General features: G+C 71.5%; 49 protein-coding genes, 1 tRNA gene and 1 pseudogene (1 of these 51 cut by a window edge). 25 read left to right on the plus strand and 26 right to left on the minus strand.

Features of this window, described 5'->3' with window-relative positions:
* Positions 1-323 (minus strand): transaldolase family protein (locus tag NCCP_RS02645; protein ID WP_308655493.1); only part of this gene is annotated, 323 nt, incomplete at its 3' end.
* A 77-nt stretch (positions 324-400) separates the two neighbouring features.
* Complete coding sequence (tkt, locus tag NCCP_RS02650) at positions 401-2,515, minus strand: transketolase (protein ID WP_149955555.1); 2,115 nt, start codon at positions 2,513-2,515, stop codon at positions 401-403.
* 290 nt (positions 2,516-2,805) lie between these two features.
* On the opposite strand from tkt, the gene NCCP_RS02655 reads away from it, so the two are divergent.
* Positions 2,806-3,789 carry a heme o synthase gene (locus NCCP_RS02655; protein ID WP_149955556.1) on the plus strand — a complete coding sequence of 328 codons (984 nt, stop codon included), beginning with the start codon at positions 2,806-2,808 and terminating at the stop codon, positions 3,787-3,789.
* A 402-nt stretch (positions 3,790-4,191) separates the two neighbouring features.
* On the opposite strand, the gene NCCP_RS02660 is transcribed toward NCCP_RS02655, so the two are convergent.
* Genes NCCP_RS02660 through NCCP_RS02670 form a run of 3 tightly spaced genes read right to left on the minus strand, consistent with a single transcriptional unit; the run spans position 4,192 to position 6,842 of the window.
* Positions 4,192-5,127 carry a COX15/CtaA family protein gene (locus NCCP_RS02660; protein WP_149955557.1) on the minus strand — a complete coding sequence of 312 codons (936 nt, stop codon included), beginning with the start codon at positions 5,125-5,127 and terminating at the stop codon, positions 4,192-4,194.
* A gap of 19 nt (positions 5,128-5,146) precedes the next feature.
* Positions 5,147-5,896 (minus strand): ABC transporter permease, encoded by a 750-nt coding sequence (locus NCCP_RS02665; protein WP_225873637.1) that lies wholly within the window; start codon positions 5,894-5,896, stop codon positions 5,147-5,149.
* Complete coding sequence (locus tag NCCP_RS02670) at positions 5,889-6,842, minus strand: ABC transporter ATP-binding protein (RefSeq protein WP_225873638.1); 954 nt, start codon at positions 6,840-6,842, stop codon at positions 5,889-5,891. The genes NCCP_RS02665 and NCCP_RS02670 overlap by 8 nt, the downstream gene beginning before the upstream one ends.
* Before the next feature lie 102 nt (positions 6,843-6,944).
* Here NCCP_RS02670 and NCCP_RS02675 point away from each other — a divergent pair, with 102 nt between their 5' ends.
* From NCCP_RS02675 to NCCP_RS02695, 5 genes are all read left to right on the plus strand, one after another.
* A complete protein-coding gene (locus NCCP_RS02675) occupies positions 6,945-7,736 on the plus strand; it encodes a helix-turn-helix transcriptional regulator (protein WP_414727692.1) in 792 nt (263 codons plus the stop codon).
* A complete protein-coding gene (sufB, locus tag NCCP_RS02680; RefSeq protein WP_149955558.1) occupies positions 7,733-9,193 on the plus strand; it encodes a Fe-S cluster assembly protein SufB in 1,461 nt (486 codons plus the stop codon). The genes NCCP_RS02675 and sufB overlap by 4 nt, the downstream gene beginning before the upstream one ends.
* A 2-nt stretch (positions 9,194-9,195) precedes the next feature.
* On the plus strand, positions 9,196-10,446 hold the full coding sequence (gene sufD, locus NCCP_RS02685; RefSeq protein ID WP_149955559.1) for a Fe-S cluster assembly protein SufD: 1,251 nt from the start codon (positions 9,196-9,198) through the stop codon (positions 10,444-10,446).
* Between the two features lie 69 nt (positions 10,447-10,515).
* The gene (gene sufC / locus NCCP_RS02690; protein WP_149955560.1) at positions 10,516-11,274 is read left to right on the plus strand and encodes a Fe-S cluster assembly ATPase SufC; all 759 of its coding nucleotides are present in this window, start codon (positions 10,516-10,518) and stop codon (positions 11,272-11,274) included.
* Between the two features lie 2 nt (positions 11,275-11,276).
* The gene (locus NCCP_RS02695) at positions 11,277-11,618 is read left to right on the plus strand and encodes a metal-sulfur cluster assembly factor (protein ID WP_149955561.1); all 342 of its coding nucleotides are present in this window, start codon (positions 11,277-11,279) and stop codon (positions 11,616-11,618) included.
* Between the two features lie 154 nt (positions 11,619-11,772).
* Here NCCP_RS02695 and ypfJ read toward each other — a convergent pair whose 3' ends face one another.
* The 4 genes from ypfJ to NCCP_RS02715 are packed head-to-tail and all read right to left on the minus strand — an operon-like array spanning position 11,773 to position 14,754.
* Positions 11,773-12,678: a KPN_02809 family neutral zinc metallopeptidase gene (ypfJ, locus tag NCCP_RS02700; protein WP_149955562.1), complete on the minus strand. Its 906-nt coding sequence runs from the start codon at positions 12,676-12,678 to the stop codon at positions 11,773-11,775.
* Positions 12,679-12,738: 60 nt separating this feature from the next.
* Positions 12,739-13,374, minus strand: coding sequence for a CbiQ family ECF transporter T component (locus NCCP_RS02705; RefSeq protein WP_149955563.1), 636 nt, complete (start codon positions 13,372-13,374; stop codon positions 12,739-12,741).
* Positions 13,374-14,111: an energy-coupling factor ABC transporter ATP-binding protein gene (locus NCCP_RS02710; RefSeq protein ID WP_149955564.1), complete on the minus strand. Its 738-nt coding sequence runs from the start codon at positions 14,109-14,111 to the stop codon at positions 13,374-13,376. The genes NCCP_RS02705 and NCCP_RS02710 overlap by 1 nt, the downstream gene beginning before the upstream one ends.
* 10 nt (positions 14,112-14,121) lie before the next feature.
* Positions 14,122-14,754, minus strand: a complete 633-nt coding sequence (locus tag NCCP_RS02715; RefSeq protein ID WP_149955566.1) for a biotin transporter BioY — start codon at positions 14,752-14,754, stop codon at positions 14,122-14,124.
* Between the two features lie 354 nt (positions 14,755-15,108).
* Here NCCP_RS02715 and NCCP_RS02720 point away from each other — a divergent pair, with 354 nt between their 5' ends.
* Positions 15,109-16,710: an ABC-F family ATP-binding cassette domain-containing protein gene (locus tag NCCP_RS02720; RefSeq protein WP_149955568.1), complete on the plus strand. Its 1,602-nt coding sequence runs from the start codon at positions 15,109-15,111 to the stop codon at positions 16,708-16,710.
* Here the strand turns inward: NCCP_RS02720 and NCCP_RS02725 are convergent.
* The 4 genes from NCCP_RS02725 to NCCP_RS02740 form a co-directional block, all read right to left on the minus strand.
* Positions 16,707-17,171, minus strand: coding sequence for a hypothetical protein (locus tag NCCP_RS02725; RefSeq protein ID WP_149955569.1), 465 nt, complete (start codon positions 17,169-17,171; stop codon positions 16,707-16,709). The two genes, NCCP_RS02720 and NCCP_RS02725, sit on opposite strands and share 4 nt — an antisense overlap.
* Before the next feature lie 104 nt (positions 17,172-17,275).
* A complete protein-coding gene (locus tag NCCP_RS02730; RefSeq protein WP_149955571.1) occupies positions 17,276-18,187 on the minus strand; it encodes an SURF1 family cytochrome oxidase biogenesis protein in 912 nt (303 codons plus the stop codon).
* 2 nt (positions 18,188-18,189) lie between these two features.
* Positions 18,190-18,450: a hypothetical protein gene (locus tag NCCP_RS02735; protein ID WP_149955573.1), complete on the minus strand. Its 261-nt coding sequence runs from the start codon at positions 18,448-18,450 to the stop codon at positions 18,190-18,192.
* The gene (locus tag NCCP_RS02740; RefSeq protein ID WP_225873639.1) at positions 18,447-18,968 is read right to left on the minus strand and encodes a DUF3099 domain-containing protein; all 522 of its coding nucleotides are present in this window, start codon (positions 18,966-18,968) and stop codon (positions 18,447-18,449) included. The genes NCCP_RS02735 and NCCP_RS02740 overlap by 4 nt, the downstream gene beginning before the upstream one ends.
* Positions 18,969-19,099: 131 nt before the next feature.
* On the opposite strand from NCCP_RS02740, the gene fabG reads away from it, so the two are divergent.
* The gene (gene fabG / locus NCCP_RS02745; RefSeq protein ID WP_149955575.1) at positions 19,100-19,822 is read left to right on the plus strand and encodes a 3-oxoacyl-ACP reductase FabG; all 723 of its coding nucleotides are present in this window, start codon (positions 19,100-19,102) and stop codon (positions 19,820-19,822) included.
* A gap of 131 nt (positions 19,823-19,953) precedes the next feature.
* Positions 19,954-20,700: an SDR family oxidoreductase gene (locus NCCP_RS02750; protein WP_149955577.1), complete on the plus strand. Its 747-nt coding sequence runs from the start codon at positions 19,954-19,956 to the stop codon at positions 20,698-20,700.
* Between the two features lie 234 nt (positions 20,701-20,934).
* Here the strand turns inward: NCCP_RS02750 and NCCP_RS02755 are convergent, their stop codons facing one another.
* Positions 20,935-22,650 carry a VanW family protein gene (locus NCCP_RS02755; RefSeq protein ID WP_225873640.1) on the minus strand — a complete coding sequence of 572 codons (1,716 nt, stop codon included), beginning with the start codon at positions 22,648-22,650 and terminating at the stop codon, positions 20,935-20,937.
* 245 nt (positions 22,651-22,895) lie between these two features.
* Positions 22,896-23,789, minus strand: coding sequence for a phosphoserine phosphatase SerB (gene serB, locus NCCP_RS02760; protein ID WP_149955579.1), 894 nt, complete (start codon positions 23,787-23,789; stop codon positions 22,896-22,898).
* Between the two features lie 124 nt (positions 23,790-23,913).
* Here serB and NCCP_RS02765 point away from each other — a divergent pair, with 124 nt between their 5' ends.
* The 5 genes from NCCP_RS02765 to NCCP_RS02785 all read left to right on the plus strand — a co-directional run bounded on the left by NCCP_RS02765 (position 23,914) and on the right by NCCP_RS02785 (position 27,965).
* Positions 23,914-24,705: an ABC transporter ATP-binding protein gene (locus NCCP_RS02765; protein WP_149955581.1), complete on the plus strand. Its 792-nt coding sequence runs from the start codon at positions 23,914-23,916 to the stop codon at positions 24,703-24,705.
* Positions 24,706-24,722: 17 nt separating this feature from the next.
* Complete coding sequence (locus NCCP_RS02770; protein WP_149955583.1) at positions 24,723-25,520, plus strand: sulfite exporter TauE/SafE family protein; 798 nt, start codon at positions 24,723-24,725, stop codon at positions 25,518-25,520.
* Positions 25,520-26,326, plus strand: coding sequence for a TrmH family RNA methyltransferase (locus tag NCCP_RS02775; RefSeq protein ID WP_149955585.1), 807 nt, complete (start codon positions 25,520-25,522; stop codon positions 26,324-26,326). Before NCCP_RS02770 ends, NCCP_RS02775 begins: the two co-directional genes overlap by 1 nt.
* 194 nt (positions 26,327-26,520) lie before the next feature.
* Complete coding sequence (locus NCCP_RS02780) at positions 26,521-26,775, plus strand: type B 50S ribosomal protein L31 (RefSeq protein WP_149955587.1); 255 nt, start codon at positions 26,521-26,523, stop codon at positions 26,773-26,775.
* A gap of 101 nt (positions 26,776-26,876) precedes the next feature.
* Positions 26,877-27,965: a lipoate-protein ligase LplAB gene (locus NCCP_RS02785; protein ID WP_414727693.1), complete on the plus strand. Its 1,089-nt coding sequence runs from the start codon at positions 26,877-26,879 to the stop codon at positions 27,963-27,965.
* Positions 27,966-28,107: 142 nt separating this feature from the next.
* Here the strand turns inward: NCCP_RS02785 and pepN are convergent, their stop codons facing one another.
* The gene (pepN, locus tag NCCP_RS02790; RefSeq protein ID WP_149955591.1) at positions 28,108-30,759 is read right to left on the minus strand and encodes an aminopeptidase N; all 2,652 of its coding nucleotides are present in this window, start codon (positions 30,757-30,759) and stop codon (positions 28,108-28,110) included.
* 155 nt (positions 30,760-30,914) lie between these two features.
* Here pepN and NCCP_RS02795 point away from each other — a divergent pair, with 155 nt between their 5' ends.
* From NCCP_RS02795 to NCCP_RS02805, 3 genes are read left to right on the plus strand one after another with little or no spacing between them, the layout of a single operon-like run.
* The gene (locus NCCP_RS02795; RefSeq protein WP_149955593.1) at positions 30,915-32,486 is read left to right on the plus strand and encodes a circularly permuted type 2 ATP-grasp protein; all 1,572 of its coding nucleotides are present in this window, start codon (positions 30,915-30,917) and stop codon (positions 32,484-32,486) included.
* 52 nt (positions 32,487-32,538) lie between these two features.
* Positions 32,539-33,465, plus strand: coding sequence for an alpha-E domain-containing protein (locus tag NCCP_RS02800; RefSeq protein WP_149955595.1), 927 nt, complete (start codon positions 32,539-32,541; stop codon positions 33,463-33,465).
* Complete coding sequence (locus NCCP_RS02805) at positions 33,462-34,307, plus strand: transglutaminase family protein (protein WP_149955597.1); 846 nt, start codon at positions 33,462-33,464, stop codon at positions 34,305-34,307. Before NCCP_RS02800 ends, NCCP_RS02805 begins: the two co-directional genes overlap by 4 nt.
* A 28-nt stretch (positions 34,308-34,335) precedes the next feature.
* Here the strand turns inward: NCCP_RS02805 and NCCP_RS02810 are convergent, their stop codons facing one another.
* Both NCCP_RS02810 and glgC read right to left on the minus strand, forming a co-directional pair.
* The gene (locus NCCP_RS02810; protein ID WP_149955599.1) at positions 34,336-35,823 is read right to left on the minus strand and encodes an SDR family NAD(P)-dependent oxidoreductase; all 1,488 of its coding nucleotides are present in this window, start codon (positions 35,821-35,823) and stop codon (positions 34,336-34,338) included.
* A gap of 73 nt (positions 35,824-35,896) precedes the next feature.
* The gene (gene glgC / locus NCCP_RS02815) at positions 35,897-37,144 is read right to left on the minus strand and encodes a glucose-1-phosphate adenylyltransferase (protein ID WP_172627269.1); all 1,248 of its coding nucleotides are present in this window, start codon (positions 37,142-37,144) and stop codon (positions 35,897-35,899) included.
* 94 nt (positions 37,145-37,238) lie between these two features.
* Here glgC and glgA point away from each other — a divergent pair, with 94 nt between their 5' ends.
* Positions 37,239-38,438 (plus strand): glycogen synthase, encoded by a 1,200-nt coding sequence (glgA, locus tag NCCP_RS02820; RefSeq protein WP_149955603.1) that lies wholly within the window; start codon positions 37,239-37,241, stop codon positions 38,436-38,438.
* A gap of 123 nt (positions 38,439-38,561) precedes the next feature.
* On the opposite strand, the gene NCCP_RS02825 is transcribed toward glgA, so the two are convergent.
* The 3 genes from NCCP_RS02825 to NCCP_RS02835 all read right to left on the minus strand — a co-directional run bounded on the left by NCCP_RS02825 (position 38,562) and on the right by NCCP_RS02835 (position 43,312).
* Positions 38,562-40,133, minus strand: coding sequence for a glycosyltransferase family 39 protein (locus NCCP_RS02825; RefSeq protein WP_149955605.1), 1,572 nt, complete (start codon positions 40,131-40,133; stop codon positions 38,562-38,564).
* Positions 40,134-40,268: 135 nt separating this feature from the next.
* Complete coding sequence (locus NCCP_RS02830) at positions 40,269-42,524, minus strand: acyl-CoA dehydrogenase family protein (RefSeq protein ID WP_149955900.1); 2,256 nt, start codon at positions 42,522-42,524, stop codon at positions 40,269-40,271.
* Complete coding sequence (locus tag NCCP_RS02835) at positions 42,521-43,312, minus strand: TetR/AcrR family transcriptional regulator (protein ID WP_225873641.1); 792 nt, start codon at positions 43,310-43,312, stop codon at positions 42,521-42,523. Before NCCP_RS02835 ends, NCCP_RS02830 begins: the two co-directional genes overlap by 4 nt.
* A gap of 76 nt (positions 43,313-43,388) precedes the next feature.
* On the opposite strand from NCCP_RS02835, the gene NCCP_RS02840 reads away from it, so the two are divergent.
* The 3 genes from NCCP_RS02840 to NCCP_RS02850 all read left to right on the plus strand — a co-directional run bounded on the left by NCCP_RS02840 (position 43,389) and on the right by NCCP_RS02850 (position 47,022).
* Positions 43,389-44,723 (plus strand): acetyl-CoA C-acetyltransferase, encoded by a 1,335-nt coding sequence (locus NCCP_RS02840; protein ID WP_149955609.1) that lies wholly within the window; start codon positions 43,389-43,391, stop codon positions 44,721-44,723.
* A gap of 80 nt (positions 44,724-44,803) precedes the next feature.
* A complete protein-coding gene (locus tag NCCP_RS02845; protein WP_149955901.1) occupies positions 44,804-46,099 on the plus strand; it encodes a 3-oxoacyl-ACP reductase in 1,296 nt (431 codons plus the stop codon).
* Positions 46,096-47,022, plus strand: a complete 927-nt coding sequence (locus NCCP_RS02850; RefSeq protein WP_149955611.1) for a MaoC family dehydratase — start codon at positions 46,096-46,098, stop codon at positions 47,020-47,022. The genes NCCP_RS02845 and NCCP_RS02850 overlap by 4 nt, the downstream gene beginning before the upstream one ends.
* On the opposite strand, the gene NCCP_RS02855 is transcribed toward NCCP_RS02850, so the two are convergent.
* On the minus strand, positions 47,019-48,248 hold the full coding sequence (locus tag NCCP_RS02855) for an ammonium transporter (RefSeq protein ID WP_149955902.1): 1,230 nt from the start codon (positions 48,246-48,248) through the stop codon (positions 47,019-47,021). The genes NCCP_RS02850 and NCCP_RS02855 overlap by 4 nt on opposite strands.
* Before the next feature lie 321 nt (positions 48,249-48,569).
* Here NCCP_RS02855 and nhaA point away from each other — a divergent pair, with 321 nt between their 5' ends.
* Positions 48,570-49,904, plus strand: a complete 1,335-nt coding sequence (gene nhaA, locus NCCP_RS02860; RefSeq protein WP_149955613.1) for a Na+/H+ antiporter NhaA — start codon at positions 48,570-48,572, stop codon at positions 49,902-49,904.
* A 5-nt stretch (positions 49,905-49,909) separates the two neighbouring features.
* Here nhaA and NCCP_RS02865 read toward each other — a convergent pair whose 3' ends face one another.
* The 3 genes from NCCP_RS02865 to NCCP_RS02875 form a co-directional block, all read right to left on the minus strand.
* On the minus strand, positions 49,910-51,148 hold the full coding sequence (locus tag NCCP_RS02865) for a glycosyltransferase (protein WP_149955616.1): 1,239 nt from the start codon (positions 51,146-51,148) through the stop codon (positions 49,910-49,912).
* Between the two features lie 131 nt (positions 51,149-51,279).
* Entirely contained in the window at positions 51,280-52,596 is a 1,317-nt protein-coding gene (locus NCCP_RS02870; protein WP_149955618.1) for a M23 family metallopeptidase, read from the minus strand.
* A gap of 655 nt (positions 52,597-53,251) precedes the next feature.
* Positions 53,252-53,336 (minus strand) — tRNA-Leu (locus NCCP_RS02875).
* Between the two features lie 178 nt (positions 53,337-53,514).
* Here NCCP_RS02875 and NCCP_RS02880 point away from each other — a divergent pair.
* A complete protein-coding gene (locus NCCP_RS02880; RefSeq protein ID WP_149955620.1) occupies positions 53,515-54,888 on the plus strand; it encodes a M20/M25/M40 family metallo-hydrolase in 1,374 nt (457 codons plus the stop codon).
* Between the two features lie 180 nt (positions 54,889-55,068).
* A complete protein-coding gene (locus tag NCCP_RS02885) occupies positions 55,069-56,253 on the plus strand; it encodes an acyl-CoA dehydrogenase family protein (protein WP_149955622.1) in 1,185 nt (394 codons plus the stop codon).
* Between the two features lie 38 nt (positions 56,254-56,291).
* Here NCCP_RS02885 and NCCP_RS02890 read toward each other — a convergent pair whose 3' ends face one another.
* The gene (locus tag NCCP_RS02890) at positions 56,292-56,525 is read right to left on the minus strand and encodes a DUF5703 family protein (RefSeq protein WP_149955625.1); all 234 of its coding nucleotides are present in this window, start codon (positions 56,523-56,525) and stop codon (positions 56,292-56,294) included.
* Positions 56,526-56,566: 41 nt separating this feature from the next.
* Between NCCP_RS02890 and NCCP_RS15505 the strand changes: the two are divergent.
* A pseudogene (locus NCCP_RS15505) lies at positions 56,567-56,755 on the plus strand (hypothetical protein); its annotated part runs 48 nt beyond the window's last position; the annotation flags it as partial.

Raw genomic sequence — 56,755 nt, forward strand, 5'->3', positions numbered from 1 at the left:
GAGACGCGCCCGTCGACGCCGCCGGTGGCGGCCGCGACCGGGGCGAACAGGTCGCAGGCGGCCGCGACGTCCTCGGTGGTGATCTCGAAAACGGCGTGCTCGACGTCGGCGCCGGCCGCGGCCAGCTCCGCCACCTGGCCCTCGTACGCGTGCCCGTTCTTCAGCGCGGCGGCGAAAATCGAGGGATTGGTGGTCACGCCGACCACGTTCCGCCCGGTGATCAGGGCCGCCAGGGAACCGGACTCAAGGCGTTCGCGCGAGAGGTCGTCGAGCCAGATGGAGACTCCGGCATCGGAGAGGGCCTGGGTGTTGGGGTTGCTCACGGGGTCGTGTCCTTCCGTTGTACGTCAGGTGGGGAGGGGACGGGCGGGCGCCGGGTCGGGCCGCCCGCCCGCCGGAGCTAGCGGGTTGCGGCCAGGCTCTCGCGGGCGGCGGCGGCCACGGCCTCGGCGGTCAGGCCGAATTCGCGGTAGAGCGTCTTGTAGTCGGCGCTGGCGCCAAAGTGCTCCAGGGAGACGATGCGGCCGGCGTCGCCCACCAGGTCGCGCCAGCCCTGGCCGACCCCGGCCTCGACCGAGACGCGGGCGCGGACCGCTGCCGGCAGGACCGACTCCCGGTAGGCGGAGTCCTGCTTGGCGAACCATTCCAGGCACGGGATGGAGACCACGCGGGTGGCGATGCCCTCCGCCTGGAGGGCCTCGCGTGCCTCGACGGCGAGCTGGACCTCGGAGCCGGTGGCCAGCAGCAGCACCTCCGGCGCGGCGGCGGCCCCGTCCACGGTGGCCTCCGCCAGCACGTACGCGCCGCGCGCGACGCCGGAGGCGTCGCCAAAGCCGCCCTCGGCGGAACGGTCGTACACCGGCAGGTTCTGCCGGGTGAGGACGATTCCGGCCGGATTGGAGGTGTTCTCCATGATGGTCTTCCAGGCCCACGCAACCTCGTTGGCGTCCGCGGGGCGCACGACGTCGAGGTTGGGGATCGCGCGCAGGGAAGCCAGCTGCTCCACCGGCTGGTGCGTCGGACCGTCCTCGCCCAGGCCGATCGAGTCGTGGGTCCACACGTAGATGGACGGCACCCCCATCAGCGCGGAGAGCCGGATGGCCGGGCGCTGGTAGTCGGAGAAGATCAGGAAGGTGCCGGAGAACGCGCGGGTGCCGGAGGAGAGCACGATGCCGTTCACGATGGCCGCCGCGGCGTGCTCGCGGATGCCGAAGTGCAGCACCCGGCCGTAGGGTCCGCCCTTCCAGGCCTGGGTCTGGCGGGAGGCGGGGATGAAGGAGGGGCTGCCCTCAATGGTGGTGTTGTTCGACTCGGCGAGGTCGGCCGAGCCGCCCCACAGTTCCGGCAGCTCCGGGCCGATCGCGTTCAGGACCTTGCCGGAGGCGGCGCGGGTGGAGACGTCGCGGCCGGCCGGGAACACCGGGAGGGCGTCTTCCCAGCCCTCGGGCAGGGCGCCGGCGGTGACGCGCTCCAGCAGGGCGGCGCGTTCCGGGTGGGCGGCTGCCCAGGCGTCGAAGGACTCATCCCAGGCGGCACGGGCCTCGGCGCCGCGGGCGGCGACCCCGCGGGCGTGCTCCAGCACGTCGGCGTCGATCACGAAGTTCGCCGCCGGGTCGAAGCCCAAGGCCTCCTTGAGGCCGGCGAGTTCAGCCGCGCCCAGGGCGGAACCGTGGATCTTGCCGGTGTTCTGCTTGGTGGGGGCCGGCCAGCCGATGACGGTGCGCAGCGAAATGATGGACGGGCGCCCCGTTTCCGCCTTGGCGGCGACCAGCGCGTTGTGCAGGGCCGCCATGTCCTCCACGTACTCGCCGGTCTCGGTCCAGTCCACGCGCTGGGTGTGCCAGCCGTAGGCCTGGTAGCGGGCGAGGACGTCCTCGGTGAAGGCGATGTCGGTGTCGTCCTCGATGGAGATGTGGTTCTCGTCGTACACCACCACCAGGTTGCCCAGTTCCTGGTGTCCGGCCAGCGAGGAGGCCTCGGAGGTCACGCCCTCCTGGAGGTCGCCGTCGGAGGCGATGACCCACACGGTGTGGTCGAACGGGCTGGTGCCCGCCGGGGCCTCCGGATCCAGCAGGCCGCGCATGCGGCGCTGGGCGTAGGCGAAGCCGACGGCGGAGGCCAGGCCCTGGCCCAGCGGGCCGGTGGTGATCTCGACTCCGGCGGTGTGGCCGTACTCCGGGTGTCCCGGGGTCTTGGCGCCCCAAGTGCGCAGGGACTCCAGGTCCTCCAGCTCCAGGCCGTAGCCGGAGAGGAACAGCTGCAGGTAGAGGGTCAGGGAGGTGTGGCCGGGGGAGAGGATGAAGCGGTCCCGGCCCAGCCAGGACGGGTCGGACGGGTCGTGGCGCATGTGCTGCTGGAAGAGCAGGTAGGCCGCCGGGGCAAGGCTCATCGCGGTGCCGGGGTGGCCGTTACCGACCTTCTCAACGGCATCCGCGGCCAGAACGCGCGCGGTGTTGACCGCCCGCTGGTCCAGCTCGGTCCATGTCAATTCCCGAACGTCTGACTGTGGCGCCACGGTGTGGTCCCTCTCTGTGTGATTCAGCACGATGCACTCCCCGGGCCCAGTGCCGGGACATGCGACTGCGCCGCCTGGTGGCCGCCCCACCGGGGGGAGGGGAGGCTGGGCACCGGCGCATCCGATCCCACCTTATCCCGGCAGGGCTGGGCATTTCCGTTTTTTGCGGGCTCTGGAATCGGTGTTCCGCGCGTGCCGGGAGCCGGGGCCGTCCCCCCTCACCGTTTTCTACCGCGCGTAAAAGGGTATGATTACCCAGTCTGTCCAAATACCCCAGAGAACTGAGTGGCATGTCAGTGAACACCGTTCGCGCTGCCGCGGCTCCGAGCCGCGCGGCGCGCCAGCCCGGAGAAGCCCTGGGCGGTTTCGTGGGACGCAAGGCGAAGGCCTACCTGGCCCTGACCAAGCCGCGCGTCGTGGAACTGCTGCTTGTCACCACCCTGCCCACGATGATCTTTGCCCAGCGGGGCTTCCCGGACGTGGTGACGATGGTTGCGACGCTGGTCGGCGGGGCCATGGCCGCGGGCAGCTCCGGTGCCTTCAACTGCTACTTCGACCGGGACATCGACAAGGTCATGCACCGCACCGAGGGTCGCCCGCTGGTCACCGGCGAGGTTACCCCGCGCGAGGCGCTGCTGTTCTCCTGGGTCCTTGGCGTGGCCTCGATCGCCGTTCTCTGGGCCGGCACCAACGTGCTGACCGCCGCCCTGGGCCTGGCCGCAATCCTGTTCTACGTGGTGCTGTACACGCTGATCCTCAAGCGCCGCACCGCACAGAACATCGTTTGGGGCGGGATCGCCGGCTGCATGCCGGTGCTGATCGCCTGGGCCGCGGTGACCAACACGATTGAGTGGCCGGCGATCATTCTGTTCCTGATCATCTTCCTGTGGACTCCGCCGCACTACTGGCCGCTGTCCATGAAGTACGCGGAGGACTACTCCGCTGCCCGGGTTCCGATGCTCGGCGCCATCGCCAATGCGCGGACCGTGTCCGTGCAGGTTGTGCTCTACGCCTGGGCCACGGTGGTCTGTTCGCTGCTGCTGGCCCCCATGGGCTACGCCGGCATCGTCTACACCGTTATCGCGGCGGTGTCCGGCGGCTGGTTCATCTACGAATCCCACATCCTCTACCGCGAGGCCCGCCGCGAGCACACTCCCCAGGAAATGAACAAAAAGGCGATGAAGGTCTTCCACATCTCCATCACCTACCTGACGCTGGTCTTCGTCGCCCTGGCGGTGGACCCCTTCGTCGGCTCGCCGCTCTTCCAGCGGTAGGCTCCCGCCCTTCCCCGGCAGCGCAGGCCGCGTCCCCGCGGCAGGCTCCGGCCTCTGCAGCGCCCCGCAGGCACCTTGCTTGCGGGGCGCTTTGGCGTTCTTCGGGCGGCGGCAACACGGGTGGCGGCAGCACGGGTGGCGGCAGCGCTGGTGGCTTGTGGTGAGGGCCCCGGAGCATGGACAGGGACCGCGGAGACAGGGACCGCGGAGACAGGGACCGCCTGCAGGGACGGGGACTGCGGGAACGCCTGCAGGGACGGGGACTACGGGGACAGGAGAGGGGACCGGCCCGGGCAGGGAAACGGTGGCAGCGCCGGACGGGAAAGTACGCGCGGGCCGGCCTTGGCCCAGGCTGGAGCCCAGGCCCGAGCCCAGGCCGGAGCCCCGGCTAAAGCCGGGAGGTCAGAGCGGGAAGCGGCCCGTGGAGCGGTCCCAGGCGTTGGTGGCCGCGGCTGCCAGCAGCGCCGCGCCGAGCATGTGGGCCAGCACCAGCACCACGGGCAGCCCTGTGAAGTGCTGCCAGTAGCCGATGCCGGCCTGGAGGACCAGGACGGCGGCCAGCAGCAGCAGGGCCCGCCGCAGCCCGGCCGGGGCTGGAGCGCGGAAGGCGAGGAACAGCGCCAGGGCCGTGGCCGCCACCAGCAGGTAGACCGGCATCGCGTGCAGTCGGGTGACCAGCAGGGCATCGAAGCCGTGGCGCGGCGCGGCGGCATCGCCGGCGTGCGGGCCGGTGCCGGTGACGATGGTGCCCAGGCAGATTGCGGCGGCGGAGGCCACCAGGACCGCCCAGCCGAGGCTCCGCTGGGAGCCGGCCAGGTGGGGAGCAGCCAGGGGCCCCTCCCCGCGCACCACCCGGCCGGTGCGGTTCACCATGAGGGTTGCCGCACAGACCATCAGCGACGAGGCCAGGAAGTGCAGGCTCACCACCCAGGGGTTCAGGTCGGTCCAGACCGTGATGCCGCCGATGACGGCCTGCAGGGGGATTCCGGCCAGCAGGGCCGCGGCCAGGGCGAACACGGTGCGGTGCTCCTTGCGGCCCCTCCACACGGACGCGAGCATGGCCACGGCGACAGCTGCCAGCACGAAGGTCAGCATGCGGTTGCCGAACTCGATCAGCCCGTGGATGCCCATTTCGGCAGTCGGGGTCATGGTCCCGGGCATGCAGTTGGGCCACTCGGCGCAGCCAAGGCCCGACTTGGTCAGGCGGACCGCTCCTCCGGTGATGATGATGGCGACCTCGGAAACCAGCGAGGCGACGGCCAGGCGATGGACCGCGGGGGTGATCCGGGCCGGCAGGCGGGCGGCAAGGCGGGCCAGGGGTGCAGGGGCGGTGGTCATGCGTTCAGCTCCAATTGGGCTAGTTCCACTTGAACCAGCGGGTGGCGGCGAAACCGGCGAGGAGGGACCACACCAGCAGGATGGCAAGGGCGGCCCCGTCCAGGCGCCCCTCGATGAGGGCGGCACGGAGCCCGTCGCCCAAGGCCCCGGAGGGCAGCAGCTCCACGGCCGGCTGCATGGGGGCGGGCAGCCGCGTGCCCGGAATCAGGATGCCGCCGACGGCCGCCAGCAGCACCCAAACCAGGTTCGTGATGGCGAGCGTGGCCTCCGGGCGGACGGTGCCGGCGACCCACAGGCCCAACGCGGTGAAGGCGGCGGCGCCCAGCAGCAGCAGGAACAGCCCCAGCAGGATGCCGGACGGCTGGGGCTGCCAGCCCAGGGCCAGGGCGGTCCCCCCGACCACGACCAGCTGCACCGCCAGCACGGCCACCACCGCGATCGCCTTGCCGAAGACCAGCCCGGCGCGCCCCAGGGGGGTGGTGGACAGGAACCGGAGCACGCCATAGCGGCGGTCGAAACCGGTCGCGATGCCCTGCCCCGTGAACGCGGTGGACATCACGCACAGCGCCAGCACGCCCGGAACGGCCGCGTCGATGCGACGGTCCGCCACGCCGTCGAGCAGGCCGGTGAAGGCCAGCCCGAACAGGGCCATGACCGGCAGGACGACGGCGAGCACCAGCTGTTCGCCGTTGCGCAGCATGGCGCGGGTCTCGTACCCCCCGTGGCGCAGGATGCGCGCCACTTGCGGGGCGGCGTTGCCCTCAGGCACGGGTGCCTCCTTCGGCGATTTCCAGGAAGACGTCCTCGAGCGTGCGCGGCTGCATGGAGACGGCGTCGGGGAAGACGCCCAGCTGCTGCCACCAGCCGGCGAGGTCGGCGAGGTCGGCGGGCGTGCGCAGCCCGTGAGCCAGGTACCGGCCCGCGGACACCTCGACCACGGAACGCCCGTCCGTCCACAGTGGCGGCTGAAGGCCCGGGCGCGCGGAGAACTCCAGGGTGCGCGCATCGGCGTCGGACGACGTGCGGGCGGTGAGTTCCGAGACGGTGCCCTCGGCGACGTTCACGCCGCGGTCGATGATGTAGACGTAGTCGGAGAGGCGCTGGGCGTCCTCCATCAGGTGCGTCGTGAGCACGATGCACAGGCCCCGGTCGCGCAGTTCGACGATCAGGTCGAAGACCGTCTGGCGCGATTGGGGGTCCAGTCCCGCGCTGGGCTCGTCGAGGAACACGACCTCGGGGTTTCCGGCAAGGGCCGCGGCAAGGGCCACGCGCTGGCGCTGGCCCCCGGAGAGGCGCCGGATGGTGGTGTGGGAAAAATCGCTGATGCCCAGCCGCTCGGCCAGCGCCGCAATGTCGGCCGGGTTCCGGTACATCCCGGCCACGTGGCGCAGCAGCTCCATCGGCTTGGCCGAGGGCGGCAGGCCGCCGTCCTGCAGCATGACCCCCACGCGCGAGCGCAGCCGGCTGCCGGCGGAGGCGGGGTCCTCGCCGAGCAGGCGCACGGTCCCGCCGTCGGCCTTCAGGAGTCCCTGCGCGCAGGCAAGGGTGGTGGACTTGCCCGCCCCGTTGGAGCCCAGGAGCGTGGTGACGCGGCCCGGGGAGGCGCTGAGGCTGATGCCGTCCAGGACGCGGACCATGCGCCCGTTGAGGGCGGCGACGGGACCGAAGTCCTTGCGGAGGCGGTCGACGACGAGGCTGGGTTCGGCTGCGGGCACCGGACCATTCTACGGGACCCGCACCGGGCGTCCGGTGTGTGACCGGCTCCACTAAGCCCGTCCTTACTAGCGGTTGGGGGTCCATTAGCGCATGATTGTGTTGTGTATTCTTCCCAGCAAACCGTGCCCGGGCCGGACCCTGCGGTCCGTGCGCCGTCCGGGCCCTTGGAAAACGAGGAGCGCACCCGCGACCGCGTACTCCACGCGGTGTTGGAAGAGGGGCCGGTCAGCGCCGCCGAGCTGGGCGAACTGCTCGGCTTCACGCCCGCCGCGGTCCGCCGCCACCTTGATGCCCTGAGCCGCCAGGGCCTGGTCGAGGTGAAGCTTGTCGCCAACCAGGCCGCCGGCGCCGGGCGGCCCGCCCGCCGCTACGTGCTGAGCCACCGCGGCCAGGCCAAGCTGGGCAACGACTATCTGGACATCGCCACCGAAGCCCTCGCCGAGCTCGGCCGTGCCGCCGGCCCCGAGGCGGTCGACGCCTTCGCCGCACGCCGCTTCGAGGCCATGGAACGGCGCTACCGACCCGCCGTGGAAGCCGCGGGAGAGTCCTTGAGCGCCCGTGCCGACGCCCTGGCGGCGGCCCTGAGCGCCGACGGCTTTGTCGCCTCCACCCGCTCCGTGGGAACCAACCTGCCCAGCGCCACCATGCTCAGCGTCCAACTGTGCCAGGGGCACTGCCCCATCCAGGACCTGGCCCGGGAGTTCCCGGTTTTCTGCGAAAAGGAGGCCCAGGCCTTTTCCCGCCTCCTCGGAGTCGACGTGCGGCGCCTGTCCACGTTGGCCCGGGGCGGCCACGTCTGTACGACCCACATTCCCGTGGGCCGCAACCATGCTCCTCAGCGCGCTGAGAAGAGAACTCGAGTCAAGATCACGAAGCAGGAGAGGCCGCGATGACGGATCAGATTGCACAGGAGTCCGCCGACCCCGGCGTGATTGCCGGGATCCTGGAGAAGAACCCAGAACTCCAGGGCATCGGCAACTACGAATACGGATGGTCCGACAAGAACGACGCCGGTGCCAACGCCAAGCGCGGCATCGACGAGGACGTCGTGCGGGACATTTCCGCGAAGAAGAGCGAGCCCAAATGGATGCTCGACCTGCGCCTGAAGGGCCTGAAGTACTTCGAGCGCAAGCCGATGCCGACCTGGGGCCCGGACCTCAGCGGCATCGACTTCGACAACATCAAGTACTTCGTGCGCTCCACGGAGAAGCAGGCCGCCACCTGGGAGGACCTGCCGGAGGACATCCGCAACACCTACGAGAAGCTGGGCATCCCGGAGGCCGAGCGCTCCCGCCTGGTCTCGGGCGTGGCGGCACAGTATGAGTCCGAGGTTGTCTACCACCAGATCCGCGAGGACCTTGAGGCCCAGGGCGTTATCTTCCTGGACACGGACACGGCGCTGAAGGAGCACCCGGAGATCTTCCAGGAGTACTTCGGGACGGTCATTCCGGTGGGCGACAACAAGTTCGCCTCGCTGAACACCGCCGTGTGGTCCGGCGGCTCCTTCGTGTACGTGCCCAAGGGCGTGCACGTGGAGATCCCGCTGCAGGCCTACTTCCGCATCAACACGGAAAACATGGGCCAGTTTGAGCGCACGCTGATCATCGCGGACGAGGACTCCTACGTCCACTACATCGAGGGCTGCACCGCCCCGATCTACCAGTCCGACTCGCTGCACTCGGCCGTGGTGGAGATCATCGTGAAGAAGGGCGCCCGCGTCCGCTACACGACCATCCAGAACTGGTCCACCAACGTCTACAACCTGGTCACCAAGCGCGCCGTCTGCGAGGCCGGCGCCACCATGGAGTGGGTGGACGGCAACATCGGCTCCAAGGTCACCATGAAGTACCCGGCCGTCTACCTGGTCGGCGAGCACGCCAAGGGAGAGACCCTCTCCATCGCCTTCGCCGGCGAGGGCCAGCACCAGGACACCGGCTCCAAGATGGTCCACATTGCGCCCAACACGTCCTCCTCGATCGTGGCCAAGTCCGTGGCCCGCAACGGTGGCCGTTCGGCCTACCGCGGCCTGGTCCAGGTCCGCGAGGGCGCCAAGGGGTCGAAGAACTCGGTGGTCTGCGACGCGCTGCTGGTGGACACGATCTCCCGCTCGGACACCTACCCGTACATCGACGTCCGCGAGGACGACGTCACGATGGGCCACGAGGCGACCGTCTCCCGGGTCAGCGAGGAGCAGCTGTTCTACCTGATGTCCCGCGGCCTGGCCGAGGACGAGGCCATGGCCATGATCGTCCGCGGCTTCGTGGAGCCCATCGCCCGCGAGCTGCCGATGGAGTACGCCCTGGAACTGAACCGCCTCATTGAACTGCAGATGGAAGGATCCGTCGGTTAGCCATGACTGAAACCGCAACCGCAATCACGGGCGAGAAGGCGCGCATTGGCGCCCCGTCCATTGCCGGCTTCACCGAGGAGGGCGAAAACCTCTCCCCGCTGAACGACCCCGCAGGCAGCACGGGCCGCCCGACCGTGCGGATCCCGGACTCCTCCCGCGCCGGCCGTCCGACCAGCTACAAGGTCGAGGACTTCGCGCCGCTGACCGGCCGCGAGGAGGATTGGCGCTTCACCCCGCTCAAGCGCCTCGGCGGCCTGCACAAGGAAGCCCTCACCGGCGCCGCCCCGACCGTGGAGGTCCAGGCCACCGCGGGCGTGACCGTGGAAACCGTGGGCATGGACGACGCCCGCGTCGGTTCCGCCGGCATCCCGGAGGACCGCGTTTCCGCCAACGGCTGGAACTCCGCCGCCGCCGCCACGGTGGTCACCGTCCCGGCCGACGCCGAAGACGTCCGCGTCACCGTCACGGTGACCGGAACCGGCCTGGAGGCCTCCGCCCAGCACCTGGTCGTCGTGGCCGGGCCCAACTCGCGTGCCGTCGTCGTGCTGGACCACGTCGGCTCCGCCGTCGTTGCCGAAAACGTCGAGATCGACGTCCGCGACGGCGCCGCGCTGACCTTCGTCACGCTCCAGGGATGGGCCTCCGACGCGATCCACGCCAGCTCGCAGCAGGCGCGCATCGGCCAGGACGCGCACCTGAAGCACATCGCCGTCTCCTTCGGCGGGGACCTGGTCCGCGTCACGCCCTCCGCCCGCTTCGCCGCCCCGGGCGGTGAGGCCGAGCTGTACGGGCTCTACTTCGCCGATGCCGGCCAGCACCTTGAGCACCGTCTCTTCGTGGACCACTCGCAGCCGCGCTGCAAGTCCAACGTCCTCTACAAGGGGGCCCTGCAGGGCCAGGGCGCGCACACGGTGTGGGTCGGCGACGTGCTGATCCGCAAGGATGCCGTCGGCACCGACTCCTACGAGGCCAACCGCAACCTGGTCCTCACCGACGGCACCCGCGCCGACTCGGTCCCGAACCTGGAGATCGAGACGGGCCTGATCGACGGCGCCGGCCACGCGAGCACCACGGGCCGCTTCGACGACAACCAGCTCTTCTACCTGATGGCCCGCGGCATCCCGGAGAAGGCGGCCCGCCGCCTTGTTGTGCGTGGCTTCCTCAACGAGGTCATCCAGCAGATCGGCATTCCCGAGCTTGAGGAACGGCTCAACGAGACGGTCGAGGCCGAGCTCGCCGCCACGGACAGCTAGTTCCGCGGCCCTCACCCACACCAGACCCACCATGCCGGCCAGCCCGGCACACAGGAGAGAACCGACACGATGTCTACTCTGGAAATCAAGGACCTGCACGTCAGCATCGAGACCGAGCAGGGAACCAAGGAAATCCTCAAGGGCGTTTCGCTGACCATCAACACCGGCGAGACCCACGCGATCATGGGCCCCAACGGCTCCGGCAAGTCCACGCTGGCCTCCACCATCGCCGGACACCCGCGCTACACCGTCACCTCCGGCTCCATCACGCTCGACGGCGAGGACGTGCTGGAGATGTCCGTCGATGAGCGTGCCCGCGCCGGGCTGTTCCTGGCCATGCAGTACCCGGTCGAGGTCCCGGGCGTGACCATGACCAACTTCCTGCGCACCGCGAAGACGGCCATCGACGGGGAAGCCCCGAGCCTGCGCCACTGGACCAAGGACGTCAAGACGGCCATGGCCGACCTGAAGATCGACCCGGCGTTCGCCAACCGCAACGTCAACGAGGGCTTCTCCGGCGGCGAGAAGAAGCGCGTCGAGATCCTGCAGCTGGAGCTGTTCAAGCCGAAGTTCGCCATCCTGGACGAGACCGACTCCGGCCTGGACGTCGATGCCCTGAAGGTCGTCTCCGAGGGCGTCAACCGCGCCCAGGAAAAGAACAGCATGGGCACTCTCCTGATCACCCACTACACCCGCATCCTGCGCTACATCAAGCCGGACTTCGTGCACGTGTTCGTGGACGGCAAGATTGCCGAGCAGGGCGGCCCGGAGCTTGCCGACCGCCTCGAGGAAGAGGGCTACGACCGCTTCCTGAAAGTCCAGGCGTAGCCATGACCGCGGAAAAGCCGGAGGCCGGAGCCGCGCAGGCCTCCCTCGAGGACGTCGAGGAGGCCCTGAGGGACGTGATCGACCCCGAACTGGGCGTGAACATCGTGGACCTGGGCCTGCTGTACGGGCTCAAGTACGCCGAGGACGGTGCGCTGCTGATCGACATGACGCTGACCACGGCGGCCTGCCCGCTGACGGACATCCTTGAGGACCAGGTGGCCAGCGCCCTGGAGAACATCGTGGACTCGCACCGCCTCAACTGGGTCTGGATGCCCCCGTGGGGCCCGGAGCGGATCACCGACGACGGCCGCGACCAGATGCGCGCCCTGGGCTTCAACATTTAGGACCCCCGCGCGGCAGGACGCGGCAGCGGTCTAAAGGCAGCGGTCTAGGGGCAGCGCTCCCTAAGAGCAGCGGTCGATGACCGCGGCGGTCCAGAACGGCGGCGGCCCCCACCCTCGGGTGGGGGCCGCCGCCGTTTGCGCTGCCGGTACCGTCCTAGGGGTTGTCCAGGTCCTCGGCGGCGAGCGTGTTGCAGCGGTTGATGTCGCCGTAGCGGTACCCCTCCAGGAACCAGGCCTGGCGCTGCGCCGCCGAACCGTGGGTCCAGCCCTCGGGGTGGACCCGGCCGGTGGCGGCCTCCTGGATCCGGTCATCGCCCACCGCGGCCGCGGCGGACAGGGCCGAACGCAGGTCCGCCTCGGTGAACGGCTCCAGGAACATCTCCCCGGAGGAATCCATGGTCCTGGCGGCATGGGCGGCCCACAGGCCCGCGAAGCAGTCCGCCTGCAGCTCCACCCGCACCGAGCCGGAGGTGGGCCCGGTGGCGCCCTGGCGGGAGTGCTGGAGGGTTCCAATGGTGTTCTGGATGTGGTGCCCGTATTCGTGGGCCACCACGTACTCCTCGGCCAGCGCGCCGCCGTCGGCCCCGAAGTCCTCCCGCAGGTCGGTGAAGAAGCCGGTGTCGAAGTAGGCGGTCGTGTCACCGGGGCAGTAAAAGGGGCCCACCTCGCTGGAGGCGGTCCCGCACGCGGTGTCCACCGTGTCGCGGAAGATCTCGACGCCCGGCAGCTCCAGGGTGCGTCCGTAGCCCTCAAGGTAGGGGACCCAGAAGGCGTCCAGGCTCTGCACGGTCGCCAGGATCCGGCAGTCCGCGCGTTCGTTGGCGTCCGCGCCGGTGGCACATTCACTGATGGCCGGGGTGTCGGCAGCCCTTCCGGACGGGGCGGGCGCCGGGGCGCCCAGGCCCAGTCCCTCCAGCAGCCCCGGGTTGATCCCCAGGAGGCTGGCGACGACCAGGAGCAGGATGCTGCCTCCTCCGACGGCGATTTTTGTCCCGCGCCTGCCGCCCCGGGAGTCGCGGACCCGGGATGGATCCAGCCGGGCGTCGTCGTTGAAGCTCATGCCGCTACGATAGCTGGCGCCCTGCCAATCGTCTCCCCGGGACACCGCGGACCGGTGCCGTCAGGGGGCCTCCGGATCCCGGTCCAGGATGCCGCGCGCTGCCAGGGCATCGCCGGTCTGGTGGGCGAAGGCGACCGTGGAGACGACTACGGGCGCGGCCAGCGCAACCGGGTTCCGGCCCAGCCCGCGGGCCCGGGCGGCATCTCCGACGTCCTGCATTGCCCCGGCCACCGCCGGGATGCTGCGCAGCATCAACCCCACGGCCAGGGCGAAGGCCTCCGGGTCCGCCCCGACGAAGCGCAGCGGGCGCGCGGCGCGGGCCAGCCCGTCCACCAGGTCAGCCTGCGCGGTGGTGAGCAGCAGCAGCCGGGCCAGCTGCAGGCCGGCCACCATGGTGCCGACCACGGCCAGGGCTCCGGCCGGGCCATTCAGCCACCACTGGTGCACGGCCAGCAGGGCGAACAGCCACCACAGCGAACGCAGCGGTCCGGTCCAGGCGGCCAGCACGCGCCGGCCCGCGAGGGCGTACAGGAGCAGGGACAGGCCCAGCGCCGCCGCGGCCGTCCACGGGCCGCGCCAGAGCACCATGGCCGTTCCGCCTGCCGCCAGCACCGCGTACTTGGCCCACAGCGGGGCGCGGTGGACCGGGGAGCGGCCCGGGATGCGCAGCCCCAGCAGCATGGCGTTGCCGCGCATCAGCGGGGCCCGGAGCCGGCGCCGGCATTGCCCAGAGCCAGCTCCCGGTAAGCCTGGACGCCGGCCGGGGCCGCGCCGTCGTACACCACGGTCCCGTTGTCCACCACCAGCAGCCGGTCCGCGCGGGCCGCGAAGTCCAGGTCGTGCGTGGCGTAGACCACCTGGTCCACCTGCCCTCCCAGCGTCCCGAACAGGGTCCGCTGCAACAGGGCGTTGTTGCGCAGGTCCAGCAGCGTGGTGGGCTCGTCCGCCACCAGCACGCGCTGTCCTGCCGCCAGGACGCTGGCCAGCGCCACCAGCTGCCGCTCGCCACCGGAGAGGTCGTAAACACTGCGCTCGGCCAGGTGCTCCAGTCCGACGGCGGCCAGCGCGGCCAGCGCGGCGGCGCGCCGGGCGTGGCGGTCCCTGATGGTGGCCTTCAGGGAGAGTTCGACGTCCTCGACGACCACCGGCATGACCAGCTGGGAGAGCGGGTCGGTGAAGAGGAATCCGACGTGGCGGCGCAACCGGCGCACGTCCCGGACGCTGTCCAGACCGTCGACGGACACCGCGCCGGAGGTGGGCCGGACCAGGCCGTTGATCAGGCGCAGGAGCGTCGACTTGCCGGAGCCGTTGCAGCCCACCACGGCGATGCGCCGCTCGGCCAGCTCAAGGGTGGCCGGCCGCAGCAGGACCGGATCCGGGTCCCCGGGCAGGGCGGGGGGTACGGCCACGGACGCGGCGCGGAAACTGATCATCGGGGCAAGGTTAGCCGCGGAAGTCCCGGCGCGCCAAGCGGGGGAAGGCCTTGAAAACGGCGACGGCGATGGCGGCAGCCAGCAGGTTCTTCACCAGGTCTCCGGGCCAGTAGGCGAGGTCGTAGACGGCCGCCTGGGCCAGCGGCAGCTGCGCGTTGATGCTCATGCCCAGGATGCCCAGCGGGTGCAGGACCAGGATGGAGCCGGCGCTGGCGGAAAGGAAAAGCCAGAGCATCCGGAAGCGGCGGGCGCGGCGCAGGGCGACGGTGGCCAGCGCGCCGGCCAGCAGCGCGGCCAGCGGGAAGGCCAGCAGGTAGCCGGCGCTCGGTCCGGCCAGGACGCCGAGGCCGCCACTGAACTTCGCGAACACCGGAACCCCCGCCAGTCCCACCAGGAGGTAGAGCGCCACGGCACAGAAGCCGCGCAGGCTGCCCAGGACCAGGGCGGCGACGGCGACGCCGAGGGTCTGCAGCGTAATGGGCACGCCCAGCGGCCCCACCGGAATGGCCGGCACCAGCGTCAGTGCGGCGATCAGGGCGGCGAATACGGCGATCAGCGCGAGGTCGCGCGGGCCGGGCCCGGTGCGGGGGTGGGCCGCTCGGGAGGAGGCGCCGCGTTCGGCGGCCGGGATGGTGCGGGTCATGGGTCGTCCTCGGGTCGGTGCCGCCAGGCGGCAGGGGGCCTGCCGGGTCCGCCCGGCGCCCGCGCCCGCGGGTGGGGGCCAGTGGCGCTGCGGGCAACGCGGCGTCGGGGCCGGAGGTGGGGCCGGCCGTAAGCGAGCATACTTGATCGGCGTTCAATTGTCCTGATCAGCGTTCAGGCCGGGGGACTTCCCCCGCCGCCGGGCGCCGGACCCGGCCGCGGGGCCGCGGGGGCGCCGGCGTGACGGTGCCTACTTCGGGCCCCACGCCGGGGCCAAACCCGGTAAACTGGAAAGGTTGGGTTTTGCGCATCGCGCCCACGGCCCGTATCCCCCCGCCCGAAAGAGGCCCTTTACGTGATTTCCGTTTCCGATCTTGAACTCCGCGCCGGGGCCCGCCTCCTGATGGAGAACGTGTCCTTCCGCATCGACAAGGGGGACAAGATCGGGCTCGTTGGCCGGAACGGCGCCGGCAAGACCACCATGACCCGCGTCCTGGCGGGGGAGGGGCTGCCCGCCGGCGGCACCGTCACCCGTACCGGCACCGTCGGCTACCTGCCGCAGGACCCGCGCACCCCGGACATGGGACAGCTGGCCCGCGACCGCATCCTCTCCGCGCGCGGCCTGGACGTCGTCGTCGGGCGCCTGCGCAAGGCCCAGGAGGACATGGCAAGCGAAGACGAGGCCGTGCGCACCAAGGCGATGCGCAAGTACGACCGCATCGAGGCGGAGTTCATCGCCGGCGGGGGCTACGCGGCCGAGTCCGAGGCCGCGGCCATCTGCAACAACCTCGCCCTGCCCGACCGCCTGCTGAACCAGCCGCTGGAGACCCTCTCCGGCGGCCAGCGCCGCCGCGTCGAGCTGGCCCGGATCCTGTACTCCGACGCCGAGACCCTGCTGTTGGACGAACCGACCAACCACCTTGACGCAGACTCCATCACCTGGCTGCGCGAGTTCCTGAAAAACCACCAGGGCGGGCTGCTGGTGATCTCCCACGACACCGCGCTGCTGGAGGCCACGGTCAACAAGGTCATCCACCTGGATGCCAACAGGGCCACCATGGACCTCTACAACCTGGGCTGGAAGCGGTACCTGCAGCAGCGCGAAACCGACGAACGCGCCCGAAAGCGCGAGCGGGCGAACACGGAGAAGAAGGCCGGTGCGCTCCTGGCCCAGGCCAACAAGATGAAGGCCCGGGCCTCGGGGGCCTCGGCCGCGCAGTCGATGCTCAAGCGCGTGGACCGCCTCATGGGCGGGCTGGAGGAGGTCCGCCAGAGCGACCGCGTCGCCGCGCTGCGCTTCCCGGAGCCGGCCCCCTGCGGGAAGACCCCCCTGATGGCCGAACGCCTCAGCAAGACCTACGGGTCCCTGGAGATCTTCACCGACGTCAATCTGGCCATCGACCGCGGCTCGAAGGTGGTCATCCTGGGCCTGAACGGCGCGGGCAAGACCACCCTGCTGCGAATGCTGGCCGGGGTGACAGAGTCGGACACCGGCAGGATCATCCCTGGCCACGGCCTTAAGATCGGCTACTACGCCCAGGAGCACGACACCCTGGACACCGGGCGCACCGTGCTGGAGAACATGCGCTCGGCGGCCCCCGCGCACCTCGGCGACGCTGACGTGCGCGGGATCCTTGGTTCATTCATGTTCAGCGGGGACGACGTCAACAAGCCCGCCGGCGTCCTTTCCGGCGGGGAGAAGACCCGCCTGGCGCTGGCCACGATCGTTGCCTCCAGCGCCAACGTGCTGCTGCTCGACGAGCCCACCAACAACCTGGACCCTGCCAGCCGCGCGGAGATCCTCAACGCGCTGAGCAACTACCCGGGGGCCGTGGTGATGGTCAGCCACGACGAGGGCGCGGTGGCCGCGCTGAACCCCGAGCGCGTGGTGCTGCTGCCCGACGGCGACGAGGACCTGTTCAACGACGACTACCTGGAACTGGTCACGCTGGCCTAGCGGGCGGCGGTGCTGAGGTCCAGGCCCGCCGGGTCCGCTGTGCGGTGCCGGGCGGGCCTGGCCTGCGTCAAGGCCACGAAGCCGGCCGCGCCCATGGCGGCGACGGTCAGGACCAGGGCGTCCTGCGCCTCGCGTGCCTGTCCGCCCGCTCCATCCAGGGCCGCCAGCAGTGCCGGAGGGGCGGCGGCCGCGGCGCCGGCCGCCAGCGCGGCCCAGGGTACGGGCCGCCGGGCCCGCAGCAGCAGCCAGGCCGGCGCCGCCGCCAGGGCCCCGCAGAGGAGGCCGACCGTGAAGCCGAGCACCGACCCGAACCCGGTGATGCCGGCGACCACCTCGGGAGGGGCGCCCTCCGCGTCGAAGAGGAGGTAGGTCAGCGGGCCAAGCACCGCGCCGGCGAGGGCGGCCGCGGGAACCAGCCACACGACGCGGTCCGCCGCGGAGGGGACGGTGGGTGCGTTCATGAAGCCCCGTTCGTTGCGTGCCCGGTCCGTTGCATGAGCACCGTTCACCGCGGCCACTTTGACAGATTCAGTAACACGCTAGCACGCGGTGCCAGTCGGCGGCGTCAGTTCCCCGCCGCCGGTCCCTGCGGAGGGCGGCCGGCCGCTTCGAGGGCGTCCAGATAGGCGTCCTCGGCGTCCTCGTCCGTGGGCTTGCCGCCCCGGCGCGCGGGACGGCGGGGGGCCCGGTAGGCCGAATGCAGGACCGCGGTCCCCGAGGCGGCGGCCTCGGCGGTCGCCTCGCGGTCCTCGCGGTTGATCCGGGCCTGCAGGCGGGCCGCGTAGCCCAGGCCCACGAAGGCCAGCACGCCGAAGGCGAACCACTGGAAGGCGTAGGAGAGGTGGTTGCCCTCCTCCAGCTCCGGCCTTTCCAGCGGGGTCGGGGCCACGTCCGGGGCCGGGTCCTCGGCGGACATGATCCCGTAGGCGCCGGTCGCGATCGGGTAGGGCAGCTTCGCGGCGTACGTTTCCAGGTTGATGGTGGCCAGCTGGCCCTCCGGAGCGCTGCGCTCAAGGTTGGGTTCGCCGGGCTTGAGGCGGACGAGGACATCGACCGTCCCGGACGGCGGGGAGGGGATGGCGTCGGGGCGGCCGGCGGATTCGTTGCCGATCGGCAGCCAGCCGCGGTTGACCACCACCGTCTCCCCGGACACGGTGCGGAACGGCACCAGTACTTCATACCCCGGGGCGCCCCCAACGGGGCGGTTGCGCACGACGACGGTATCGCGGGCGAGGTACTCCCCGCGCAGGGCCACCCGGGCCCATTTCCTGTCCTCGGGCAGCGCGCTGAACAGGGGCCGGGCCTCCCCGAAGGCCAGCGGCGCGGCATCGTAGTTGGTGGCCACGCGGTGGTTTTCGGCCCGTGCCGAATCCAGCCGGCTCATCTGCCAGTTCCCCAGCCCGTAGCAGGCTGCCGCAAACACGCAGGCCAGGAGGAACCATCCGAGCCACCGGGTACTGGCGAGGAAGCGGTACACGGTCAGGACTCCTTGGTGTTGGCGGCGGCGCCGGAGGCGGGTTCCAGCGGAAGCGTTTCCTTCCACAGCCCGCGCTGGACCAGATAGTCCTGCAGCCAGTCGCGGTGGGCGGGGCAGGCAAGCCACGTCTTGCGCCGGTCGGGGGCGTGCAGCCGCGGGTTGTTCCACAGCAGCCGCCAGGCGGCAGGGGCCCGGCACCCCCTGCGGGAGCAGGTGGGCACCTCCGGGCCGGCAGCCCCGGCCAGCTGGTCGAACAGGCTCACGGGCGGTCCTGCCCGGCACTGGGCGGGCCGGAGGGACCGCCCCGCCCCTCCTCGTGCGGTCCGTCATCCTGCCGCCCGTGATCCTGCGGCCCGTCATCCACCAGCTCACCCTCCAGCAGCACCGCGCCGTCGGCGCCGCCGGCGGGACCACCGCCGGCAGGGGCGGCGTCGGGATCCGCCGTCGTGCCGGCATCCGCCGGAGACGCTTCCAGCGCCCAGGCGGGCGGGGTGTCGATCAATGCCTCACTGTGGACCTTCTTGGTCCGGTCGGCCCCGCCGTTGGCGACGATCACCGCGAAATAGGGCAACACCACGGCACCGGCCAGCAGTGCCCACTGCAGCGGTCCGGAGGTGAAGAAGGCTCCAATGAAGCAGGCAAGGCGCACGGACATAGACACGGCGTACTTGACGATGCGCGAATGCTGCTCGGCCGAACGCGCCTCGTCGGCGTCGGTGATGCTGTGCACGGGCTGGCCGTGGGTTCCGCGGTGGCGGTGGGAGTGTGCGGGCTGCGTCATGTCACTTCCATGATTCGGTGCTTCCATTCTCTCACCCGGCGGCGGTGGGGACGAATCCGCCCCGGACATGCGGGCCGGAACGTCCGGGCTAGGATGTTGGCGGACCCCACACCCCAATTCTTGGAGGAAGCATGACCGAAACCCCGTCCCCGGCCCGCAGCGTCCTGGTCACCGGCGGCAACCGAGGCATCGGGCTGGCCATTGCCCGGGCCTTCGAGGCCAACGGCGACAGGGTCGCCATCACCTACCGCAGCGGCGAGGTGCCCGAGGGCCTGTTCGGGGTGAAGGCCGACGTGACCGACGCGGCGTCCATCGACGCCGCGTTCACCGCCGTCGAAGCCGAGCACGGGCCGGTCGAGGTCGTGGTGGCCAATGCGGGCGTGACCAAGGACATGCTGCTGCTGCGCATGGGCGAGGACGATTTCACCTCGGTCATCAACACCAACCTCACCGGGGCGTTCCGCGTCGTCAAGCGCGCGGCCAAGGGCATGATCAAGCTGCGCACCGGCCGCGTGGTGCTGATCTCCTCCGTCGTGGGCCTGTACGGATCCCCGGGCCAGGTCAACTACGCGGCCTCCAAGTCCGGGCTGGTCGGCATGGCCCGCTCGCTGACCCGCGAACTCGGTTCCCGCGGCATCACCGCCAACGTGGTGGCCCCGGGCTTCATCGACACGGACATGACCGCGGCGCTGCCCGAGGACACCCGCAAGGGCTACCTGGCCTCCATCCCGGCCGGCCGGTTCGCCGCGCCGGAGGAGGTCGCCGGGGTGGTCCGCTGGATCGCCAGCCCGGAGGCCGGCTACATCTCCGGTGCGGTGATCCCCGTCGACGGCGGCCTCGGGATGGGCCACTAGGCCCCGGGGATTCCTGTAACTTAGAGGATTCCTACAAACGGGCGGGCACCCGGGACTGGCAAGATGGTTCCGGGCGCCCGCCTTGCGGCCTGTCGGCCCACCACCCCTTCGACCCCCCACAAGGAGCCTCCATGTCCGAGCTCACCGGCAAATCCGCGATCGTCACCGGGTCCTCCCGCGGCATCGGCGCCGAGGTTGCCAAGATCCTCGCCGCCCAAGGTGCCGGCGTCGTCATCAACTTCCGCCAAAAGGCGCCGCGCGCCAACAAGGTGGTGGCGGACATCGAGGCCGCCGGAGGACGCGCCGTGGCCGTGGGGGCGGACCTGACCTCCACCGAAGGGGCGCAGGCCCTTGTCGGCGCCGCAGTGGAAAACTTCGGCGGCCTGGACCTGCTGGTGCTCAACGCCTCCGGCGGCATGGAGTCCGGCCTGGGCGAGGACTACGCGCTGCGCCTGAACCGCGATGCCCAGGTCAACATGCTGGAGGCCGCTGCGGAGGCGATGCCGGCCGGGTCCCGCGTGGTCTTCGTGACCAGCCACCAGGCCCATTTCATCGACACCGTGCCCACCATGGACGCCTACGAGCCGGTGGCCCGCTCCAAGCGCGCCGGCGAACTTGCGCTGCGCGAGCGCATTCCGGCGCTGGAGGCCAAGGGCATCTCGCTGGTGGTCGTCTCCGGCGACATGATCGAAGGCACCGTGACCGCGACGCTGCTGGACCGCGCGCAGCCGGGCGCCATTGAGGCCCGCCGCGAGGCCGCCGGCAAGCTCTACACCGTCGAGGAGTTCGGCGCCGAGGTCGCACGCATGGCCACGGCCGACGTCCCCACCGGCCACACCGAGTATGTCGGCGGCGCCGGGCACTTCCTCTCCGCCTGAGCCGCCCCGCGGGCGCCCACAAAGGGGGGTGGGGAGCAGCCGCGGCTGCTCCCCACCCCCCTTTGTCAGTTCCCGGCCGTGAGGCGCCTGTCTTGAGGCGCCTGTCTTGAGGCGGCGCATCCGGCGGCTTCGGGGTCCGGCACCGTTACGCAGTTTCGTTCCGCAGTCTCATTGCGCCGTTTCATTGCGCCGTTTTCATTGCGCAGCACCGTTGCCGGACCGGTGGTGCCGCGGTCAGCCGTCCTTGGGCTCCGGGCCGCAGACCACCTTGTTCCACGGGCGGTAGGTCCAGCGCAGCGTTTCCGCCGGCAGCGTCTGCGCGGCCGAGCTGCGTGAGCGCGTGACCGTGACGGTGAACCCTTTCTGGCCGCCGGACTCGGGGACGCAGTCCTCAGCCGTGTTATAGACCGTGGTGGGGTTGGTCAGGTTGTAGTGCTCCGAGGTCGTGGTCTTGACGTCCCACACCTTGGTGCCCCACAGCCGCGAGTGCACGCGTCCCTCAGCCACCCAGGCCTGGATCATGACGGCGTAGTCGGTGTTGTTCTTCCACTTCATGTCGATCTGCCCCTCCCACAGGGTGGCCTCGCGCCCGGCCGGGTAGCGGTCGAACCAGCGGCTGTGCGGCTGGTGCTCGATGTCGTCCATGCCGGCCAGGAAGCCGATGTTGAACATCTGCGTGGAGATCTGTGAGAGGCCCCCGCCCACGGCGTTGGAGGAGAACCCGTCCACCACCACGCCGGACTCGTGGAAGCCGTTCGCCGTGGTGACCGGGCCCAAGGCCTGCTGCAACGAGAACGTTTGGCCGGGCATCACGACGAGGCCGTTGAGCTTCCGGGCGCCGGCGACCAGGTTCTTGGTGCGCACCGTGTCGTAGGTGGGGTAGGGGGTGGAGAACTCCACGACGACCTCATCCACCCCCAGTGCCTCGGCCTCCCCGGTGGTGAGATCCGGTTCGGTGGCGACACGCCGGAGGGAGACCGTGCGCCGCTCGGTGCTGGAGGCCTCCAGCACCTTGGCCGCGAGGTCCGCGGTGTCGGTCCCGGTGCCGTTTTCGGAGGCAACGACCGTTGGCCTGCCGCCGCTGAGCACGATCCGGGCGTCCTTCGCTGTGGAGCCCATGGCGGGATTGGCCTCCACAAGCGCCGCCGCAAGGCCCTTGTTGTCCAGGACCATCGACACCTTGCCCCCGGCCGCCTTGAAGGAGGCGTTCGCGGCCAGGACGGCCGGGGACAGCTCGGCGGACAGGCTGTCCGCGGTCACGGTGATGCCGCCGGCGACCAGCGGCTCGGCCTGACCGGAGGCGGCGTCCTCGAACGCCGCAGCCGGCACCAGGGGGGCCGTTTCCCCGACCGGCAGCGCCACCGGCCCGGTGGCGCCAAACCAGCCGGCGGCAATCGCGTCCGCCGCGGCCTCCGGGTCGATGTCCACCCCGGGCACCGGCGCGGTGAGCACCGGCTCGGTGCCGCGGAACTCCAGCGACCCTTCCGCCGGGTCCTTCTCCAGCTTGGGCACCACCGCCGCCACGGCGGCATCCAGCTTCGCCCGATCCACGGTGAGCACCGGAGGGGCTTCGCCGCCTCCGGCCAGCCGCGTCCACAGCATGGCAGGGTCCAGCGTGTATCCGGCCAACCCCTCCACGGTGGCCGGGACGTCCAGGCCCAGTCCCGCCGCGGCGGGATCGACCGTCCTGGCCTTCCCCCCGGCCTGGACCTTGAAGGCCGCCGAGGCAACCGGGCCCAGGCCCTCGGCCAGGCGCGCTCCGGCCTCGTCCGCTCCCAGGCCCCCAATGTCCACGCCGTGCACGGTGGTGCCTTCCGCGACCGAGCCGGAGAGCAGGGCCGCGCCTCCGGCGTATGCGCCGGCCGCCACCGCGGCGCCGGCGATCAGCCCCGCCGCCATCCGCCGCCTGCGCGGCTTTCCTGCTCCAACCGTTTCAGGCTTTTCGACCACTTGTTCGTTCCGTTTCCGTTGTTCCTGCACGGTTTGTCACGGCACTGCGCGTGCGCGGGTGACGTGCGCGAATGAAAGGCTGCCTGCGCCTGGGCACGCTGCCTGTGTGCCTGTGTGCCTGTGTGCCTCTGGGCACGGGGCGCGCCGCGCAGGCTGCCGGCGCAAGTGGAAAGCCCGGCCCCCGCCCCTGGCAGCGGGCAGGGGACCGCCGGCGGTCCGCCGGCTGTTGCCCGGACGTGAGGCTTCTACAGGCCCAACAGGTCCCCGATAATGTCCAGCCGCGGCATGTCGATCGCGGCGTCGGCCTGCGTGCGCAGCGCCGGCTTCGCGTTGAACGCCACGCCCAGGCCGGCGGCCCGGACCATGTCCAGGTCGTTTGCGCCGTCTCCGGCGGCGATGGTGTGTTCCAGGGGGATGCCCAGCCCGGCGGCCCACTGGCGCAGGAAGTCCTCCTTGGCTGCGCGGTCCACGACCGCCCCGTTGACCCGCCCGGTCAACACCCCGTCCTCGATGCCCAGGTCGTTGGCGCGGGCGAAGTCCAGGCCCAGCTCCGCGGCAAGCGGGTCAAGCACCTGGCGGAACCCTCCCGAGACGACGCCCACGTGGTGGCCCGCCGCGTGGAAGGCCGCAACCAGTTCGCGGGCACCCTCGGAGAGTTCGACGGCGGCGCGCACCTGGTCGATCACTCCCGCGTGCAGGCCGGCCAGGGTGGCCACGCGGGCGTGGAGCGACTGGGCGAAATCCAGTTCCCCGCGCATCGCGGCCTCGGTGACGGCGGCGACCTCCTCCTCCTTGCCCGCGTGGGCGGCCAGCAGTTCGATCACCTCCTGCTTGATGAGCGTGGAGTCGACGTCCATGACCAGCAGCAGCTTCGGGGCGGCGGCGAGGGCCGCGGGCACGACGGCGGCGCCGGCGCCGGAGCCGCCCTCGATGCCTTCCACGGCGTCGGAGACCGCCGCGCGCAGGGCCGCCACGTCGTCCCCGGCCACGGCCACGCGCGCACCAACCCGGCCGGGCCGGCTGAATTCTTCGGTGCCGAGGACCGTGAAGCCGGCGGCGGCGATTGCATCATCCAACCCCTCGGGCGCGGCGGGGTCGGCGGCAGGGCGGTAGTGGACGACGTAGGCGGAGGTCTGCATGCCTGCAATTCTCCCCGTTGGGGGCACCGCCGCGCCAATCCGTGCCCGGCGGCGTCCCGGCGCGGCGGCGCTCCGGGGCGTCCCGGTTCGCCGTTGGAGGGGACGCTGACCTAGTGTTCTCCGTATGAATGAAGTGCTGGATTTCGCCGGCGTCAACGTGGTCCGCGGGCGCAAACGGCTCCTGAAGGACATCGACTGGCAGGTCAGGGAGGGGGAGCGCTGGGTGGTGCTCGGCCCCAACGGCGCGGGCAAGACCACCTTGCTGCAGATCGCCGCGTCCCGGATGCACCCCACCTCCGGCCGCGCCGGGATCCTCGGGGAGCTCATGGGCGCCGTGGACGTGTTCGAGCTGCGCCCGCGGATTGGCCTGTCCTCCGCGGCCCTGGCCACCCACATTCCGGAGCATGAGACGGTGCTCGACGTCGTTGTCACCGCCTCCTACGGGACTACCGGCCGCTGGCGCGAGCAGTACGAGCGCATGGACCAGCGCCGCGCCTTCGGCCTGCTCCACGAATGGGGCATGTCCACCATGATCAACCGCCCGTTCGCCTCGCTGAGCGAGGGGGAGCGCAAGCGCGTGCAGATCGCCCGCGCCCTGATGACCGACCCGGAGCTGCTGCTGCTGGACGAGCCGGGTGCCGGGCTGGACCTGGCCGGGCGCGAGGACCTGGTCCGGCGCCTGTCCGAACTCGCCGCCGATCCCGAGGCCCCCGCCGTCGTGCTGGTCACCCACCACCTGGAGGAGGTCCCGCCGGGCTTCACCCACGCACTGCTGCTGCGCGAGGGCGCCGTGGTTGCCGCCGGACCGATCGGCTCGACGCTCACCGAGGCCAACCTCGGGGCGACCTTCGGCACCCCGCTGGAGGTCACCGAGCGCGAGGGGCGCTACACCGCCGTCGCCCGCCGCACCGCCTAGCCGCGGATCTTCGGCGCGTGGACTTCTGGCGCGAAGCGCTCATCCTGCTCGGCGGCCTGTGGGCCGGAACGATCAACACCATCGTCGGTTCCGGCACGCTGGTGACGTTCCCGATCCTGGTCGCACTGGGCTACAACCCGGTCAATGCGGTGATCTCCAACGCGATGGGCCTGGTGGCGGGGGGATTCTCCGGCGCCTGGGGCTACCGCCGCGAGATCGCCACCATGAAGCGCACGCTGCTGCGCCTGCTGCCGCTGTCCCTGCTGGGCGGGCTGGCGGGCGCGTGGCTGCTGCTGCACCTGCCCGAATCGGTCTTCGCCGTCGTTGCGCCGGTGCTGATTGCCCTGGCGGTGCTGCTGGTGATCTTCCAGCCGCGGCTGTCCGCATGGGTGAAACGGCGCCAGGAGGCCGGACACGTCTCCCCGGAGACCGTGGACTCCCGTCCGATCAGCCCGGTGCTCTACGTCCTGGTGTTCCTCACCGGGGTGTACGGCGGCTACTTCACGGCCGCGCAGGGCGTGATCCTGATGGCGGTCTTCGGGGTCTTCCTGCACGGGACGCTGCAGCAGTCGAACGCGATCAAGGTGATCCTCACCCTGGCCGTGAACCTGGTGGCCGCCGTGTCCTACCTGCTGTTCGCCTTCGAACGCATCGACTGGGCCGTGGTGGTGCTCATCGCCGCCGGTTCGCTGGTGGGCGGGTTCGTTGGCGCGAAGGTGGGGCGCAGGCTCTCTCCGGGCTGGCTGCGCGCCGTCATCGTGGGGTTGGGCCTGGTGGCGCTGGTGAACATGGCCGGGCGACTGGTGGCCGGCTGATGCCCGTTATCCGCCTGGAAAGCTCCGCCGACCCGCGCGTCGCCGACTACGTCGCCCTTTCCGACGCGGCCCTGCGCCAGCGCACCGACCCTGTCCGCGGCCTCTACATCGCCGAAAGCTCCAAGGTGCTGCGCCGGGCACTGGCCGCCGGGCACGTCCCGCGCTCCTTCTTCCTGGCCGAAAAGTGGCTGGACGGGCTGGCCGACGTCCTGGACGCCCACCCGGACGTGCCCGCGTTCGTGGGCAGCCCCGGCGTGCTGGAGGAGATCACCGGGTTCCACCTGCACCGCGGGGCGCTGGCCGCCATGAACCGGCCCGAGCCCCGCGACCCGGCCGCGCTGCTGGCCGGTGCCCGGCGCGTCGCGATACTGGAGGACATCGTCGACCACACCAACCTGGGTGCGATCTTCCGCTCCGCCGCCGGGCTGGGGTTCGACGCCGTGCTGGTAACCCCGCGCAGCGCCGACCCTCTCTACCGGCGCTCCATCCGGGTGAGCATGGGCACCGTGTTCCAGGTCCCCTGGGCGCGGCTGGACGCCTGGCCGGAGGGCCTGGGACTGCTGCGCGGGCACGGGTTCGTGGTCGCCGCCATGGAACTGACCGAGGACGCGGTCCCCATCGACGTGCTGGCCGCCGAAAACCCGCCCCGGCTTGCACTGGTGCTCGGGACCGAGGGGGCCGGGGTCTCGCCCGCGGCCCTGGCCGGGGCGGACCGGACGGTGCTGGTGCCGATGCGGCCCGGCGTCGATTCGCTCAACGTCGCGGCCGCCTCCGCGGTCGCCTTCTGGGAGTTGCGCGCCCGCTAGCCCCTGCCGAGCCCCCCGCGCCCGGTCCGCGGGCTTGCCCGGGCCCGGGCAGCGGCGGGGGAAGGCGTGTACGGGTTGGCGTGTCCGGGTTGGGCCGGCAGGGCCCGTGGGATATAGTGGATAGTCGGCCCGGACTGGGCCGATCATCCATTGGCCCCTGGCAAAATCCAGGGGCGCGAACAAAGGTTTTACGCATGAAGGCTGACATCCACCCGCAGTACGCCCCGATCGTTTTCAACGACCTGGCTTCCGGCGAGAAGTTCCTGACCCGCTCCACCGCGACCTCCAACAAGACCATCGAGTGGGAGGACGGCAACACCTACCCGGTCATCGACGTCGAAATCTCCGCCGCTTCCCACCCGTTCTACACGGGCAAGCAGCGCATCATGGACTCCGCCGGCCGCGTGGAGCGCTTCAACGCCCGCTTCAAGAACTTCGGCAAGAAGTAAGTCTTCACGCCCACGCAGCGAAGGGACCCCCTTGGGGGTCCCTTCCTCGTTTCCGGGACAGCGGCCCACCGGGTCCCGGAAACGTAAAACTGATCCCTAAAATGGTTGGCATGCCGAACAACCTGCCTCCCTCCGGCCCCGGCCTCCACGGCGAATACAAGGTCCCCGGCGGAAAGCTTGTGGTCGCGGACCTGGTGGCCCGGGAGGGGCGGATCCTGTCGGCCAGCATCAACGGGGATTTCTTCCTCGAACCCGACGAAGTCCTGGCCGACATCAATGCGGCCCTGGCGGGGCTGCCCGCCGACACCTCACACGCGGCCCTGCGCGACGCCGTCGCCGCCGCCGTGCCCGCCGGCGCGGTGATGTTCGGGTTCGACGCCGCGGCGGTGGCCCTCGCGGTCCGCCGCGCGCTGGGATACGCCACCACCTGGACCGACCACGACTGGGAGATCCTGCCCCCGGAACCGCTGCCCATCGCCGAGCAGGTGGCCCTCGACGAGGTCCTGACCCGCGAGGTCGCCGCCGGCAGCCGCAACCCGACGCTGCGGCTGTGGGAATGGCGGGAGCGTTCCGTGGTCATCGGCAGCTTCCAGTCGCTGCGCAACGAGGTGGACCCGTTCGGGGCCGACCGGCACGGCGTCACGGTGGTGCGCCGCATCAGTGGGGGCGGGGCCATGTTCATGGAGCCGGGCAACGCCATTACCTACTCCCTGTACCTGCCGGCCTCGCTGGTGGACGGGATGGGCTTCGCCGACTCGTACCCGTTCCTGGACGACTGGGTCATCGAGGCCCTGGCGGGGGTCGGCGTCGAGGCTTTCTACAAGCCGCTGAACGACATCGCCACCCCGGCAGGGAAGATCGGCGGCGCCGCCCAAAAGCGCCTGGCCGGCGGCCTGCTGCACCACGTCACCATGAGCTACGACATTGACGCGGACAAGATGGCCGAGGTCCTGCGCATCAGCCGCGAAAAGCTCTCCGACAAGGGAGTATCAAGTGCCCGGAAGCGGGTGGACCCGCTCCGGCGGCAGACGGGCCTGGGCCGCACCCAAATCATCGAGCACATGATGTCCACGTTCGCCGCCCGCTACGGGGCCCGCCGGACCCGGCTGGGCGAAGGGTCCCTTGCCGCCGCCCGGGAACTGGCCCAAGCCAAGTTCCGCAGCCGGGAGTGGACCGCCCGGGTCCCCTAGGCCCGGGTGCCCCAGCCGCGGGTGCCCCAGCCGCGGCTCTCCCCGGCGCGTGACCAGCGCCCGCTGCCGGGGGCAGGCCAGGGCCGAAAATCGGCGGGGACGCGGGGTCCTAGCCTTCAGTCCAAGCCTTCAGCCCTGGCCTTCAATCCTGGGTTTCCGAAGCCGCCTGGGCCCGCAGGGACCGGGAGAGGTGGTCGCGCTGCTCGAGGACGATCCGGCGCAGCGCAGGCGGGGCCTCCGCGTTCTCCCTCAGCCACGCGTCGGCCGCCGCCAGCACCGGGTGCGCCTCGGGGCCCTCCGGCCCCAGGTCCTGGCGGCGCGGGAAAAGCCCCTCCACCACGCGGGTGGCCTGGCCGATGCTCATGCGGGACCAGATTCCCGACAACTCCGGCCAGTATCCGGCCGTGAAGCCGTCCAGCAGCTCGTGGCTTCCGATCCCAAATCCCCTGACCGCCGCGGAGAGCAGGTCATTGGAGAGCGCCCGGCCGTCGGGCCCGGCTCCGGACAGCGCCGCATCCCAGGCCTCCCGCTTGGCCTGGAGGCTCGGGCGGGCGGCCACGGCCACGGCGTGGCCCACCATAGCGACTGCGGAGGGCACGGCGGCGAGCTCCTCGTCCAGCCTGTCCACGTCCACCAGGGCCCGCGCGGCCGCCGCCTGCAGCAGCGCCCAACGCAGCTGCTCGTCCACGACCAGCCCGGGGATCGCCGCGTTCCCGGCCAGCAGGTCCACCACCGTCTCGTCGGCTCCGCCCGCCCGGGCCAGCGCGGCGAGGCTGCGTGCGAACGCCAGCTGGTGGTCCGAGCCCGGCTCCGCCGCGGCCAGGTGCCCGTGCACGGCCTCGACCAGCAGCTGGTGCTCGCCGGAGCGCAGCGCGGGGGAGCAGTAGGCCTCCACCGCCGTGGCGGCCTGCTCCAGCAGCTGCTGCAGCACCGAGACCTCGCGCGCCGAGGCCGCCATCCGCCGCACCGCGCCCAAAAAGCGCGGCGCCGGCAGGATCGCGTCGCGCACCATGTTCCACAGGGAGGCCCACGCGGTGGCCCGCGCGAGCGGCTCGTCCAGCGTGTCCAGATGACCCAGGAGGGTCTCCGCGGAGACCGGGTCCAGGCGCACCTTCGCGTAGGTCAGGTCCCCGTCGTTGGGCAGCACCAGCGCCGGGCGCGGCCGGCCCGCCAGCGCCCCCAGCTCCGTGGCGGCGCCGGTGGCCTCCACGTCCAGCGATCCGGTGCGTTCCAGCGCGCCCCCGCGCAGTTCGAACAGGCCCAGGCGCAGCAGGTGCGGGCGCAGGACCCGGGTGCCGGCCTGCGGGTCCCGGCCTTCCTGGCGCAGCGTCGCGGAGGTGAGCACCGCGCCCGGCCGGCCGCCGCCATCGTCCCCGAGCTCCACGCCCAACACGGGCACGCCGGCGGTGCGCAGCCAGGCGTCCGCCCAGGCGCCCATGTCCCGCCCCGAGGCGTCCTCCAGCGCGTCCAGGAAGTCGCGCAGCGTGGTGTTCCCGTAGGCGTGGCGGCGGAAGTAGCCGCGGGCCGCGGCAGTAAACGCGTCCCGGCCCACGTACGCCGCCAGCTGCTTGAGCACGGAGGCGCCCTTGGCGTAGGTGATGCCGTCGAAGTTTTGCCGGGCCGCCTCCAAATCCGGGATGTCGGCCACGATCGGGTGCGTGGTGGGCAGCTGGTCCTGCACGTAGGCCCAGGCCTTGCGCCGGCTGGCGAAGGTCACCCAGGCGGCCGGCCGGCCGGCGGCCTCGGCCGCGGCCAGGGTGCCCATGTAGTCCGCGAAGGACTCCTTGAGCCACAGGTCATCCCACCAGCGCATGGTGACCAGGTCCCCGAACCACATGTGGGCCATCTCGTGCAGCAGCGTGGTGTCCCGGGCCTCGTACTGCGCCTCCGTGGCGCGGGAGGTGAAGACGTAGGACTCGGTGAACGTGACCAGGCCCGGGTTTTCCATGGCGCCCAGGTTGTACTCGGGGACGAACGCCTGGTCGTACTTGCCCCACGGATAGGGGTAGCCAAAGAGGTCGTGGAAGAAGTCCAGGCCGCGCTTGGTGGTCTCGAAGATGGCGCCGGCATCGAAGTGCGGTGCGAGCGAGGCGCGGCAGGCCGCCCCGAGGGCCACCTCCAGGACGGTGCCGTCGGGGCCTTCCCGCCGCCAGCTGTCCGTGGCCCGGTGGTAGGGCCCGGCCAGCACGGCGGTGATGTAGGTGGGGATGCGGCGGGTGGGTTCGAAGAAGTGCGTCGTGGTGCCGTCGGGGTTTTCCTCGCGGCCGCGGGCGGCGCCGTTGGAGGCCACGTGCCAGCCGGCCGGAGCGGTGACGGTGAAGTCGAACTCGGCCTTCAGGTCCGGCTGCTCGAAGTTTGCGAAGACCCGCCGGGCATCGGCGGGCTCAAACTGGGTGTACAGGTAGGTTTCCCCGTCGGCGGGGTCCGTGTAGCGGTGCAGCCCCTCGCCGCTGGTGCTGTACAGGGCGGTTCCCTCGACGATGGCGGTGTTGCGTGCGGCCAGGCCCGGCAGCAGGATGCGGTCCCCGACGACGCAGCTGCCGGGGTCCAGCCGGTGACCGTTGAGCGTGACGGCGGAGACCCCGCCGTGGATGAAGTCCAGGAACGTGCCGGCACCCGGCTCCGAGCAGGAGAAAGTGACCCGGGTCCGCGACGGATACCCGGCGCGCTCCGGGTCGCGGGCTCCGGAGAGGTCCAAATGGACCTGGTAGGAGTCCACGGCCAGGATACGGGCCCGTTCGGCGGCCTCGGCGCGGGCAATGTTGCCGGCAGGCGGGTTTTCTGCGTCGTCCACGAGCCCATTCAACCAGCAAGCGCCGCGATTCCCGTGTGCTGGGCCCGGCCCGGCCCGGGCCGGAAAATGTGACGCGTCCCGTACCGGTGCAACACAGCGGCCCCCGGCGGCGGCGAATGTGCGCGTTGGCGCGCCGGCGTGAAAAGGTTGCACCTATGCCAGATCTATTTGAGGACTACGCCGCAGCACAGGGCCGGTCCGCCGCGTTCGACGAGATGTTCGGCAGGGACCACTCGGTCCGGGCCGAATATGTGCAGGTGGCCGCCGCGCTCGGCGAACTGACCCTTGACGACGTGACCGCCCGCGCCGACTCCATGGCCCGGACCTTCCTGGACCGGGGCGTCACGTTCGACTTCGCCGGCGAGGAACGTCCCTTTCCGCTGGACATCGTTCCCCGGGTGATCTCCAGCTCCGACTGGGACATCCTCGAGCGCGGCGTCGCCCAGCGGGTGAAGGCCCTGGAGGCGTTCCTCGACGATGTCTACGACAGGATGAACGTCGTGGCCGACGGGGTCGTCCCGCGCCGGCTGATCACCTCCAGCGCCCACTTCCACCGCCAGGTCCACGGCTTCCGCCCGGCCGGGGGCGTGCGGGTGCACATCTCCGGCATTGACATCGTGCGGGACCAGGAAGGCACCTTCCGGGTGCTTGAGGACAACGTCAGGGTCCCCTCCGGGGTCTCCTACGTGCTGGAGAACCGCCGGGCCATGGCCAAGGGCCTTCCGGAGGCGTTCGGCCAGCAGAACGTCCGGCACGTCGAGGAGTATCCGCGCCGCCTGCTGTCCGCGCTGCGCAAGACCGCGCCGGGCGGCATCGAGGACCCCACTGTCGTGGTGCTGACCCCCGGCGTGTTCAACAGCGCCTACTTCGAGCACACCCTGCTGGCCGGCCTCATGGGCGTCGAGCTGGTCGAGGGCCGCGACCTGGTCTGCCGCGGCAACCGGGTCTACATGCGCACCACCGCGGGCGAGCGCCGGGTGGACGTGATCTACAAGCGCATCGACGACGAGTTCCTGGACCCGCAGCAGTTCCGCTCCGACTCCGTCCTGGGCTGCCCGGGCATCGTCAACGCGGCCCGGGCGGGCGGGGTGACCATCGCGAACGCGGTGGGCAACGGCGTGGCCGACGACAAGCTCGTCTACACCTACGTGCCGGACCTGATCCGCTACTACCTCAGCGAGGAGCCGGTTATCCCGAACGTGGACACCTTCCGCCTCGAGGATGAGGCCGCGCGCGAGGAAGTCCTGGACCGCCTCGACGAACTGGTCGTCAAGCCCGTGGACGGATCCGGCGGCAAGGGCCTGGTGGTCGGCCCGGACGCCAGCCGCGAACAGCTCGATGCGCTGCGGGCCCGGGTGCTCAAGGATCCGCGCGGCTGGATCGCGCAGCCGGTCCTTCAGCTCTCCACCGTCCCGACCATGTCCGGCGGCCGCTTCAGCCCCCGCCACGTGGACCTGCGCCCCTTCGCCGTCAATGACGGCGAAGACGTCTGGGTGCTCCCGGGCGGGCTGACCCGCGTGGCGCTGAAGGAGGGATCGCTGATTGTGAACTCCTCCCAGGGCGGCGGCTCCAAGGACACCTGGGTCCTGGCCGACACCCCGCAGGAGCCGGAGGTACCGCTTCCCGCACCCCCGGAGGCCCCCCGGGAACGCACCCACCTGTGGCCGATCGACGTCGGCGTTGCCGATGACGGCGGCGCCGAAGAGCAGCCGGAGCAGCAGCAGTGAGCGCCGCCCGCCCCAATCACGCCGGCGTGCGCGCCGGGGAAGGACCCGCAGCATGCTGAGCCGCATCGCCGAATCGCTTTTTTGGATCGGCCGCTACATCGAGCGCGCCGACGGCACCGCCCGCATCCTCGATGTCCACCTGGAGCGCCTGAACCAGATGCCGCTGCGCCAGCAGCGGCAGGCCTCGCGTGAACTGCTGGCCATCATGGGCGCGCGCCCGGACACCGAGGACTTCGGGCTGCCCCAGCTGCTGCACCGGATGGCGTACGACACCACCAATGCCACCTCCATCTCAGGATCCCTCGGCGCGGCCAGGGAAAACGCCCGCCGGGCCCGGGAGACGGTTTCCGCCGCCGTGTGGGAGACCCTGAACACCACCTGGTACGGGCTGAGCCAGCACCGCAAGGACGTGGTGGGGACCTTTCATTTCTGCCAGTGGGCGCTGGAGCGCACGGCGATGGTGCGCGGCTCCGCTGAAAGCACCATGAGCCATGACGAGTCCTGGCATTTCCTGATGCTGGGGCGCAGCCTCGAGCAGGCAGACATGACGGCCCGGATGCTCTCCACCGCGGAGACGCAGGGCGGAGGCCTCTCGTGGGTCACCATGCTGCGCTGCGCCGGAGCCTACGAGTCTTTCCTGCGGACCCGTGGGGCCGCGTTCGACGAGCGCTACGCCGCCGAGTTCCTGCTGCTGGACCGGCTGTTCCCGCGCTCGATCGTGCACTCGCTCAGCGTCGCCGAACGCACGCTGCAGGAGCTGGACCCCAGCACCCAGCGCGTGGGGTTCCAGTCGGACGCCCGCCGCATCGTGGGGCAGGTGCGTTCCTTCCTGGAGTTCCATGAACCCGAAGACCTGATTCACGTGCTGCCCGAGCACACGGACCGCGTCCAGAAGGCCGTGGCGCAGGCCTCCAACTCCATCAGCCGCAAATACTTCTCGCCGGCCGCCGAGGCCGCGTGGGTAGGAGAGAATTCGTGACCCGCCTGAAGATCCGCCACATCACCCGCTACAGCTACGCCTCCCGGGTCGGGCTGAGCTACAACGAGGCGCGGATGTCCCCGCTGACGGACGCCCAGCAGGTGGTCCTGGAGTCCACCCTGGAGGTCTCGCCCAACCTGGCTGTCATCAGCGTCTACCGCGACTACTGGGGCACCCGGGTCACGGCCTTTGACATGACGGTCCCGCACGACTACCTCGAGGTGGACGCGCGGGCCACCGTGGAAGTCCACCGCCTGGAGCGCCCTGCGGAAGACGTGGCCGCCTGGGAGCTGCTGGGGACCGAAGCGGTGCTCAACGACTTCTCCGACTGGCTTCCCCAGTCCCAGCTGAGCGATCCGGGACCGGAGGTGCGCGACGCCGTCGCGGGCTTCCGCGGCCTGGGGAACCCGAACGACGCCGCACACGCGGTCTTCGGGTGGCTGCGCAACACGATGGAGTACGTTCCGGGGGTAACCGCGGTGCACTTCAACGCCGAGGACGCCTGGCGCGAACGCCGCGGCGTCTGCCAGGACTTGGCCCACGTGGGCATCGGGGCGCTGCGGAGCCTGGGCATTCCGGCCCGCTATGTGTCGGGGTACATCCACCCGCGCCCGGATGCCGCGGTGGGGGAAACCGTTGCCGGGCAGTCCCACGCCTGGCTCGAATGGTGGGACGGCGAGTGGCATTCCTGGGACCCCACCAACCATAAGCCGGCTGGCGACTTCCACGTCTCCGTGGCCCGGGGGCGCGACTACCGGGACGTGACCCCGCTCAAGGGCATCCAGACCGGCGGCGGGGCCTCGACCCTGGCGGTCTCCGTGGAGATCACCCGCCTCGCCTGAGGCGACCCCGGCGCGCCGGCCGTCTCCGTCACCAGGGGGACGGCCGGTAGTCCTTGAGGAAGCAGCCGTACAGGTCAATCCCGCGTTCGCCGTCGACGATGGGCTGGTAGACCCGGGCCGCGCCGTCGACCAGGTCCAGCGGCGCGTGCCATCCCTCGGCGGCCTTGCGCAGCTTGGCCTCGTGCGGGCGCTCGTCCGTGATCCACCCGGTATCCACCGCGGTCATCAGGATCCGGTCCGTCTCGAACAGCTCCTCGGCGGAGGTGCGCGTCATCATGTTCAGGGAGGCCTTGGCCATGTTCGTATGCGGGTGCCCGGCGCCCTTGTAGCGCCGGGAGAACTGGCCCTCCATGGCCGAGACGTTCACGACGTACTTGCGCCGGGCCGCGGAGGCGGCCAGCGCCGGGCGCAGCCTGCTGGCCAGCAGGAACGGCGCGGTCACGTTGCACAGCTGCACCTCCAGCAGTTCCAGCGCCTCCACCGACCCGAGGACTTGGGTCCAGCTGTTCTCGGTGACCAGGTCCGGAACCAGCCCGCCGGCGTCGATGGCGGTCCCCGCGGCGATGCGCTCCAGGGAGGCCGAGCCGGCCGTCATGGCCAGGGCCGCCAGCTTTTCCGGGGCGACCGTGCGGGTTTGTTCCAGGGCGCCGGTGGCCAGGTCGAAGGCCGCGGCCAGGGTTCGCGGGTGGGCCTCCGGGGCGTGCCCGGCTCCCCAGACCTCGGGACCGCCGTTGCCAGGTCCGAGTTCGGGGGGCAGCGGCACGGACTCGGCCCCGATCAGGTGGCGGTAGGCGTTGCCGGTGCGGCGCACGGTCTGCGCGGCGTTGTTGATCAGGATGTCCAGTGGACCTTCGGCCGCGGTGCGGTCGGCCAGGGCCACCACCTGCGCGGGGTCGCGCAGGTCGATGCCGACGATGCGCAGCCGGTGGAGCCAGTCCGCGCTGTCCGGCAGTGCCGCGAAGCGGCGGGCGGCGTCGCGCGGGAAACGGGTGGTGATGGTGGTGTGCGCGCCGTCGCGCAGCAGGCGCAGGGCGATGTGCATGCCGATCTTCGCCCGCCCGCCGGTGAGCAGGGCGCGGCGGCCGGTCAGGTCGGCCCGCGCGTCGCGGCGGTCGCGCCCCGCGCGGGCGCAGTCGGGGCACAGGTGGTGGTAGAAGGCGTCGACGGTGGTGTAGTCGGTCTTGCAGACGTAGCACCCGCGCGGGCGAAGGTACTCTCCCGCAGTGGCCCCCGCTGCCGAGGACACCAGCGGCAGGCCCTCGGTCTCGTCGTCCAGGCGGTCGGCGGCGCCGGTGGCGGTCAGTTCCATGGTGCGCCGGTCGGCATCGCGCACCTCCTGGCGGGCCATCGCGCGGCGGTACTTCTTCACTTCCTTGAACATCCTGCTGGTGGCGTGGCGCACGGCGATGTAGCTGTCGTCATCGTCGGGCAGGGTGTGGACGGCGCCGAGGACCCGCAGGCAGGTCTGCAGGTCCTCGGCGGTGAAGGCGGTTTCGGGGGAGAGCTGTTCAGTCATGACGGAAGGACTCTACCGTGCCCGGCGCCCGGGGTCCCATTGCGCGGTCCCGCGCAGGCGCCGCGGGACTGTCCTACACGGGGACCACCTGGCCCTTGCTGAGCACGGTCAGGCCGGAGTCGGTGACCGTAAACCCGCGGGCCCGGTCCTCGTCGGGGTCCACCCCGATCCGGGCCCCGGACGGGACCACGACGTTCTTGTCCAGGATCGCGTGCAGCACCCGGGCGCCTTCGCCCACGGTGACGTTGTCCATCAGCACCGACCCGGTCACGTGGGCGCCCTGGAGGACGGTGACATCGGTGCCGAGCACGGAGCGCTGCACCCGGGCACCGGAGATCACGACGCCGTTGCCCAGGATCGAGTCGTGGGCCTCGCCCTGGGTGCCGTCCGCCCCGCGGACCAGCTTGGCCGGAGGGGAGATCGTCTGCCGGGTGTACAGCGGCCAGTCATGGTTGTAGAGGTCGAACTGCGGGATGGGGGAGATGAGGTCCATGTGGGCGTCGTAGTAGGAATCCAGGGTGCCCACGTCGCGCCAGTAGTGGTGCCCGTCGGGGGAGGCGCCGGGGATGACGTTGGTGTCGAAGTCGTAGACCCCGCAGTCGTCCCGGGAGACGAACCAGGGCACGATGTCCCCGCCCATGTCGTGCTTGGTGTGCTCGTTCTTGGCGTCCCGCTCGAGGGCTTCGACCAGAGCGTCCGTGTTGAAGACGTAGTTGCCCATGGAGGCCAGGAAGGAGGACGGGTCGTCCTCCAGCCCGGCGGTGGTCTCGGGCTTCTCGACGAACGCGGCGATGCGTCCGGGGCGGGCGGGGTCGGTCTCGATCACGCCAAACTGGTTGGCCAGCGCGAGCGGCTGGCGCACGGCCGCCACGGTGGCGGAGAGCCCCGAGGCGATGTGAGCCTCGACCATGGCGGAAAAGTCCATGCGGTAGACGTGGTCCGCACCGACGACCACCACGTAGTCGGGCTGGTCGTCGTGGATCAGGTTCATCGACTGGTAGATGGCGTTGGCCGAGCCGAGGAACCAGTCCTTGCCCATGCGCTGCTGCGCCGGAACGGAGGCAACATAGTTGCCCAGCTGCGTGGACATGCGCCACGTCTCCGAAATGTGACGGTCAAGGCTGTGCGACTTGTACTGGGTCAGGACGACGATTCGCCGGTAGCCGGAGTTCACGACGTTGGAGAGTGCAAAGTCGATCAGCCGGTAGCTGCCCCCAAACGGAACCGCGGGCTTGGCCCGGTCCGCCGTCAGCGGCATCAGGCGCTTGCCCTCGCCTCCCGCCAGCACAACGGCGAGTACCTTCCTTGGTGCCATGGTCAATCCCCCGTGGATCTTCTGGTCCGGTCCTTCTGACCGTGTTGGACACTACGGCTTCACACTATGGGAAGGGCCACATTTCGACTACGTTGTAAACGTGCGCGTAGACATTGTTACCAAAGAATTCCCGCCCGCGATCTATGGCGGCGCCGGGGTCCATGTGGCCGAACTCGGGCGGGTCCTGGCCCCGCTGCTGGACCTGAGGGTCCGGGCCTTCGGCGATCCCCGCCCCGAGGACTACCACGGCGCGCACGTGAGCAGCTATGGGGTGCCGGCCGAGTTGGCCACGGCCAATCCCGCGGTGCAAACCCTGGGCACCGACCTGGCGATCCTTTCCGACCTCCAGGGCGCCGACCTGGTCCATTCCCACACCTGGTACGCGAACATGGCCGGGCACCTCGGTTCCCTGCTGCACGGAATCCCGCACGTGGTCAGTGCCCACTCCCTGGAGCCGCTGCGGCCCTGGAAGGCCGAGCAGCTCGGCGGCGGCTATGCCCTGAGCTCCTGGGCCGAGTCCACGGCCTACCATGGGGCCGCCGCCGTCATCGCCGTCTCGGCGGGCATGCGGGCGGACATCCTGCGCGCCTACCCGGGCATCGACCCGGCCAGGGTCCACGTGGTGCATAACGGCATCGACGTCGGCACCTGGCGCCCGGATCCCCGGACCGACGCCCTGGTCCGGCTCGGAATCGATCCGGACCGGCGCTCCGTCGCCTTCGTGGGGCGCATCACCCGCCAGAAGGGCGTCCCCTACCTGCTGCGCGCCGCCGCCCTGCTGCCCCCGGACGTGCAGCTGGTGCTCTGCGCCGGCGCGGCGGACACCCCCGAACTGGCGGAGGAGGTCAACGGCCTCATCGAGGGCCTGCGCGCGACCCGTGACGGGGTGGTGGTGATCGAGGGGATGCTGCCGCGCGCCGACGTCGTACAGATCCTCTCCCACGCGACCGTCTTCGCCTGCCCCTCGGTCTACGAGCCGCTGGGCATCGTGAACCTCGAGGCCATGGCCTGCGGCACCGCCGTCGTTGCCAGCGCCGTCGGAGGCATTCCCGAGGTCGTGGCCGACGGGGAAACCGGCTACCTGGTTCCGCTCGAGCAGCTCCAGGACGGCACCGGCACGCCGCTGGACGCCGAGGGGTTCGTGGCGGACTTCGGGGCCGCGCTCAACCGGGCCCTGGAGGATCCGGAGCGGGCCGCGGCGATGGGCCGGGCCGGCCGCGAACGTGCGGCCGCCAACTTCAGCTGGGAGTCCATCGCCGAGAAGACCCTGGAGGTCTACCGCACCGCCCTCGCCGGATAGAGTCCTCGCCGGATAGAAGCCGGCCCTCCGCGAGCCGCGTTCCCGGACCCGCCCCCGAACCCGCCGTCCGGGCACACCTGCGCATGGCCGGGCCCGGCTGGCGCCGGCGGCGGGGAGCCGCCGCTAGCCGGCGCAGTCGTATTCGCGCAGCTGCGTGCCGGCAAACTCCGTCCAGGAGCGCACCAGCGTGCACCCGGCGTCCTCGAACGCCTCCAGCTCCGGGGTCTTCCGGCGGGTATCGGAGATCCACCAGACCTGGCCGCGCCCCGCCAGCTGCTCCGCGGTGACCTTGCGGTAGCTGCCCCACAGGGTGCCGGCGGCCACCCTGTCCCGGCTCTGGGTGAGGTCCTCCACGGCGGCGTACAGTGCGGGGTAGGCGACAAAGCGGTAGCGGTCGTGCGCCCGGTTGGGGACGATCGCGGCGCCCGGCCCGCTGAACGCCGCCACAGTCTGCGCAACTTCCCGCGTGGGCACCGAGGCGCCGCCGTTGTGCAGCCGCACCCACGGCTGGAAGAGCATGCCCAGCCCGATCACCGCGCACAGTGCGGCCGCCCCGGCCACCCGGGCCGCCCCCGCGGCCCGGGCCATCCTGTCCGCCGGCACCCGTGGCCGCCGCGCCAGCAGGACGGCCAGCCCGGAGCCGACCAGCAGCGCCAGGAAAGGGGCCGTGTAGGTCAAATACCGGTTCCGGTAAGCCGGCTCCCCGAACACCTGCAGCGCCAGGACGCCCAGGAACGGCAGCACCAGTCCGCACAGGCCCACCCCGGCCAGCAGGCGGGTGGCCGGGCCCGGGGGCTGTGCCGAGCGGGTGCGCGCGGCGGCCACCAGGCCCACGACCACCAGGAGCAGGGAGAGCAGGGCCAGCGCCGCCATCCACGGGCCGATCCACCCGGTGGCCCGGGTGGTCCCCGAGTAAAACTGGTTCACGCCGAGTTCGAACAATCCGTTCTCAAGGGGGCGGATCCAGGAAACCTGCCCCTGCTGCTGGATGCAGCGGTAGATGAACGGCAGGCAGATGGCCCCGGCCGCGGCGGAGGCCGCCAGGGTGGCCACCGGACGCCGGCGCAGCAGCAGGGCGGCACCGGCCAAGGCGGCCACGCCGAAGGCGAAGAACATGAACATGACCACCCCCGCCACGGCCACCGCCACGTACGCGGCCCAGTCGCGGAAGCGTCCGGTCCGCCAGGCCCGCAGCAGGACCAGCGCCAGCAGGGCGGAGAGGGCCGCGGTCAGGGCGTACTGGCGGATCTCGGTGCCGGCCCACATCATCCTCGGCATCACCGCCAGCACCGTGCCGGCCAGCACCCCGGTGGCGCGGGTGCCCATCCGCTGGCCCAGCACCACCGTCAACCCGCAGGCCGCCGCCGCCGCCAGCGCCGACGGCACGCGCAGGGACGCCTCGGAGACGCCGAACCAGCCGGTCCAGAAGTGCATCAGTCCGTAGTAGGCAGCGTGGACCAGGTCAACGTGCGAGGCCAGCCGCCACAGCTCCGCCAGCGGCCGGGTTGCGCCGGTGACCGTCGCCGCCTCGTCGTACCACATGCTGCGGACCCAGCTGCCCGCGAACACGACCAAAAAGGCCGCGGCGGCCACGAGCCAGGCATCGCCCGGATAGACCCGTCCGTTGCCCGGGGCGGGCGTGGCGGGCCGTGCGGGCCCGGGGGCGGGCGGGAACTGCGTTTGCGTTGTCACCATATTGCCAGCGTCCGATGCTCGGGACCGGTTTCCGCGGCCCAGCGTAGCGCGGACGCCGCGCGATGGGGAGGGCAGCCGGGGGGCCGGTTCCGCGTGCCTCCCGCCCGCTCAGGTGGACGGGGGAGGCGCGCTGAGCTACTGGGCAGGATCGGGCTCCTGGGCGGGGCCGGGCTCCTGGGCAGGGCCGGGCTCCTGGGCGGGGCCGGGCTCCGGGACCGCCGGACGCGGGCGCTCGGGCGGCACCTCCTCCGCGGGCGCGTCAGCCGCGGCCCGCCGCCGGCGTGCGTGCTCCAGGGCTTCGGTCTGGCGCCCGGCCTCGGCGCCGGTGGCGATCGGGGCGCGCAGGTGCTCTGGGCCGTAGCCGAACGCATCAACCAGGTCCTGCGCATGCGGCCGCAGGCGCTCCAGCAGGCGGTTGACGTAGGGGCCCACGGTGCGGGCGCGCTGCGCGGAGAGGCGGCCGCGCACCAGGTACCAGGCCAGGTGCTTCTCCACCAGACACAGGCCAAACACGTTGCGCAGCCACGTCAGGACTGTCCTGGTGCCCGGATCCGCGACGCGCTCCAGGCCCCGCGTGAAGGCCTCCCACTGCAGGAGTTCGGCATGGGCGGCGGCGGCGGCAATGATCTCCTCCTGGTGCCGGTTGAACAGTTGCGCGGACTGGGCCCGCGGCAGCTGGGAGGCCCCGCGCAGCACTCCGGCGACCTCGGCGACCATGGTCCGGGCCCGGTCGGTGAGCAGGTCCCGCTGGGTGGCCGCGTCCTTGAGGACCACGGCGGCGCGGGCGCCGGAGCCGGTGTCGGTGACGGTCTGCGCCAGGCGGCGCAGGCCGGTGCGGCTGAGCGCGGCGCTGCCGGCCTGGCGGACGACGTACCGGGCCAGCACGCCGGCGTTGAGATGGCGGAACTCCTCGGCGTAGTCGGCCAGCAGGCGCTTGGCGACCAGCTGCAGGAGCACGTTGTTGTCGCCCTCGAAGGTTGCGTAGACGTCCAGGTCGGCGCGCAGGCCCACGAGGCGGTTCTCGGCCAGGAACCCCGCGCCGCCGCAGGCTTCGCGGCACTCCTGCAGGGTGTCCAGCGCGTGCCAGGTGGAGGCCGGCTTCAGCGCCGCGGCCAGGGTTTCCAGGTCCTGCCGGTCGGCGTCGGTGTCCAGGGCTCCGGAGAAGACGTCGTCGAACTTTTCCAGCAGTTCCTCGTGCGCGAACGCTGCGGCATAGGTGGTGGCCAGGCGTGGGATCAACCGTCGCTGGTGGCGCTGGTAGTCCAGCAGCACCTCCTCGGCGGTGCTGGAGGAGGCATGGAACTGGCGGCGCTGGTTGGCGTAGGTGACCGCGATCTGCAGCGCCGCCTTGCTCGCGGCGACAGCCGCGCCGTCCAGGGAGACCCGGCCCTGGACCAGGGTGCCCAGCATGGTGAAGAAGCGCCGGCCCGGGCTGGCGATGGGGGAGGAGTAGGTGCCGTCCGGGGCGACGTCGCCGTAGCGGTTCAGCAGGTTGGTCCGCGGGATGCGCACCCGGCTGAAATGCAGGCGGCCGTTGTCGACGCCGTTCAGGCCGCCCTTGAGGCCGTCGTCCTCGCCGCCAATGCCGGGCAGGAAGCCGTTGCCGTCCCGGATCGGCACGTAGAACGCGTGCACTCCGTGGTTGACCCCGCGGGTGATGAGTTGGGCAAAGACGACGGCGGCCCGCCCGTGCAGCGCCGCGTTGCCCAGGTAGTCCTTCCACGCCCCGCGGAACGGGGTGTCGATGACGAACTCGCCGCTTTCGGCATCGTAGGTGGCCGTGGTGGCGATGCTGGCGACGTCGGACCCGTGCCCGGTTTCCGTCATCGCGAAGGCGCCGGGCACTTCCAGCGACATGATGCCGGGAAGCCACTTCTCGTGGTGTTCGGCGGTGCCCAGGTGCAGCACCGCCGAGCCGAACAGCCCCCACTGCACGCCGGCCTTGATCTGCAGGGAGGGGTCGGCGAGCACCAGCTCCTCGAAGGCGGCGATGTTCCCGCCATGGTTGTCCGCGCCGCCGAAGCGGGCCGGGAAGGCCCGCTGGATGGCCCCGTTCTCCACCAGGTAGGACAGCTGGGACAGGACGCGCGCCCGGTGCTCCTCCATGCCCAGTCCGGGAACGCCCCGGACCTCGGGGCGGCCGGCCAGGTCGCGGGAGGCCCGCCGCTCCTCCGCCCACCGGCCCAGCAGCTGCGCGCCGAGGGCCTGGACGTCGACGCTGGCCCGGACTTCGGGGGCGGTGGAGGCCTGAACAGCGGGGTCGGCCCGACCGGGGTTGGCCTGTCCGTCGGGAGAGCGGGCGCCGGCGGGGGAGCGGGCGCCGGCGGGGGAGCGGGCGCCGGCGGGGGAGCGGGCGCCGGCGGGGGAGCGGGCGCCGGGCGCCGGGGTCATTCCGGAGGCATGGGCCACGTCGGGTGCCTTTCTGCGGTTTCCTGCCGGGTGCTCCCGGCGATGCCGTGCGCAAGCCACCCGGTGAGGGTGTGCGCGAGTTCCGCGGCAGAAGGACGTTCCGGTCCGGGGGCCTGGCGCAGCCAGGCCTCGCCGGCGGTGCGGACCATGCCCAGCGCCGCGCGCGGCCAGAAGGCGAGCGCGGCCGCGGTCCCCCCGGGGCCCTCCGGACTGTTGTCCACCGGACCGCTTTCCTCCACACCGCAGCGCTCCGGGCCGGTGCCGCGGGAGGCCAGGTAGGCGTGCATCCCCTCCCGCATCATCGCGAGGACCTCGTCGAAGAAGGCGTCGAGCTCCCGGCCGTGGGCCCGGGCCGCCGGGCCGGAGCCGGCCTCGCGGTCGGTGGTCACGAAGAAGTACACGTTGGGGGAGGTCTCGGCCATGCGCAGGTATGCCGACACCATGGCGCGCAGGCCCTCCTCGGCCGAGGCGGCCCCGCGTCCGGCGGCAAGCACCTCCGCCCGCGTCCGTCCGATGACCACCTCGCCCACGGCCTGGCGCAGGCCGTCCTTGTCCCCGAAGTAGCGGTAGAAGACGGATTTGCTGGTGCCCGCGGCCGCGGCGATGTCCTCCATGGGGGCGCCCGGGCCGAGCCTGTGCACGGCGCCCCGGGCCGCCTTGACCAGGTCGAGGCGCCGCTGGCGCCGGTGGCCGTCCCAGCGCGCCGACCGTCCGTCGGCGGCCGGCCGACCCTCCGTGGCCGGCTGATCCGTCCCCGTGATCTGCTTCACGCTACGCAGCGTATCAGGTACGCTCGGTATCGGTAACCTTTCCGCCGGTTTGCATGCTTCCAAAGGAGCTCCGCCCATGGCCGCGTCCCCCGAGAACACCGTCCCGCAGGCCTCCCGGAATGCGGCAGGCGGGGTGCGTCCCGCCGTCGTCATCGGGGGCAACCGCATCCCGTTCGCCCGGGCCCACGGCCACTACGCCCACGCCTCCAACCAGGACATGCTCACTGCGGCGATTGACGGGCTCGTGGCCCGCTTCGGTCTGCAGGGCCAGCGCCTCGGCGCGGTCGCCGGCGGCGCGGTGCTGAAGCATCCGCGCAATTTCAACCTGGTTCGGGAGGCGGTGCTGGCCACGGCCCTGGCCCCGGACACCCCCGCCTACGACGTGCAGATGGCCTGCGCCACCGGGATGGAGGCGATCGGTTCGCTGGCCAATAAGATCAGGCTGGGACAGCTCGAATCGGGCATCGGCGGCGGGGTCGACTCCACCTCCGACGCCCCCATCGCGGTCAGCGAGGGCCTGCGCAGGATGCTGCTGGAACTCCACCGCGCCAAGACCGCCAGGCAGAAGCTGGCCGCCGTGGCCCGGCTGCGCCCCCGGGACCTGGCCCCCGATGCCCCGGGTACCGCGGAGCCGCGCACCGGGCTGTCCATGGGGGAGCACCAGGCCCTGACCACCGCGGCATGGGGAATTACCCGCGAGGCGCAGGACCAGCTCGCGCTGGCCAGCCACCGCAACCTCGCGGCGGCCTACGAGCGGAACTTCTTCGACGACCTGATCACCCCCTACCGCGGGCTGGCGCGGGACGCGAACCTGCGCGCTGACACCAGTGCGGAAAAGCTGGCCTCGCTCCAGCCCGTTTTCGGCAAGGACCTGGGAACCACGGCGACGATGACCGCCGGCAACTCCACCCCCCTCACCGATGGGGCCGCCACCGTGCTGCTGGGCTCCGAGGATTTCGCCCGGCAGCACAACCTGCCGATGCTGGCGAACTTCCTGGACTTCGAGGCCGCCTCCGTGGACTTCGTGCGGGGCCGCGAGGGCCTGTTAATGGCCCCGGCCTACGCCGTGCCCCGCCTGCTGGAACGCAACGGCCTGTCCCTCCAGGACTTCGACTTTTACGAAATCCACGAGGCGTTCGCCGGCACCGTCCTGAGCACCCTCGCCGCCTGGGAGGATGCCGGCTTCTGCCGCAACAAGCTGGGCCTGGACGCCCCGCTGGGACCCGTGGACCGCAGCCGGCTCAACGTCAACGGTTCCTCCCTCGCGGCCGGCCACCCGTTCGCCGCCACCGGAGGGCGAATCGTGGCCACCCTGGCGAAGCTGCTCCACGAGAAGGGCTCGGGCCGCGGCCTGGTCTCCGTCTGCGCCGCAGGCGGGCAGGGCGTCGCCGCGATCCTGGAGGCACGCTGAGCAGGGGGGCCGGGAACACCGGCGCCACGCACGCCCGGGGGGCCTACCCTGCCCTCGTGAATTCCGCCCTGGCGCGGGGCATGGCCCGGAAGGCGGGCCTGCCCTGGCCGGCGCCCCTGCGCCGCCACCGTCCCGGGGACCCGCTGGTGCCCGGGACGGTGCTCGTCCTCGGCGGAGGCGCCGCGGCCGGGGCAGCTGAGGAGATCCTGCGCGGGTGGGGGGTGGAGGTGCGCCGGAACAGTGGCGGGGCCGGGCCCCTGGGGGCAATCGTGCTTGCCCTGGACGCGCTGCGGGCGCCCGCGGACCTCTCCGCCCCCGCGCTGGCCACAGGACAGGCGCTGCGCCAGCTGGTGCCCGGCGGGCGGGTCGTCGCCTACCTGCGCGGCGAGGCCGGGGACGCCGGCGATCCGGTTCGCGCCGCCGCCCGCCGGGGAGCCGAGGGGTTCCTCCGTTCGCTGGCGCGCGAGCTGCGCGGGGGCGCCACCGCCAACGGGATCGTGCTCGGCGGCGAAACGCTCTGCGCCGATGCGCCCTCCGCGGTCGCCGCCCTGCGTTTCCTGCTCTCCGGCCGCAGCGCCTACGTCGACGGGCAGTTGGTGCGCGTGGACACCACCGCCGGTACCCTGCCCGTGGACTGGGAACTCCCGCTCCAGGGCAAGGTCGCGGTCGTCACCGGGGCCGCGCGGGGCATCGGCGCTGCCATCGCCCGCACCCTGCGCCGGGACGGGGCCAGCGTGGTCGGGGTGGACGTGCCCGCCGCGGGCGAGGCCCTGGCCGCCGTGGCCAGCCAGGTGGGCGGAACCGCCCTGCAACTGGACATCGTGCGGCCCGACGCCGGCCAGGCGATCCTGGCGCACGCCCGGGAGCGGCACGGGCGGCTGGACATCGTGGTGCACAACGCCGGCATCACCCGCGACAGGCTGCTGGCCAACATGGACAGGTCCCGCTGGGAGTCCGTGGTAGCCGTGAACCTCGAATCCCAGCTGCGCATGAACGCCACTTTTTTCGATGCGGGGTTGCAGGGGCTGCGGATCGTCTCGCTGGCCTCCACCAGTGGCATTGCCGGCAACCGGGGCCAGACCAACTACGCCGCCTCAAAGGCGGGGGTGATGGGGATGGTCGGGGCCAGCGCCGCGGCCGCGGCGGCACTCGGCGGCGGCATCAACGCCGTGGCCCCGGGTTTCATCGAGACGGACATGACGGCCGCGGTCCCGCTGGCGACCCGCGCCGCCGCGCGCCTGCTGATGCCCTCGCTGATGCAGGGAGGGCTGCCGGTGGACGTGGCCGAGGCTGTCGGATTCCTCGCCTGGGACGCGGCAGCGGGCATCAACGGGCAGACGCTGCGGGTGTGCGGGCAGAGCCTGGTGGGCGCGTGAGCGCGCCGGAACGCGCCGACGTCGTGCTCGGTTCCGTTCCCAAACTTGGGCCCCTCTATGCCGCAGCCGCGGGTAAGCAGGCTGCCGGGTGGCGGCGCCGGCGGGCCGTGCGGGGACGCGGCCCCGGCGCTCCGGAGGAGGTGCTGCGGCTGCCCGCGGTCCGCCACGTGGTGCGCGGGGTGGCTGCCGATCCCGGACGCCTGGCCGCCTACCAGCGGCTGGTGGGGGATGCCCTCCGGGACACACTGCCCAGCGTCTACGTCCACGGACTGGCCTTCCCGGTGGCGGTCGGCGTCATGGTCCGCGCCGACTTTCCGCTGCCGCTGTTGGGGATGGTGCACTTGGGCAACGTGGTGGAGCACAGCCGGCCCATTGGCGTGGGGGAGGAACTGGAGATCGCCGCCTGGCCGGAGAACCTGCGCGCGCACCGGGCCGGAACGCGGGTGGACATGGTGGTGGAGGCCTCCGCCGGAGGGGTGCCCGTCTGGCGGGGCGTCTCCACCTACCTCGCCAAAGGCATCGGTGCCGCGCCCGAACTGGCCCCCGGAGAACCACGGGCCTGCCTTCCGCCGGCGCCCACGGCGCGGTGGCAGCTGGACGCGGCCACCGGCAGGGCCTATGCCGCAGTGCTGGGGGACTATAACCCCATCCACCTGGGGGTCCTGCCCGCGAAGGCGCTGGGCCTGAAGAGGCCGATCGCCCACGGCATGTACCTGGCCGGGCGGGTGCTGGCCACTGCCGCCCCCAACGACTGCGGCTACCGCTGGAGCATCCGCTTCGAGGCCCCGGTGTTCCTGCCCGGCACGGTGGAGGTCGCGCTGGGTCCGCACAACGGCACGGTGGATTTTGAGGGCTGGAATGCGGCGTCCGGGCGGCGGCACTTCGCGGGCCGCGTCGGGGCCCTGCCGCCGGCGGAAACCTAGGCGCGCATCCGTTCGGCCCCGCCCGTCCCGGACAGGGCGAACTCGTAGGCGGTTTCGGCATGTTCGGCCACATCGATGCCGGCAAGTTCGTCCTCGCGGCTGATCCGGAAGCCGATGGTGGCGTGGATAGCCGCCGCGAGGACCAGCGTGACGGCCCCGGAAAGCAGGATGGTGACCAGGACCGCCACCAGCTGGGCCACCAGCTGCCCCAGCCCGCCGCCATAGAAGAGCCCGCCATCGGCGCCGTCGGCCGGAAGCGCAACCAGGCCCAGGGCCAGGGTGCCGACCACGCCGGCCACCAGGTGGACGCCCACCACGTCGAGCGAGTCGTCATAGCCAAACCGGTACTTCAGCCCCACCGCCAGGGCGGACACCACGCCGGCGGCCAGGCCCAGGGCCACCGCCGCCAGGGGGCTGACGTTGGCGCAGGCAGGAGTGATCGCCACCAGGCCGGCCACGACGCCCGAGGCGGCACCCAGCGAGGTGGGGTGGCCGTCGCGGACCTTTTCCGTCGCGATCCAGCCGAGCAGCGCGGCCACCGGCGCGGCCAGGGTATTGACCCAAATCAGTCCGGCCTGTTCGGCCGTGGTGGCCGCTCCAGCGTTGAAGCCGAACCAGCCGAACCACAGCAGGCCCGCGCCGATCATGACAAAGGGGATGTTGTGCGGGCGGTGGGCCGGATCCTTTCCGAACCCGAGGCGCGGGCCCAGGACCAGGGCCAGGACCAGGGCCGCGGTGCCGGAACTGATCTCGACGACCGTTCCGCCGGCGAAGTCGATCACCGGGCCGAACACGGAGCCCAGGGCCCCGTCCGGGCCCAGCAGCCCCCCGCCCCAGACCATGAACGCCAGCGGTGCGTAGACCAGGGTGACCCAGGCCGGGACGAAGGCGGCCCAGGCGCTGAACTTGGCGCGGTCGGCGATGGCGCCACTGATCAGGGCCACCGTGACCATGGCGAACGTTGCGCTGTACCCGGCCTTGACCAGGTCGGAAGTGCCCAGCAGGTCCTGCAGGCCAAAGCTGGCGAAGGGGTTTCCGAACAGCCCCCCGACACCCTGGCCCACGGTCATGGAGTAACCCCACAGGACCCACACGACGCCCACGATGCCCGCCGAGGCGAAGCTCATCATCATCATGTTCAGGACGGCCTTCGCGCGCGTCATCCCACCGTAGAAAAGCCCCAAGGCCGGTGTCATCAGCAGCACCATCGCCGCCGAAACCATCATCCACACGTCCTGCGCGGTGAGCTGCACCTGCGTTCCTTCCCGTCACGAATCCGCCATCCCGGTCCGCTGCTGCCGTCCGGGGTTACCTGGCCTTAATATTTGCGGCGCGGTGTTTCGGCCCCCCGCCGTCCCGGTTACGGGAGCATTGCGGGCCGGGCGGCTGCGTGAATACCGCGTGAAGGCGGTGTTACGGGCATGTTTACGGCCCGGTCAGGGCGCGTGTTGCGCCGTGAGTGGGAGAGGCACGGTAGACTGGGCCGCAGGTGAGCCGGGAAGACTGGTCGGCATGTTCGTTGTCGACCCCTCCCGCAAAGGAAACCCATGACCTTACCGAAGAACCGCCCCTTCCGCCCACTGATCGGACACGGCAGCTACGCCGAGGCCCTGCGCGTGGGCGAGATCCTCCGCAAGGAGACCGTTGGCGGCGCGCTGCTGGTCGCTGCGGCGGCGATTGCCATCATTTGGGCCAATTCCCCGGCCGCGGAGAGCTACTTCGCCCTGCGGGACTTCAAGGTTGGATACGAGCCCTGGCACCTGCAGCTGAGCCTGGGCGCCTGGGCCGCGGATGGGCTCCTGGCCGTGTTCTTCTTCCTGGTCGGACTCGAACTCAAGCGCGAATTCGTCGCCGGCGACCTGCGCCAGCCGAGCAAGGCGGCGGTCCCCGTTGCGGCGGCCGTCGGCGGCGTGGTGGTCCCGGCGGCCATCTTCGCGGCGCTCAACTGGGGCAGCGCCGAGGCCGTGCGCGGCTGGGCGGTGCCCACCGCCACGGACATTGCGTTCGCCGTCGCAGTGCTGGCCGTCATCGGCTCGCACCTGCCCACCGCCCTGCGCCTGTTCCTGCTGACCCTCGCCGTGGTCGACGACCTCATCGCCATCGCCATCATCGCGATCTTCTACACCAGCGAGATCCATGCCGTCCCGCTGCTGCTGACCCTTGTCCCCGTGGCCGTCTACGCCTTCCTGGCCCAGCGGTACCGCCGCTTCTTCGGGCTCAACCCGGCCGCCGCCTGGCTGATCCTGCTGCCCATCGGCGTCGTTGCCTGGGCCCTGCTGCACGCCTCCGGCATCCACGCCACCATGGCCGGCGTCGTGCTGGGCTTCACCATCCCGGTCCTGCACGGCAAGGCCAACGCCGAACCCGAAGCCGGTCCCGGGCTGGCCGAGGTCTTTGAGCACCGGTTCCGCCCCTTCTCCGCCGGGGTGGCAGTGCCGCTGTTTGCCTTCTTCTCCGCCGGGGTGGCGATTGGAGGCCTGGAGGGCCTGGCGGCGGTGGCCTCCGATCCGGTGGCGCTGGGCATCGTGGCCGGACTGGTGCTGGGCAAGCCGGTCGGCATCGTGGCCACCACCTGGCTCATGGCACGGTTCACCCGACTCCGGCTGGACCCCTCCCTCAAATGGGTCGACCTGTTCGGCATGGGTCTCCTGGCCGGCATCGGCTTCACCGTCTCGCTGCTGGTGGCCGAGCTTGCGTTCGGCGCCGACAGTGCGTACAACGACCATGCCAAGGTCGCGATCCTGGCCGCTTCCCTGGCCGCCGCCCTGCTGGCCGCGCTGGTGCTGACGGGCCGGAACCGGCACTACCGGACCGTTGAGGCCGAGGAGCGGGTGGACGCGAACCTGGATGGCATCCCGGACGTTTACCAGCGGGAGGGCTAGCCCGGCTACAGCGGCAGCGCGACCCGCCCCAAGGCGTGCGCGTAGGAGGCCGACGCCGCCTCCGCGGTCCGTGCCCAGCTGAAGCCGGCGGCAAACTCCGCGGCCCCGCTGCCCAGTTGGGCGGTGGCCAGCGGGGCATCGGCCAGGCGGGCCAGCGCCGCGGCCCAGCTGTCCGGGCGCAGGTCCGGCACCAGGACCCCGGTGCGTCCGTGCACGACCGTGTGGCGCAGCCCGCCGACGTCGTGGGCCGCGACGGGAGTTCCGCAGGCCTGGGCTTCCATCGCCACCAGCCCGAAGGATTCGCTGTAGGAGGGCACCGCGACGACGTCGGCGGCCCGGAACCAGGAGGCCAGCTCCTCGGGCGGCAGCGGGTCCAGGTGCCGCACCTGGGCGCCGAGGCCCTCCTCGGCCACGAGGCGGTGCAGGTTCAGTTCAGGCGTGCCACTCAGCGCGCCGATGATGGTCAGGCCCACGTCGAGGTCCGGGCGGGTCCGGGCCAGCACGCCCAGCGCCCGGACCAGGATGTGCGGGCCTTTGAGCTTTTGGATCCTTCCGGCAAACAGCACCCGCAGGTGCCGCCGGGCGCCCGCGCCGTCCGCCTCGCCCCAGGGCCAGTCGGCCCGGCCGCGGGAGGGGCGGAACACGGTCAGGTCCACGCCCGGGGGCACGATGTCCACGCGCGCCGGATCTGCGCCGTAGTGCTCGCGCAGTTCGGTGATCTCCGCCGGGGTGTTGGCCGTGAGCCGGGAGGCGGAGGCCGCCAGCCTGGCCTCGGCCCGCAGCCGGTTGCCCGGCTCGTTCGCGTCGGCCTGGTGGTGCTTCTTGACCTTGCCCATGGTGTGCATGGTGTGCACCAGCGGAATGCCCCATCGCCCGGCCAGCCGCAGCCCGGCCAGGCCCGACATCCAGTAGTGGCTGTGGATGACGTCGTACCGCAGCGGCCCGCGCGCCGCGTCGATGCCGTCCACCAGTTCGGGGACCAGCCCGGGGATGCGTTCCTTTGGAACCGGTCCGGCCGGACCGGCCGGGACGTGGTGCACGGTGACCCCGGGGGCGATTCGCACGTGTCCGGCCGCGCCCCGGGTGAAGATGTCTACCTCGGACCCTTCCGCGGCCAGCGCCAGCGCCAGCTGGCGGACGTAGACATTCAGCCCCCCGGCATCGCCCGATCCCGGCTGGGCAAGTGGCGACGTATGCAGCGAAAGCATGGCTACGCGAAGCCCGGGGCGGGGAAAGGGGGTCATGGGGTTCCTTGCTGCGGGCCGGTCGGGGACCGGCGGACCTTCCCCACGAGGGTATCCTCCGCACCGGTTCGGCCGCCACTTGGGGGAGGGCCGGCCCGAACCGGGCCCCTGCGGTGGCCGCCCTCCCCGGCCTACTCCTTAATGGACTCCAAAGCCGCCGGGTTTTCCCCGACGCAGGGTTTCCCGGGTGCCGCCTGCGGTTCCGGGGCCGCCTGCGGGTCCGCGGGCTTCGGGCAAGCGGTAGCGCCCTCGTCCGCCCCCGCAGGGGGAGCCTGCCCGGCCGGCGGCTGCGGGGCAGCAGGAGCCGGCGGCGGGAGTGGCGACGGCTCGGGGGCGGGTGCCGGCTTGGGGTCGGGCGACGGCTCGGGGGCGGGCGCCGGCTCGGGGTCGGGCGACGGCTCGGGGGCGGGCGCCGGCTTGGGGTCGGGCGCCGGCACCGGATCGGGTGTCGGGACCGGACCGGGTGTCGGGACCGGACCGGGCACGGCGGGGGGGCTGGAGACCGGGTTCGGGGCGGGGGCCTTCGTGTCAGGCTTCCCCGCGGGCGGGTCCTGGGGGCCGGCCGGTTTCGCGGGTTGCGCCGGCTTTTCGGAGCCTTTCGGCTTCGTCGCCGAGCCGTCCTTCCCCGCCCCGTCCTTCCCGGAGCCGTCCTTGTCCGAACTGTTCGTAGCGGAACCGGTTTTGCCGGTGGTGGTCTTCGGGATGGCCGCCACCCCCACCCCGGATCCTCCGGCACGTCCCAGCGCGGACCCGGCAGCCAGCGAATCGCGCACCGCGAGCTGTTCGCGGGGCGTCAGCGGGGCGGGCTGCCCCGGAACACGCGGCAGGTAGAGGGCGGGGTCCACCCACTGACCGTCCAGGTAAACCTCGAAGTGGACATGGCAGCCGGTTGAATTGCCGGTCGTGCCGGACAGAGCGATCAACTGGCCGCGCTTGACCTTTTCCCCCACGCGGGCCAGTAGCAGGGAATTGTGGCTGTAGGCCGTGCGGACGCCGCTGCCGTGTTCGATTGCCACGCGCTGGCCGGAGTGTCCCGCCCACTGCGACTGGACCACGGTGCCGTCCTCGGAGGCCCGCACCGGGGAGCCGCAGGGCATCGCGTAGTCCTGCCCGATGTGCAGGTGGGAGCCGGGACCGGTCGGGTTCAGGCGCCAGCCGAAGGGGCTGGTGATTGTCACGGACGCAACGGGATGCGCCAGCGCCAACCGGCCGGGCAGTTGCGCCGGGGCGCCGATGAGCAGGGCCTGCCCCAGGGAGGCGTGGTCCTGCGGCGCATTCTCCGCGACAGCACCCCCGCCGCCCTGCGCTGCCGGGGAGGCCGTCCGCGGGGCGCGCGCCAGGCCTTCTCCCGCCGGGACCCATCCGGCGGCCGCCACGGCGGGCACGACGACGGCGCGTGGCGCGGAACGGCCGGCCGGCCCGTCCGACGCCGCGGTGCGTACCTCCATCGAGGCAGAACCGGTAAAGGCTATCGATCCGGCCGCCAGTAGCATTCCCAGCGCGGCCATCGGCCGGCCCGGGAATCCCGCCAGCACAGCGGCGGCCACCCGGTGCCCCGCCGAATGCGTGGTGGAATGCTTCCCGGGGCGGCGGTGCTCCGTCTTCCCGCCCGCAGTTGCCCCGTCCAGCGCGGGTCCGCCGAGCGTCCCCCCGGCCGGTATCTCCCCGTTTGGCATCTCCCCGTTCAGGGGGGCCCCGTTCGAGGGTGCTCCCTGTATCCCGGCCCCTTCGCCGGCCTTCCGGGGCGTCCCCTCCGGAAGGCCGCCCTTTTGGTGCGCGGCATGGCGGGGCGATGCTTGCGGACGAGTGTTGCGTTTCATATTGGTCCCCCTGGTATTTGGCTCCCCAGCCAAAACATGCGCCACCCTCAGGGCCTGGGCGGATGCCCGGTGTCGGACTCCGCGGACAGGCCCCGTGGTGCATGTCAGGGCCCACGCTAACCGGTAGGGCGCGGCAGGGTCCACGTACCGGGGAAAATTGGGAGGCGTTCCCGGCAAACTCACAGGATGCCTCATCCCCCTTGCCGGGCCGCTGCGGCGGGGGCTCTGCGGCAGGCATCAAAGAAAAGACCCCGGCCGGGAAACCCGGCCGGGGTCTTCGCTGTGCGCGGAGGGGGACTTGAACCCCCACCCACTATACGTGGACTAGCACCTCAAGCTAGCGCGTCTGCCTATTCCGCCACCCGCGCAGGTGTCAACGATCCCCGTTCCCAGTTCCGCAAGGAACTTCGTCTCCGGCGATCGCGGCGAGAAAGACTCTAGCACCCTTTGCGCGCAGACACAAAACCGGGCTCCCGCAGGCCGTTCCGCCTGCTTCGGGCAGCTGACTAGGCTGTAGCCATCATGCGCAATGGAAGGCGGCACACCATGACCCATCCCCGGCCCGTTCCCCCGCAACCCCGGCACGCAGGGCCCGCCCCCGAGCCCGCCGTGTCCCAGCCCGCGCCTTCGGCGGCCGACGAGGTCGTGGAGATCTGCCGCAACCTCATCCGCTTCGACACCTCCAACTTCGGCGGCAACCAGGGCCCCGGCGAGCGCGCGGCGGCCGAGTACGTTGCCGGACTCTTGGCCGGGGCCGGTTTGGAACCGGAACTGTACGAGGCGGCACCGGGGCGCACGAGCGTGGTGGCCCGCATGGAGGGCCGCGATCCGTCCCTGCCTGCACTGGTGGTCCATGGACACCTGGATGTGGTGCCGGCCGCCAAGGAAGACTGGAGCGTGGACCCGTTCGCGGCCGAGGTGCGCGAGGGAATGGTCTGGGGCCGGGGGGCCGTGGACATGAAGGACATGGACGCGATGATCCTGGCCGTCCTGCGCCAGATGGGCCGTGACGGCACCCGCCCGCGCCGGGACCTGGTGTTCGCGTTTTTCGCGGATGAGGAGGCCGGAGGCGGGTATGGGGCCCGGTGGATGGTGGAGAGGCATCCTGAGGCCTTCGCCGGAGCTACCGAGGCGATCAGCGAGGTGGGCGGATTTTCCGCCACCATCGGCGGCCGCCGGACCTACCTGCTGCAGACGGCGGAAAAGGGCATTGCCTGGTTGGACCTGAAGGCCACCGGGCGGGCAGGGCACGGTTCGCAGATCAATGATGAGAATGCCGTCACGCTGCTGGCCGGTGCGGTCTCGCGCATCGGCACGCACAGGTGGCCGCTGGAGTACACGGACACCACGCGGGCGTTCATGGAAGGCGTTGCCGAATTGACCGGGATTGAGTTTACTCCCGACGACCCGTCCCGTCTTTTGGAGGAGTTGGGGACCGTGGCGCGGTTCGTGGGGGCGACGCTGCAGAACACCTCCAATCCGACCCTCCTGCGGGCCGGGTACAAGCACAATGTGATTCCGGGCGCGGCGGAGGCAGCAATCGACTGCCGCACCCTGCCGGGGCAGGATGAACTGGTGCTGGATGCGGTGCGCCGGCTGGCGGGACCGGGCATCGATATCACCTCCGCCCACAGCGACATCTCCCTTGAGGTGCCCTTTGCCGGGAACCTGGTCGATTCGATGGTGGACAGCCTCAAGGCCGAGGATCCGGAGGCGGTGGTGCTTCCGTACATGCTCTCCGGGGGGACGGACAACAAGTCCCTGGCCCGGCTGGGTATCACCGGCTACGGCTTCGCCCCGCTGCGCCTGCCGGCGGACCTGGACTTCACCGGCATGTTCCATGGCGTCGACGAGCGCGTGCCCGTCGATTCGCTCAAGTTCGGGACGCGCGTGCTGCACCGCCTGCTCACCAGCTACTGAGGGCCCGGGGACACGTTCCCGGGGACACGGACCCGTGTCCTCAGGCACGGGCTCCCCGCCGCGACCGCAACCCGCCCTGCCCACATCCCACCGTCCACATCCCATCGTCCATGCCCGCCATCCACGCCCGGCCGTCCACCCCGCCTGCGGGTCCGGCACCCGAGCCCAGGAGAAAACCCCGTGGAGATTTCCCAGATTCTTACCCCCGGCCTGCTTGAAGGCTTCCGTTCGCGTGCGGCCGGCTACGATGCCGCGAACGCCTTCTGCACGGAGGACTTCGAGGACCTGCGGGAGGCCGGGTACCTCAAGGCCATGCTCCCGGCAGACCGTGGAGGCCTGGACTGGGGGATGGAGCGGATGGCGGCTGCCCAGCGCCTGCTGGCCGCGTACGCCCCGGCTACGGCGCTGGCCGTGAACATGCACCTGGTCTGGACCGGGGTTGCCCGGCTGCTGGGCGCGCGCGGGGACCACCGGCTGGACCGGGTGTTTGGCTGGGTTGGCGCGGGGGAGGTCATGGCATTCGGGGTTTCCGAGGCCGGCAACGACCAGGTGCTCTTCGATTCGACCACCCGCGCCGAGCGCCAGCCCGACGGCGGCTACCGGTTCACCGGGACGAAAATCTTTACTTCGCTGTCGCCGGTGTGGACGAAGCTGGGCGTGTTCGGACGGTCGGAGGAGGAGGGCGGGCCGCGGCTGGTCCACGGATTCCTGGATCGCGGGGACGGCGGCGTGCAGTCCCGTGGGGACTGGGACACGCTGGGGATGCGTGCAACCCAGTCGCACAGCACCCGGCTCGAGGGCGCCCTGGTCCCGGCGGACCGGATGCACAGTTCGCTGCCGGTGGGGCCCAATGCCGATCCGCTGGTGTTCGCGATCTTCGCCGCGTTCCTGACACTGACGGCATCGGTCTACGCCGGGCTGGCCGATCGGGGCATGGAGTTGGCGGCGGCGCTGCCGGCCGGGCGCACCTCGCTGAAGGCGGCGGGGCGTTCCTACGCGCAGGATCCGGATATCCGCTGGCAGGTGGCCGAGGCCGGCCTGGCGGTGCTGGGGCTGGATCCGCAGCTGCGCCTGACCGCCCGGGACCTGGACGGGCGCGTCGACCACGGGCCGTCCTGGTTCCCGCGCCTGGTGGCGCTGCGCACTCATGCGGGGGACACCGCCCGCCGCACCATCCAGCTGGCTCTGCAGGTCTCCGGCGGCAGCCAGTACTCCCGCGGCAGCGAGCTGGAGCGGCTTTACCGCGACGTGCTGGCGAGCCTGTACCACCCCTCCGACGCGGAGTCGGCGCACTCAACGGTCGCCAACTGGCTGTTGGGGGCGCCGCGGGACCGGTTCAGCGGAAACCATCCTGCCGAAGACTGACCCGGCGGCAAGGGGGCCGGTTCGGCGGGGGCGGCCCGCTAGGGGATGGTGCTTTCGACGCGCATCACGCGCCGCCTCAGCCAGTAGCGGCGCAGGCCGCCGATGTACATCCGGCTGCGGTGCAGTTCCCATTTGCCGTATTCGGCGTGCTCGGCGAGGGCGCGCCGGGCTTCCGCGAGGCTCTGGTCGGGCCGGACCGTCAGTACCAGGTACTCGAAGGGCCGGGACGGGTCGCGGTAGCGCTCTGCTGCGGTGAATGCTTTTTCCATCATGTCCTGTCCATTGTCCGCATCCTGCGGGTAACGTCTAGCCCATGAGCACAGATCCGCGTGTTGCCCTGCAGGCTCTCGTGTCCTCGCTGGAGGAGCATCTGTCCGCCGTGGCCTCGCGCCGCGGCGCGCAGGACCCTTCCGTGGAAGCGGCGTTCTTCGCCATTGCCGATGCGTTCGAAGAGTACGAGGATGCCCTCTACGAGGCCTACGGCGAGGTGACCCCGCTGGAG

It is taken from the genome of Zafaria cholistanensis, from assembly GCF_008580665.1.
GTDB lineage: Bacteria > Actinomycetota > Actinomycetes > Actinomycetales > Micrococcaceae > Zafaria > Zafaria cholistanensis.

Bases quoted from the DNA above. Each gene is read 5' to 3' on its own strand.
- ypfJ (WP_149955562.1), bottom strand. From the start codon at position 12,678: ATGAGCTTCAACGACGACGCCCGGCTGGATCCATCCCGGGTCCGCGAC.
- NCCP_RS02880 (WP_149955620.1), top strand. From the start codon at position 53,515: ATGACCCATCCCCGGCCCGTTCCCCCGCAACCCCGGCACGCAGGGCCC.
- sufD (WP_149955559.1), top strand. From the start codon at position 9,196: ATGACTGAAACCGCAACCGCAATCACGGGCGAGAAGGCGCGCATTGGC.
- NCCP_RS02705 (WP_149955563.1), bottom strand. From the start codon at position 13,374: ATGCGCGGCAACGCCATGCTGCTGGGGCTGCGCATCCCGGGCCGCTCC.
- NCCP_RS02710 (WP_149955564.1), bottom strand. From the start codon at position 14,111: ATGATCAGTTTCCGCGCCGCGTCCGTGGCCGTACCCCCCGCCCTGCCC.
- NCCP_RS02750 (WP_149955577.1), top strand. From the start codon at position 19,954: ATGTCCGAGCTCACCGGCAAATCCGCGATCGTCACCGGGTCCTCCCGC.
- NCCP_RS02855 (WP_149955902.1), bottom strand. From the start codon at position 48,248: ATGATGGTTTCGGCGGCGATGGTGCTGCTGATGACACCGGCCTTGGGG.
- NCCP_RS02655 (WP_149955556.1), top strand. From the start codon at position 2,806: ATGTCAGTGAACACCGTTCGCGCTGCCGCGGCTCCGAGCCGCGCGGCG.
- NCCP_RS02810 (WP_149955599.1), bottom strand. From the start codon at position 35,823: ATGACTGAACAGCTCTCCCCCGAAACCGCCTTCACCGCCGAGGACCTG.
- NCCP_RS02765 (WP_149955581.1), top strand. From the start codon at position 23,914: ATGAATGAAGTGCTGGATTTCGCCGGCGTCAACGTGGTCCGCGGGCGC.
- NCCP_RS02660 (WP_149955557.1), bottom strand. From the start codon at position 5,127: ATGACCACCGCCCCTGCACCCCTGGCCCGCCTTGCCGCCCGCCTGCCG.
- NCCP_RS02695 (WP_149955561.1), top strand. From the start codon at position 11,277: ATGACCGCGGAAAAGCCGGAGGCCGGAGCCGCGCAGGCCTCCCTCGAG.
- NCCP_RS02825 (WP_149955605.1), bottom strand. From the start codon at position 40,133: ATGGTGACAACGCAAACGCAGTTCCCGCCCGCCCCCGGGCCCGCACGG.
- serB (WP_149955579.1), bottom strand. From the start codon at position 23,789: ATGCAGACCTCCGCCTACGTCGTCCACTACCGCCCTGCCGCCGACCCC.
- sufC (WP_149955560.1), top strand. From the start codon at position 10,516: ATGTCTACTCTGGAAATCAAGGACCTGCACGTCAGCATCGAGACCGAG.
- NCCP_RS02865 (WP_149955616.1), bottom strand. From the start codon at position 51,148: ATGACCCCCTTTCCCCGCCCCGGGCTTCGCGTAGCCATGCTTTCGCTG.
- NCCP_RS02775 (WP_149955585.1), top strand. From the start codon at position 25,520: ATGCCCGTTATCCGCCTGGAAAGCTCCGCCGACCCGCGCGTCGCCGAC.
- NCCP_RS02845 (WP_149955901.1), top strand. From the start codon at position 44,804: ATGGCCCGGAAGGCGGGCCTGCCCTGGCCGGCGCCCCTGCGCCGCCAC.
- NCCP_RS02715 (WP_149955566.1), bottom strand. From the start codon at position 14,754: ATGACCCGCACCATCCCGGCCGCCGAACGCGGCGCCTCCTCCCGAGCG.
- NCCP_RS02780 (WP_149955587.1), top strand. From the start codon at position 26,521: ATGAAGGCTGACATCCACCCGCAGTACGCCCCGATCGTTTTCAACGAC.
- NCCP_RS02740 (WP_225873639.1), bottom strand. From the start codon at position 18,968: ATGACGCAGCCCGCACACTCCCACCGCCACCGCGGAACCCACGGCCAG.
- NCCP_RS02725 (WP_149955569.1), bottom strand. From the start codon at position 17,171: ATGAACGCACCCACCGTCCCCTCCGCGGCGGACCGCGTCGTGTGGCTG.
- sufB (WP_149955558.1), top strand. From the start codon at position 7,733: ATGACGGATCAGATTGCACAGGAGTCCGCCGACCCCGGCGTGATTGCC.
- nhaA (WP_149955613.1), top strand. From the start codon at position 48,570: ATGACCTTACCGAAGAACCGCCCCTTCCGCCCACTGATCGGACACGGC.
- NCCP_RS02890 (WP_149955625.1), bottom strand. From the start codon at position 56,525: ATGATGGAAAAAGCATTCACCGCAGCAGAGCGCTACCGCGACCCGTCC.
- NCCP_RS02830 (WP_149955900.1), bottom strand. From the start codon at position 42,524: ATGACCCCGGCGCCCGGCGCCCGCTCCCCCGCCGGCGCCCGCTCCCCC.
- NCCP_RS02870 (WP_149955618.1), bottom strand. From the start codon at position 52,596: ATGGAGGTACGCACCGCGGCGTCGGACGGGCCGGCCGGCCGTTCCGCG.
- NCCP_RS02795 (WP_149955593.1), top strand. From the start codon at position 30,915: ATGCCAGATCTATTTGAGGACTACGCCGCAGCACAGGGCCGGTCCGCC.
- fabG (WP_149955575.1), top strand. From the start codon at position 19,100: ATGACCGAAACCCCGTCCCCGGCCCGCAGCGTCCTGGTCACCGGCGGC.
- NCCP_RS02800 (WP_149955595.1), top strand. From the start codon at position 32,539: ATGCTGAGCCGCATCGCCGAATCGCTTTTTTGGATCGGCCGCTACATC.
- NCCP_RS02840 (WP_149955609.1), top strand. From the start codon at position 43,389: ATGGCCGCGTCCCCCGAGAACACCGTCCCGCAGGCCTCCCGGAATGCG.
- NCCP_RS02785 (WP_414727693.1), top strand. From the start codon at position 26,877: ATGGTTGGCATGCCGAACAACCTGCCTCCCTCCGGCCCCGGCCTCCAC.